Here is a 49,688-nt window from a genome sequence, read left to right as displayed (position 1 = left end):
GTCTGTCTGGCCTTTTCTCTGGCCTGCGCGAAAACAGGGAACAGGATGGCCGCCAGAATGGCGATGATTGCGATGACTACCAAGAGTTCGATGAGTGTAAAACCTTTTTTCATTTGTGTCTCCTAAAAGTGTATTTGGTTTACCAATATGATTTTACCACTTATGGGACAGACATGTCAAGCCCTAAGTTCCAAAGAAATTGAAATATTTTTTATTTGCCAGACCGAGGCGGCCGAGCCGCCCTGCAGGGCCCTGTATAGCAAACTATTATTATATATGTATATAATATTTTTATCCTATACAAGCTGCCAAAAAAAAGGCCCCGCGCAGGCCTTGCAGGCGCCGAGCGGGGCAAAAAAAAGAGCCCTCAAAGGGCTCCTGATGGTGGAGATAAGCGGACTCGAACCGCTGACCCTCACACTGCCAGTGTGATGCTCTCCCAGCTGAGCTATATCCCCGTGGACAATTATATGATATCACAAACCGGGAGGAAAATCAACCTGCCCGGCAAAAAAACCTGCAAAAATCCTTGTTGACACCGGCGCCCCCAGGGTATATAATGAATCTGATATACCACACCGAAGACAAGGACGAACCTATGAACATACTGGCAATAGGCCCCCATCCCGACGACATAGAGTGCTACTGCGGCGGCGCTCTGGCTCTCTATGCGGAGCGGGGACACAGGATAACGAATGCCTGCATCACCAACGGCAACATGGGCAGCATGGAGTATGCGCCCGACGAGCTGGCTGCCGTCAGAGAGGGCGAAGCGAGGGCCGCAGCCGCCGTCATAGGCGCCGAGGTGATCTGGGCGGGCCTCGGCGACGCCTCTCTCACGGACTCCATAGACAACAGAAATATATTTATAGACATTATACGCAGGAGCAGGCCCGACGTCATATTGTGCCCCTCGCCGGACGACTATCATCCGGACCACCGGGCCTGCAGCCTGCTGGCCCGGGACGCTGCCCTGCTGGCGTCGGCTCCCCTGATAGAGACGGGGCATCCGGCCACGGACCGGACTCCCTACATCTTCTATCACGACCATCCCAACGGAGTGAGCTTTGAGCCGGAGGAATACGTGGACGTCACCTCCGTCATGGACACGAAGCTGAAGATGATGGCCTGCCACCGGAGCCAGATCAGCTGGCTCAGGTCCCAATACGGCATGGATTTTGCCTACTCCTTTGAGACCATGGCCCGCTTCAGGGGACTGGCCTGCGGCTGCCTCTTTGCCGAAGGCTTCAGGCCGGACAGGACCTTTCCCGGCAGCGCTCCGGCCCGTCTCCTGCCCTGAGGGAGCCACGATAAGCTATACAAAAAAATATAATATACGAGGTAATACCCATGACCAAGCTGCTCATACTGTGTCTGGCTCTGGCCCTGTGCTGCGGAGCCGCCTGGGCCTTTGAGACCCGGGTCACCGACCACGGCGCCGTCCCGGACGGCAGGACCGACTGCACCGAAGCCTTTCAAAAGGCCATAGACGCGGCCTACGAAGCGGGAGGAGGCAGGGTGCTGGTGCCCGGCGGACAGTTTCTCCTGAAGGGACACATCACCATACGCTACAGCGTCACTCTCCTGGGAGAAGGCGAAGCCCCCGCCTGCGCCACCATCTTTGACCCGGAGGCGAAGAGCGTCACCGGCTCCTACGACCCGGACAAGGACATCATCTCCGGCAGCGTGCTCCTCACCACCTGGGGCGCCGGTGACCGGGACGCCGCGCCCTTTATGCGCATGGAGCGCAACTCCACCCTGAAGGGGATAGTGGTCTATTATCCCGACCAGATCACCGACTCGGTCCCCATCCCCTACCCCTGGACGGTGGCGGGCATCGGAGACAACATAGCCGTGCTGGACTGCCTCTTCGTCAATCCCTATCAGGCCATAGACTTCGGCTCCGACCCGGCAGGCAGGCACCTCATCCGCAACTTTTACGCCCAGGCCATCTACAAGGGCATTTTCGTGGACAAGTGCTATGACATAGGCAGGCTGGAAAACGTGCACCTGTGGCCCTTCTGGACCGCCCACGTGCAGCGGGAAGGACAGGACACAGCCCCCCTCACCGACTGGACCCTCAAGCACGGCACCGCCTTTATATTCTCCAGAGGCGACTGGGAATACGTGTCCAACTGCTTCTGCATCTCCTACTGGAAGGGCTTTCACTTCAAGACCTCCGCTCCCGACGGACCGGGCAATTTTCTCTGCAGCCAGTCCGGAGCGGACGGCTGCGACATGGCCCTGCACATAGAGGAGACCCAGGGGCACAGCGGCGTGTCCTTTACCAACTCCCAGATGTTCGGCAGGATACTGATAGACGAGAAGAACTACGGCCCCATCAAGTTTTCGAACTGCGGCTTTTTCGGCTGCCAGATAGTCAAGGAGCCCTTTGAGGAGGAGACCATACTGGTCAAATGCAAGGGAGCCGTGGTCTTTGACAGCTGCCACTTCTACGCCATCAACGGCGCGACTCAGACAGCAGCCTATTTCCGCCAGGAGGAAGGCCAGCTCACGGTCACAGACAGCATATTCTACTGCAACGTGTTTCTGGACCCCATACCCATCGTCATAGAAAAGACAGCCAATTCCTGCATCTTTGCCCAGAACACTCTGTGGACACAGAAAAAGCCGGTGAACAAAAAGAAGGGCAAGCGGGTCATCATCAAAGACAATATTTACGGCGACACCAAATAAACCCTCCGGCGGTGTTGAACGCCGGGCTGTTTGATGATATAATAATATTAACTACGAACTTGCGAGGTACACCTATGTTTAACGGACTGGGAATGAATATGGGCAATCTGTCCCGATTGTCCGACGCCCGCACCCGCTCCATATCCGCCGAGAATTTCGACGGAGCCAAGGGAGGCGGCGCCAGAGCCACTGAGGGCACCGGAGCCGGCTGCGCCAGAGAGCTGGGGCCCGGCTGGAAGATATCCCCATCCATTTTTATCAAGCCCGGGGAGACGAGAGAGCTGGCAGATATAGAGGGTCCCGGCGCCATCCAGCACATCTGGATGACCCCCGGCGGCGTCAGCCGCTGGCAGATACTGCGCATATACTGGGACGACCAGACGCAGCCTTCGGTGGAGTGCCCCATGTCGGACTTCTTTGCCGCCGGCTGGCCCGACGCCAAGCCCTTTGGATCCCTGGCCATGTGTCTGAATCCCCGCAGCGGCATGAACTGCTATTTTGAGATGCCCTTCCGCAAGCGCTGCCGCATCACCATGGAAAATCTGTCTCCGGACAACTTCGTGCTGTATTATCAGATAGACTACACCCTGACGGAGATACCTGAGGACTGCGCCTATTTTCACGCCCAGTTCCGCCGGACCAATCCCCTGCCCTACAAGAGCGTGTACACCATACTTGACGGAGTCAAAGGCCGGGGCCACTACGTGGGCACCTATATGGCCTGGCAGGTCAACAACACGGGCTGGTGGGGCGAAGGCGAGATCAAATTCTACTATGACGGCGACACCGACTATCCCACCATCTGCGGCACCGGCACAGAGGACTATTTCTGCGGCAGCTACAACTTTGACATAGGCGGCAGCTACACCGAGTTTGCCTCTCCCTATTCCGGCATGCCCCACGTGGTGCGCCCGGACGGCACCTATCAGAGCCAGCAGAGATTTTCACTGTACAGGTGGCACATCATGGATCCCATACGCTTTGAGCAGGATATCAGGGTCACCATCCAGGCTCTGGGCTGGCGCTCGGGCGGCAGATACCTGCCCAACCAGGACGACATAGCCTCTGTGGCCTACTGGTACCAGACACTGCCCACGGCCCCCTTCCCGGCCCTGCCCGACAAGGACTATCTGGAAATCATATGATGAAGGCCCTTCCGGTCCTTGCGGTCCTTTGGGCTCTGCTGTGCTGCCCGGCCTGCCGGGCCCAGACTGACACCCTTCTGGTCCTGCAGGCTCCCGCCGCCGTCCGGAGCGTCATCACCTTTGACATCACCACGGACGCGGGCAGCTCCAAGGCCGTCTCCAGGCTCATCTACGACTCGTCAGTCACTCCCTCCGGCAGCGAGCTGCTGGCAGAGACCGAAGGCCCCAGGGGCAGCGCCCTGTCACAGTCTGCCGTCAGGCGCGCTTCCATCCCCTTTGAGCTGACGCCCCGGGGGATGCGGCTCCTGCCCGCAAAGGACAAGCTGTTCATAGGCGACAACATGTCCGAGGCGGCCACGGTGCCCCAGCTGAGCCTTCCCGACGGCCCGGTGACGCCTCTCGCCTCGCTGGCCAGAGGCAGCGGAGACTTCAGGCAGCAGGCTGCAGCCTCCAGATGGACCGGACAGGTGATCAATCCCTTTTCCGGCACCGTCCTGAAGACCGTGTGCACCCTGGTCAGCGTCAGGGACGGAGTGGCCTCCATCTCGGCGGCCTCCCAAAAGCCGGACACCGGCAAGGGCGTGCTCACCATGGACAGCCTGGACCGGCAGAAAAAGGAGCTGGGCTCCAGATTCGCTCTGACCTTCAGAGATTATGAGGGCACGGCAGACGTGTCCTACACGGCCTTTTTCACCTTTGACATCCAAAAGGGACAGGTGCTGAAGGCTCAGGAAAACTACTATATCACCGGCATCCTGATGCCTCACGGACAGCCTATCACCGTGGCGGATGCCAAGGAAAAAGATCTGTATATCACTATCGCCATCAAGATAGATCATAACAAAGTACAAGGAGATTAAACATGCCCGCTATCGAATTAGCAGACTCACACCGCGCCAACAACCCGGTCATAGGCGTATTTGCCCCCGGCGACCCCCGTCTCGACGAGACCGTCAGAGACAGGTGCCGCAATATAGTCAAGATCATTGCCGACTCCATCGAAGGCAGAGTGCTGCTCCCTACCGGCGAGCCCTGCCAGGTGGTCTATTCCCGCACTCTGGTGGACGGCGAAAAGACCGCCGACATAGTGGCCGCCGCCTTCAAGGAGGCCGGAGTGAACATTCTGGTGGGAGTGCCCGACACCTGGTCCTTCCCCCAGCTGACCACCATTTCCCTGATGGCCCACTTCCCCAAGGATACTCCCATCAACCTGACCTGCGGCAACGCGGGCCCCAAGCCGGGCGTGGTGTATGCCCAGGCCACCGCCGGCGCCGTCAGCCAGTACAGGCTCATCCACATGAACGTGGGCACCTGGGAGGACCGGGGCATGTTCCCCAAGGTCAAGCCCGACACCATTGACAGACTGGTGGACTGGTGCCACGCCGCCGTCACCAAGCAGTATCTGAAGGGCAAGCGGGTAGCCGTCATAGGCCACGACTCCATGGGTATGGAGACCGCCATGGCCCACATCATCCCCGTGCGCAAGCAGTTCGGTCTGGAATTTGCCCGGGTGGATATGAAGCTCATCAGCGACCTGATGCGCAAGGAAGCCTACTGCAAGAAGGAGCAGAAGGAGCTGGCCTCCTGGCTCAAGGCCAAGAGCGGCGGCGTCCAGCTGAACAATGCGGACGACGAAGCCAAGTTCGAAGAGTCCTGCGCCATGTATCTGGTGCTCAGAGACTTCCTCAAGGACCTGAACGCCATAGGCGGCGGCTTTATGAACCAGCTGGAATGGGGCTCCGACAAGCGGGGCATCGGCATGGCCACTCCCGACATAGCCGAGTGCTTCTTCAACTCCACCTTTGACCATCAGGGCAAAAAGGCCCCCATCCCCTTCGCCACCGAAGCGGACATGCAGGGCATGCTCACCATGCTCATCTTCTCCTGCCTCACCGCAGGCAAGGCTCCTCTCTTCATGGACTTCCGCAAGGTGTGGGAGCCCGACGAGATCAAGGCTCTGGCAGCGGAAAAAGGCATCTCCATCGACGAGAACGCTCTGTGGGCCGGCAAGGGCTTCGTGGACGGCAACAACTCCGGCTCCGCAGCCTTTGACTGGGCCGGCATGCCCGGCGACAGCGTGGACGCCCTCATGAAGAACGTCACCTTCCCTCTGGCAGACCCCGCCTACTTTATCGGCGGCGGCAACTCCGCCTGCTTCCATTCCCCCGGCGGCATAAAGGGCATAGCCGGCAGGATGATGTATTCTGAGATCAGCGGCCTCTTCTCCATGAGCTGGGACGAAGCCGAGACGGCGGACATACCTGCAGATATGCGCAAGGAATTTGCGGACCTGACGGACCCCACCTGGCCTCACACCTTCCTGACGCCCAAATACGCCACCATGAACGAATACAAGCACTTCCCGCCCGCCAACCATATCCACATGATAGAGGGCCTCAAGCCCGCGGTGCTGGAATACTGGATGGACCTCTGCAACGTGCTCAGCCAGCAGGCCTGGAACGCCCGCCCCTCCTACATCGAAGGAGTGGACAGGCCTATGCCTCTCCTGTATCTGGCCAACGGCGGCGAGGACAACACCAAGCTGATGCTGGCCAAAAAGCTCTGACACAGCTGACTGCAAATACCGGGTCGGAGACATTGTCTCCGACCCTGTCCTTTTGGCGTCACGCCCCCGAAACGCAAAAAAAGGCAGTCCCGCAGGACTGCCTTTTTTTTCTTACTTCCGGGAGGCTTCCCTGTACCACCTGATGCAGCTGAACACGCTGTTTGCGGTAAACACGCTCCACATGAGGACCACAGGCAGATTCACCATCTCGCCGCCCCTGTTCACCTGATACACCCACATGATGACGGACACGGTATTGGAGCCGATCCACAAAAACCAGGTCTCCGAATATCTCCTGATGCCCAGTATCATGGCCACCACCGCCACCACGGTGCTGGTGGCGTCCACAAAGGGCAGGCTGCCCTTTATGGCCTTCAGGACCAGGCCAAACACCACTATGGCGGCCGCCGTACCCACATAGACGGCCACAGCGCCTGCGGGGGGCAGCTTCTTCTTGATGACCTCCAGAGTACCGCTGTTCATATAGCGCCGCCAGGTAAAAAAGCCTATGACGTTGGCGGGCACGTAGTAGAGCATATTCAGGGCCACTTCGCCGTAATAGGGCACCTGCCAGGACACCCATGAATACAGCAGGGCGTTCACCGCTCCGAACACAAAGCCCAGAGGCTTGCCCTTGCCCATGAGTATCACCGACACCACGCCGCAGACCGCCTGGAATATGCGCAGGCCCGGGCTGTGAAAGAGCAGCGAGGCGGCTGTCACCGCCGACACGCCCACTGCCAGCCACAGGACCTCCCACCATTTCCAGCCGGTGATCTCGCTTCGCAACAATTCTCTCATCACTTCTCCGTATTCAGCAGCCGGTTCACGGCTTCGCCCAGCGAAGCGGCCTGCCTGACTGTCATATGGCCGGAGGCCACTCTCTGCCGGGGCATCACGCAGGTCTCAAAGCCCAGCCTCTCCGCCTCTGCCAATCGCTTGTCCGCGTAGGACACCTGCCGGAGCTCGCCTCCCAGCCCCACTTCTCCCAGAGCCACGGCGGCCGGGTCCAGAGGGGTATCCAGATTGGAGCTCACCAATGCGGCGGCCACTGCCAGGTCGGCGGCAGTTTCGCTGATGCGCACGCCGCCGGCCACGTTGACCCATACGTCCTTGGCTGTAAAGGGGATATTCACCTTTTTTTCCAGCACTGCTATGATCATGCTGAGCCTGTTCAGGTCAAAGCCGTAGGCCATGCGGCGGGGGTTGGGCAGGTAGCTCTTGGAGACCAGCGCCTGCACCTCCACCAATATGGTCCGGGTGCCCTCCAGCACGGGGACCACCGCCGAGCCGCCCCGGTGCTCCCTGCCGCCGGTAAAGAGGGCGGAGGGATTGGTCACCTCCCTGAGGCCCTCGCCGGTCATTTCAAATATGCCTATCTCGTCGGTGGAGCCAAAGCGGTTCTTCACACACCGGAGTATGCGGTAGTTGCTGAGCCTTTCGCCCTCAAAATAGAGCACCGTGTCCACCATATGCTCCAGCACCTTGGGGCCCGCTATGGAGCCCTCCTTGGTCACGTGGCCCACCAGAAACACCGGGATGTTCTCTGTCTTGGCCACCCGGGTCAGCAGGCTGCAGGCGTTGCGCACCTGGCTCACGGAGCCGCCGGAGCCGCTGACGCTGTCGTCCGTGAGGGTCTGGATGGAGTCGGCTATGATAAAAGCGGGCTTCAGAGCCGACGCTCTGGCGAGAGCCGCATTGACGTCCGTCTCGCACAGGAGGTATATGTCCTCCCCTTTTATGCCCATACGGTCGGCCCGCATCTTGATCTGCCCCGGGGATTCCTCTCCGGATATATACAGCACCCTGCCCTGCCGGCACAGCCCCTGGGCCGCCTGCATGAGTATGGTGGACTTGCCTATGCCGGGGTCGCCGCCTATGAGGATCACGCTGCCGGGGACCACTCCGCCCCCCAGAGTCCTGTCCAGCTCCGCCAGCTCCGTGCTGCTGCGCAGGCCCTGAGAAGCCGACACCTCCGACAGCTTTTCGGGAGCGCCGCCCACGGCTGCCGGGGCGGTGGAAGAGGAGCTCTTTTTGACCTGAGACACGTCCTCCTCCATGGTGTTCCACTCTCCGCACTGAGGGCATTTGCCCATCCAGCGGGAGCTCTCGTAGCCGCAGTCCCGGCACACGAACACGGTTTTGGTAGCCATATTATTTGTCCTGTCTGCCCGACACGAAGCCTTCTTGGCATATCTCGTATGCGCCCAGAGCTTCGAGGGCTGTCTCTTCATTTTTCAATATAGGTATATACTGCTTGTCGGTCTCCACCGAGAAGAAGCCGTCCTTTACCCTGCAGCGCACCGTGGCGCCGGGGGGCAAAAGGCTTGCGACCAGCACCTCCGCCCGCCGCACCCGGTCCAGGCTCTCATGGCAAAGGGGATGATCGTAGGGAAATCTGGTGGCGAGGCACGAGTCCGACCCCCGGACGTATTCTCCCAGGCCCAGCTCCCTCAGGCACTCCCGGACCTCCTCCTTGCCTAAGCCGCAGTCCGCCAGGGGCGAGATGACTCCCGCTTCCTCCTTGGCCCGCAGCCCCGGCCGGTAGATCCCGGCGTCGTCCCGGTTGGTGCCGTCATACAGCGGCAGGCCCAGAGTCAGGGCCTTTGCCAGCAGGGCTTTTTTGCAGTGATAGCATCTGTCCCGGCGGTTTGCCCTGACCTCCGGCACCTGCAGGTTGTCCATGGGTATGGTCTCCGACCGGACGCCGCATCTGGCCAAAAAGCTCTCGGCGTAACGGCGGTCTCTGTCTGTGAGAGTGGGAGTGTGGAACGTCAGAGCCAGGGCCGCCCTGCCCCAGACCTCCCGGGCTGCCCACAGCACCAGAGTCGAATCCATGCCGCCGGAAAACAGCACGGCTCCCGGGGACAGAGTCCCCATGTATTCCGTCAGTATATGGTATGTGTTCATCAAAAATCCACGCCCCTCCTGGCGCTTACCCCCTTGTCAAAGGGGTGTTTCACAAGGGTCATCTCGGTGACGTAATCCGCCGCCTCCATGACCTCCGGCTTTGCGTTGCGGCCTGTGAGGATCAGCTCCTCTGCCTCGGGCTTCTCCTTTATCAGCTCTATGATCTCGGCGGGGCTGACAAAGCCCATATCCACAGCGCCGTTCACTTCGTCCAGTATCACCACGTCCCAGGCGCCGGACCGGATGACCTCCCGGGCCTTTGCCAGAGCCTCCCGGCAGGCGGGGCCCGCCGCCTCGGCAAAGTCTTTGGTGATATTCAGGGTCCGGCTCTCGTTGGTCTGTATGACGTCAAAGCCGTCGCACTTTTTGGCAAACTGCATCTCGCCAGTATGCTCCCAGCCCTTGATAAACTGCACCATGCACACCCTTTTGCCCCAGCCCAGGGCCCTGAGGGCCAGCCCCAGAGAGCAGGTGGTCTTGCCCTTGCCGCAGCCTGTATAGACGTGAACGAGTCCCTTCATCACACTATCCCCAGCAAAAAAGCGCACACGGGTATGTAGATCACGTTCAGGAGAGTGGTCACGCACACCGACTGGCTGGCAAAGGCCTTGTCGCCGCCGTTGTCCGAGGCCATGATGCCTGCGATGACCGCGCTGGAAAGCCCCAGCTGCAGCACAGCCACGTTGCCTATGAGCTGGCTGAGCCCCAGCATACGCACTCCCGCATATACCAGCAGGGGCGAAAAGACGAATTTGAATATGATGACCACGCTGAGGGGTCTCATTTCCAGCAGCAATTTGCGGTCTATCCTGAGATTCAGGCCGATAGACAGCATGGACAGGGGCACCACCGCCTTGCCCACCGTCTCCAGAGTGGAGTCCAGAAAGGTGGGCAGTCTGAGCCCGTGGAGCAAAAGGCACAGCAAAAACACGGGAATGGCCGGCCGGCGGAAAAACACCATCAGGTCCCCGGGCCTGAAGCCTCCCCCCTCCTTGTGCAGCGCCCGCATCAGCACGGGAGCGGTGCACAGCATCAGCACGGACATGCCGAACTGGTCTATGATGACGGCGGTGGGAATGGCTTTGGGGTCTGAGAAAAACGAGCTGATCACCGGATAGCCCACAAAGCCGGTGTTGGCAAAGCAGGCGGTCATGACCACGGAAATAGTCTTGGCGGGGGACAGCTTCATGAGGCGGCAGACCGGGAGGGAAAGGAATATCAGGATGAGCTCCACGACTATGGCCACCAGAGGGGTCATAAACATCTCCCTGTCCAGAGCGCAGTTCATGACGAAGTGGGCTATGAAGCAGGGCAGGCACACGTAGAGGATGACGTTGTTCACTATGGGGGTATCGCTCTCTTTGAAGATCCCCAACATCTTGGCGCCGTAGCCCAGCAGCACCATCAGCACTATAGAGTACACCGTATCAAACATATCGCACCTGTCGTCCGTATTCCACTACACTATGATACTACAAACCGTCAAAAACTTCAAGCGGGCCCCTCCCCCCGGCCCTTGCAAAACAACGGGGGATAATATATAATATTTATTATGGCACGGCCCGCGCGCTGCGGAGCGCAGTCCGCAGGGCTTGCCGGAGGTACACATGAAACGATGGTATAAGTATATCAGGCCCTATCTGCCCGCCTTTATCCTGGGTCCCCTGTGTATGATCGCCGAGGTCATAGGCGAGGTGGTCATGCCCAAGGTGATGTCCCTCATAGTGACCGGCGGCACTCTGGGCACTCTCACCACTGGGCAGACCCTGCGCTACACGGGGCTTATGGCCCTGACGGCGGTGCTCATGGGTCTGGGAGGCGTAGGCGGCGCCTGGTTCGGCAGCAAGGCCGCAGTGGGCTTTGCAGCCGATCTCCGCGAAGACATATACGGCAAGATACAGAGCTTTTCCTTTGCCAACATAGACAAGTTCTCCACCGGCAGCCTGATCACCAGGCTGACCAACGACGTCACCCAGCTGCAAAACTTCACCGGCATGATACTGCGCATGGGTCTCCGGGCGCCGGGTATGATGATAGGGGCCCTCATCATGGCCATAGCCATACGCCCCTCCCTGACCGCGGTGTTCTTCGTGTCCATCCCCGTGCTGTTCGTGTCGGTGTTCAGCCTCATCAGGATAGGCTTTCCCCGCTTTTCCGTCATGCAGGAAAAGCTGGACCGGCTCAACTCGGCCATCCAGGAAAATATCACCAACGTGCGGGTAGTCAAATCCTTCGTGCGGGAGGACTACGAGAAGCGCAAGTTCGCCGGCGCCAACCGCAGGCTGAAGGAAGCCTGCCTCTCCGCCGTGGGAGTCATGATAGTGATGCCTGCGGTGATGACCGTGGTCATGAATCTGACCATCATAGCCGTGCTGTGGATAGGCGGCAACATAGTGCTGCAGGAACAGGGCACAGTGGGAGGCATGCAGGTGGGCGACCTGGCAGCCTTTGTGACCTACGTGACCCAGATACTCTCCTCCCTGATGTTCGTCACCTTTCTCATGATGGCCTCCTCCAGGGCCTTCGCTTCCGCCCGGCGCATCACAGAAGTGCTGGACGAAGCCCCGGACCTCACCGACGCCGACGCCGCCTGCAAGGACAAGCTGGCAGACCGGGGAGAGATAGAGTTTCGCCACGTGAGCTTTCGCTATTACAAAAATCACCGGGAGGAGGTGCTCTCTGACGTCAGCCTCACCATTCCCGCCGGCGCCCGGGTGGGCATCATAGGCTCCACCGGCTGCGGCAAGACCACTCTGGTCTCCCTTATCCCCCGGCTGTATGACTGCGACAGCGGAGAGGTGTTGCTGGACGGCGTCAACGTCAGGGACTATTCGCTGGACAATCTCCGCAGGAGCGTGAGCATGGTGCTGCAGAAAAACACCCTGTTCACAGGCACCGTGAAGGACAATCTGCTGTGGGGCTCCGAGGACGCCTCCGACGAGGAAGTGGAGGAGGCGGCAAAAGCCGCCCAGGCCCACGGCTTCATCACAGGCTTCCGGGAGGGCTACCTGAGCCCCATCGAGCAGGGAGGCTCCAACGTGTCCGGCGGCCAAAAGCAGAGGCTGTGTATCGCCAGAGCCCTGCTGAGAAAGCCCAAAGTGCTGATACTCGACGACTCCACCTCGGCGGTGGACACCGCCACCGAGGCCGCCATACGCAAAGCCTTTGCGGACAAGCTGGCGGGCACCACCACCATCATCATCGCTCAGCGCATCAGCTCGGTGATGGACGCCGACCTGATAGTGGTCATGGACGAAGGCAGGATCACCGGCGCCGGCAGCCACGAAGAGCTCCTCAGGTCCAATCGGGAATATCAGGAAATATACTATTCCCAGACTGCTGCGGAGGTGTCCTGATATGGCCGTGCGCAATCTTGAAGAGCTGCAAAAGCGTTATTCCTGGAAGAGCAAGGGCCCCGGCAGACAGCCCGGCGGGCCCCGCCGTCACGGCCCCGGCCCCATTCTGGGCGGGGGCAAGCCCAAGAACACCCACAGGTCCCTTCTCAGGATACTCGGCTATCTGAAGGGCAGCTTTTTCAGGCTGTTTCTGGTGTTCGTTTTCATGCTGACCACCACCCTGACGGGTCTGGTGGGGGGCTATCTGCTGGCGCCCATAGTGGACAAGATCGCAGGCAAGCCCTCCGCCTCGGCCATGGGCAGGAGGATAGACTGGTGCATCAGCCGTCTGGCGGAGCTGGACTGCTTCGGGAGCCTGGCGCCGGAGGGCCGTTTTCACGACGTGCTCACCTACGTCATCGCCGCTCTGGCAGTGATGCTGGCCATCTATCTCATCGGAGTCCTGTGCACCTATCTCCAGAACAGGCTCATGCTGCAGGTCACTCAGGACACGGTGGAAAAGATCAGAGGCGACCTGTTCAACAAGCTGCAGACCCTGGGCGTCAGGTATTATGACACCAATTCCACCGGCGAGCTCATGAGCCGCTTTACCAACGACGTGGACAACATAGACGTGATGCTCAACGGCGCCCTCATCAACATAGTCTCCGGGTCCATCACTCTGGTGGGCACCTTTTTGTTCATGCTCACCACCAACTGGGTGCTCACTCTGGTGACCATACTGTTTTTGCCCATCTACGCCATCGGCGGCAGCGCCATAGGCCAAAAGTCCCACAGGTATTACAAGGACCAGCAGGACGCTCTGGGCTCGGTGAACGGCTATATAGAGGAGACCATCACGGGGCAAAAGGAGATCAAGGTCTTCGGCCACGAAGACATCTGCAAGGATGAGTTTGCCCTCCTGAACAGCGACCTGAAGGGCAAGCAGTTCTACGCCCAGTTCTGGGGAGGCGTCATGGGGCCCATCATGGGCAACGCCTCGCAGATATGCTACGGAGTCACCGTGGGAGCGGGAGGCCTCATGATGATAGCCGGGGCTCTGACCCCCGGGGCCCTCACCGTGTTTGCCCAGTATTCCCGCACCTTTTCCATGCCCATCAACATGATCACCCAGCAGATGCCCACCATATTCGCCGCCCTGGCCGGCGCCGAGAGGGTCTTTGCCGTCATGGACGAGCCTCCCGAAGACGCCGACAGCCGGGGCGAGGCTCTGCAGCAGGAGATCAGGGGCAGCGTGGAGCTGGACCGGGTGAGCTTCGGCTATACGGAAGACCGTTTGGTGCTGAAGAACATATCCCTCACGGCCCTGCCCGGGCAGAAAATAGCCTTCGTGGGCTCCACCGGCGCCGGGAAAACCACCGTCACCAACCTGCTCAACAGGTTTTACGACGTGCATCAGGGCTCCATCACCCTGGACGGCATCGACATACGCCGCATAGACAGGGCCTTCCTGCGCAAAAACATAGCCATGGTGCTCCAGGACACCCATCTCTTCACGGGGACGGTCATGGAAAACATACGCTACGGCAGGCAGGACGCCACGGACGAAGAGGTCATAGAGGCTGCCAGGTCGGCCAGCGCCCATTCCTTTATCACACGGCTTGCGGAGGGCTACAACACTGTGCTGGAGGGAGACGGAGTCAATCTGTCCCAGGGCCAGAGACAGCTGCTCAACATAGCCCGGGCGGCCCTGTCCAAGGCGCCGGTGCTGGTGCTGGACGAAGCCACCTCCAGCGTGGACACCCGCACGGAAAAGCATATAGAAAGGGGCATGGACAGCCTGATGAAGGACCGCACCACCTTTGTGATAGCCCACAGGCTCTCCACGGTGCGCAACGCCGACGCCATCATGGTGCTGGAGCACGGGGAGATCATAGAAAGGGGCACCCACGAGGAGCTCCTGGCCCTCAGGGGCCGCTACTATCAGCTCTACACGGGGGCGGAGGAGCTGGATTAGAGCTCTTTGTGGATAAGGGCCCGGCGGAAGGCTTTGATGGCCCGCCGGCCCTGAGGAGTGACCGGCTTGATCCACCTGCCGGAATAGAGCCTCTTCTGCATAAGCCAGAACCATATGGGCTCGCCGGAATAGACGAAGAAAAACACCCACAAGACCGGCAGCTTGAACACCATGCCCGCCAGATACACTCCCGGCAGCTCCAGGAGCCACATCAGGAGTATCTCTATGGTGGTGCCGTACACCGTTTCCCCGGCGCTGCGGAAGGTGTCGTTCTGGGTCCAGTTGCACATCTTGAGAAGGGATGCCACGGCGTATATATACAGCATGCCGCAGCCTATGCGGTAGGCCTCTCCCGACAGGCTCATGGCGTGGAGCAGGGGCTTGTGCACGGCTATAAGTATCAGGAGGGCAGTGAGGACCATGGCAGCGCACAGAGGCACCATGCGCACCGCTCTTCTGTAAGCGTTCACGTGGTCCCCCGCCCCTATGCATTTGCCCACCAGCACGGAGGCCGCGTTGGAGACCCCGGAGAAAAAGGCTATGACAAAGCCCTCCAGCACCCTGAACACGGCCACGGCGGCAATGGCGCTCTCGGACTGATGCCCCAGGACTATGTTGATACCCATGAGACCGGCCCCCACAAACACCTCGTTCACTATGATGAAGGAGGACTTTTGCAGATATTCCTTCAGCCACCCCACGCTCCAGCGGAAGTGCCCCGACACCTGAAACACGTAGTGATAATCCCTGCACGCCGCCAGCAAGAGCAACGCAGCCACGTTGAAGGCCGAGGCTATAGTGGTGGCCAGGGCGGCGCCCCTCACTCCCATGGGCTCAAAGCCCAGCCGGCCGAATATGAGCACCCAGTTCAGGAAGATGTTGACCGCCACGGCGCATATGGTGGCAGCCAGGGGCATCCGCACCCTTTCGGTGGAGCGCATCAGGGCGCTGACGCACATGACGAACACCTGAAACACGTAGGCGTAGCCCACTATGCGCAGATATTCCACCCCTATGGCCCTGATGGCAGTCTTGTCGGTGTAGATGCTCATGACCAGCTCCGGCTTCAGCAGAGCCAGGCCGGCAAAGATGAAGGCCACGGTCATCATAAACACCAGGGTGGTGCCGTAGGCCCGCCTGATGCCGTCGTGGTCCCTTGCTCCCCAATACTGCGAATAGAACAGCATGCCTCCCGCCATGAAGCCCCAGTAGCAGCTGAACATGACGGTGGTGTATTGGGCGCACAGGCCCACGGCCCCCACGGCTCTGGAGCCCTGGGAGGCCAGCATGATGGTGTCCACCATGCCGCTGGTCACTCCCAGCAGGTTCTGCAGAGCCACGGGCAGGGCTATACGGGCAGTCCTCCTGATAAATTCGCCCCAGTCAAAGGGGCGGGCGCCGCGCTTGGTCAATGGTCGTCTCCGTGTACAAGTAAAAAGGCAAAAAACCCGGAGGTTTTTTGCCTTGCGCCTCTTTTGCAGTGTCAGACCAGCTTGATGGTGGGACACACAGTGCTGGTGGCTATATAGATATTCTCGTGACTGAGAGTCACCGTCAGGTGCCACTTTTTGCCGATCTGCTCCAGGGCGTCTCTGATCTCGTCCGCCACTCCGTCATCGGGAACGGCTATCTGAGCCAGCATATAGGGCGTCCCATGGGCAATGTAGGCATAGAAGTCCTCTATATTGATGCGGCGCCCGTAGAGATACGAGGTGATCTCGCTGATGATGCCCGACTGCTCGGTGCATTTGATGGTGAGGATATACTTCTCCTTTTTTGCGCCATCGCCGCCCCTGAGCTCTTCGTAGGGCACCATGTTGATATGATAATCTCCGCTTTCCTCGGGCCTCCTGCCGCATATGGCCTCGGACAGTTCCCCGTCAGCCACGCTGCGGGGAAACGAGGCAAACACTATGATGGTAAAGTAGCCCTTTACCACTGTCTGGCTGACCTCGTTGATATTGCCGTCCAGAGCCGCCACCGCAGACGAGATGTCGGCGATGATGCCGGGCTTGTCCTTGGAAAGCAGAGTGATTATATATCTGTACAAATCAGTTGGTCCAGATCTTCTTTACCGAGCTGTAATACACTACCTCGGGATAATGCATGTCGTTGTCGGCGTCATAGTAGTCCGGATTCACGGCTATGGTGATGGTGTTGCCGGTGCGCTTGGTCTCTCTGATGATCTGGGTAAAGGTGTACTGCCAGCGGTCTCCCTTCCACACGCCGGGCACGTCCCTGTACTGGAAGCTCATGCTGTCAAAGTCATAGTAGTAAGCGCGGACGAATGCCAGAGCGGCCTCGCGGCAGCTCTTTTCATCGGCTCCGAAGGGCTTCGCAGAGCGCTTGCCGGCAGTGTATTCGGGATAGGCGGTGTATCTGCGGACCTCGCCGTTGTCATCCTTCACCGCATCCCCGTGGGACAGGGTAGGCAGAGCGGGTATGATCTTGGCCGCCGAAGAAGTGTCCGATGCAGCGTCGGCTGCGGGCGCAGCGGCGGGAGCGGCGGGAGCGGCAGCAGCAGTGCCGCCGGCCATACCGGGAGCAGTCGGCAGACTGGGCATGGAGGGCATAGTGGGCGCGGGCGAGCCGGGAATACCGGGAGTACTGGGAGTACTGGGCGAGCCGGGCATGGTGGGGCCCATAGTGGGACCGGCAGTAGGCATGGCGATAGAGTTGGGAGTCTCCTGGGCGTCATCCTTGCCGCAGCCGCAGAATGCCAGGGCCGCTGTCAGCAATACAGCTATCAAAAAGTATTTTTTCATCGTTTACCTCGTTAGAGCGAAATATACATCTATAATCTATTATATACCATTTTTCCGGATATACGCAAGTAAATCTGCTTTTTTTCCGTCCGCCGAGCCGCTACTCTATCGGCTCAAAATCGGCGACTCCGTGCTTGCACAGAGGGCAGATGTAGTCGTCGGGCAGCTCATCTCCTTCATACACGTAGCCGCACACCGTGCAGACAAAGCCCTTCTTGCCCTCGGTCTGAGGCTTGGGCTTCACGTTTTTCTGATAATAGGTGTAGGTCATGGTCTCCCGGTCGCTGATGACCCGGGCCTCCGTCACCTGACAGATAAACATGCCGTGAGTCCCCAGGTCCACATACTGCTCCACCTTGAGAGACATAAAGGCGTTGATATATTTGGACAGGAACACCAGACCGTTGCCGCTTCTGAAGGACTCGTCGCTCCAGTCGGCGAACTTGTCGGCAGACCGGCCGCTGCGGAAACCGAAGTGCTCGAACACTCTGAAGGGAGCGTCCACGCTGAGGCAGTTCACGTTCATGATGCCGGTCTGCTTTATGACGTGGTGGGAGTAGTTCTGCTTGTTGATGCACACCGCCACCCGGTTGGGGGTGTCCGTCACCTGGGTGACCGTATTGACTATGAGCCCGTTGTCCTTCTTGCCGTCATTGGAGGTGACCACGTAGAGCCCGTAGCCTATGCGGAACAGGGCGGTCATATCGTTCTTGTTGGCAGTCTCGTCATGCTGGGCCAGATAATCCTTGCACAGCTCCTCCGCCAGAGCCTCCAGAGCCGCTCCGCTCTCTGCGTTCATGGCCGACCGGATAGTCACCTGATTGTCGGCAAAGGTGAGCTTTTTGCAGCCCTCCAGCATCTTCTTCATGGTCTTGGCCGCCAGGGGAGCCCAGCTGCCGTTTTCGATAAAGGCCACGGTCCTGTTCTGGAAATTCCGCTCGGTCAGGTGATTGATGAACTCCTTCATGAAGGGGAAGATGTCGGCGTTGTAGGTGGTGGTGGCCAGCACTATCTTGCCGTAGCGGAAGGCGTCCTCCACCGCTTCCGCCATATCGTCCCGGGCCAGATCTGTGACCGACACCTTGGGGCAGCCCTTTTCCTTCAGCATATCCGCCAGCTTCAGCACAGCCTGCTTCGTATGGCCGTACACGGAGGTGTAGGCTATGAGTATGCCGTCGGTCTCCACGCCGTAGGAGGACCATATGTCATACAGATTGATGTAGTAGCCCAGATCCTCCTTCAGCACGGGGCCGTGGAGGGGGCATATGGTCTCGATGTCCAGCCCCGCAGCCTTTTTCAGCAGAGCCTGCACCTGGGAGCCGTATTTGCCCACTATGCCGATGTAATACCGGCGGGCCTCGCAGGCCCAGTCTTCATCGGCATCCAGAGCGCCGAACTTGCCGAAGCCGTCGGCGGAGAAGAGCACCTTGTCCCGGGCGTCATAGGTCACCAGCACTTCGGGCCAGTGGACCATGGGGGCCGCCACAAAGGTCAGAGTGTGCTCGCCCAGCGAGAGGGTGTCCCCCTCTCCCACCACTATGCGTCTGTCCTCAAAGCCTTCGCCGAAGAAATTCTCCATCATAGTAAAAGCCTTGACGCTGGACACCACCGTGCACTTGGGGTAGGTCTTCATAAAATCGTAGATGTTGGCGGAGTGGTCCGGCTCCATGTGCTGGACTATGAGATAGTCCGGCCCGGCGCCCTCAAGGATGCTCTGGACGTTGTCCAGCCACTGGTGGAAGAACCGCTTGTCCACCGTGTCCATGACGGCCGTTTTTTGGTCTTTGATGACGTAGGAGTTGTAGGCCATGCCGTTGGGCACGTCGTACTGTCCCTCAAACAGATCTATGTCGTGATCGTTTACGCCAGCGTAGAAAATAGTGTCGGTGATGTTCATACTGCTTCCTGCTTTCAATTGATTTCACATCTATTATATACTAAAATACGGATAAAAGCAACGGCTCACTGAGCAACTGCGTATTCTATGAGCGCCGAAGCCGGCGCCCCGGGGATCTCCACCTTCAGCCGGGCCAGGTCCCTGCCCTTCACGGTCAGGCGGCGGGCCGGCTTGTAGCTCTCGCCGTAAACCGTTACGGAGTATTTTTTGTCCGGGTCTATGCCCCGCAGAGGCAGCTCCATGGCCAGTATGGGCGAGTCGTCCCTGCGGAAGGCAAACACGGCTCCGTCCCCTTCTTCGGGCCGGTGGTATTGATACGCGCACCATTCGTCCGGGGCTTCGCCCTTGAACACCAGCCTGTAAAAATCTCCCAGGGTGTATTTTTGGAGCCTTTTCACTTCCTGCAGGGCCGTCCGCAGGGTCTTGTTGTCATAGTCCTCCCCCCGGTTGTCCTCACCGAAGAGGAAGCCTCCGTTGAAGGCCGAACGGATATAGTAGGGCTCCGTACCGAAGGTCTGCCCCGTGTTCTGGGGGACGTAGAGGTTCAGGTTGGCATTGATGTCCTGATTCTGGATGGCCATATCCTTCATGTTGCGGGAGCCTGCGGTAAAGTTGCCGCTGTCAGTGCGCCACACGGGAATGGCCCTGGCGCTGGTCTCCAGGTCTATCCTGCCTCCGCCGCCGCAGCAGTTGTCTATAAAGAGCCCCGGATTGGCCTTTGTGATCCTGTCCCACAGCTCGTAAAGGCCTTCCACCTGTCGGATCTCAAGTATGCCCACCCTGTCGGGAGTCTCCTTTTCCATTTCCCGGATGCCCCCCAGAGTGTAGCCGATATCCGTGCGCCAGATATCGATATTCCATTCCCTGATGCAGGTGTTCATATAGTCCGACATGAAGTCCAGGGCCTCGCCTATCCCCAGGTTGAAACACCCGGAGGAAGCCCCGGCAGGCAGCACCCAGTCGGGATGCTCCCGGACCAGCAGGCTGCCCTCCGCCAGCTGCTCCGGAGCAAACCAGCACATTACTTTGAGGCCGTTTTGGTGGGCGTAGTCGCTGATGCCCTTGACCCCCTCGGGGAACCGGTCCAGGGCTATGGCCCTTTCGAGAGGATAGCCGTAGTTGCCCAGACCTGCGGGGAAGCCTCCCTTGTGCCACCAGGCGTCCAGCCAGTAGACCTCAAAGGGCAGAGAGTGCCTGACGATATTGTCTATATAGCTTTTTTCGTTCTCAAAGGTGGTGGAGTTGGTCTCATTGAAGCAGGAGCACATATGGAACAGGGGCTCCCGGATCACTTCCCCCCGGTACCGGGGCACGATATACTCCAGCATGGTATGCCTGAAATAATTCCAGCCGTCCTCGGGAAGCCCCTTCCAGAGGGTGAGCAGCACCCGGGGGCTCCTGATGCTTTCCCCGGGCTCGAGATAAGTGTTCAGCTTCGTCATACCCGCGGAGGAACGGACCCTGCCCTCCCGGTTCTCCAGAAAGGCGTCCCACTGCCCGGTCCAGCCCAGAGCGGTGACTATGCCGTAACGGCCGAAGGACAGGCTGTAAAAGGGGAAGGCGCCGGAGGAGGAATAGGCGTCCTTGGTGCCGAATTCAATTCTGGCGCCCTCCTCCAGAAGGTCCGTGAGAGGCATGAACTCCCTGTGGGTAAAATGCACCATGCCCTCGGAGCCCTCCTGCCTGTATAATACGGGAGCAGACGAGGCGGCCGCGTCGGGCTGCTGAGGCACGTCGGGAGCGGCATATTCCGCCCCGGTCCTGTCCGCCCCGGCAGGATAAAACCGGGTGTCCAGAGCCCGCAGGGAACGGATCACGGGAGTGTTTTTGCCGCCCCTGTTGGTCAGGTAAAGAGTCCAGTCCACCCCGGAGGTCTTCCGGTATATATTCACCACCGCTTTTATCTCCAGCCCCGTGGCCGGGTCCGACCAGACGGCGGTGCGCACGGTCCTGTCCTCCAGCTCCCTGTCCCGGCAGTCATAGACCCAGCCGGCAAGAAACTCCCCGGAAGCCCGGCCGCCGTATTCCAGGGAAAAGGGGACCGGCTCGGCCGCCGGGATGCCGGCAATATCGCTGAGATATTCCTCCGTCCCGTCCTCATACTCCGCCTTCAGCTCCGCCCAGTCGCCGTGGTCGCTGGTGGGGCCGTCGCCCCCGTCGGTGATGACCAGGGAAAACTCCCGGACGCCCTTCATATCCACGTCCAGAGGATAGGCCTTGCCGTCGCCCTTTATCACCGGCGAACGGAAAAGCTCCTCCTCTCCGGCCTTTACGATAAATTCGCAGGAGCCCGGAGACCGGAAGGCGCTCATATCCAGGCCGTAGAGGCCCGTCAGCCTTTTCACCGGCTTGAGGGGAGATACCAGTATCTCGGAAGGCGAATTGGCGCCGATGCCCCTCGGGTAGGTTTTGCCCCCCAGCTGGCACGGGCCTCCCGCGCAGCGGCTGCCGAACTTGGTGCAGCCCGGCGAAAAATCCCTTACGACCCGTACGCGGGCCGCCTCCGCCGGCTTGCCGGCGGGAAACAGCATATCGGCCAGATAGCGGGAATACCCGCCCTCGCCTGCAAACACCACGCTTTGCAGCAAAAGGCACGCCGCGCAGCATACAATAAGCTTTGTGATCATAAAAGACCTCCTAACGGGGTTGCTTCGGAATATTGCAGATATGAAACACGCCGGACAGGGCTGCCTTACTCCTGCATCCGGAATTCCTTATCCTCTTCCATCATAGTCAGCATCACGTCTGCGATGCGGGGGTCAAACTGCGTCCCCCTGCCGTTCTCTATCTGTTCCCGCACTTTTTCCCGGGGCATGACGTTGCGATAGCTTCGATTGCTGGTCATAGCGTCATACGCATCGGCCACGCCTATGATCCGCGCCTCCTCCGGTATTTCGCCGTCCTTCAGCCCGTCCGGATAGCCGCGTCCGTCATACCTTTCGTGATGCCAGCGCGCTCCGACAGCCAGTCGGGGGATCTCCTCAACGGTCTTCAGTATCTCATGTCCCGTCACAGGATGCTCCCTGACAGCCTGAAACTCCTCATCGGTCAGCTTCCCTTTCTTATTGATGATGGACTCCGGAACGCCGATCTTTCCGATGTCATGCAGCAGCCCCATGGTGTAGATATCTTCCTGCTCCCCGAGGCTTTTGCCCATCCGTCTTGCGATCTCTCTCGAGTATTCCGCTACCCGCTGCGAATGGCCGCTGGTATAGTGATCCTTGGCGTCAACGGCTTTGGAGAGAGCCAGCATGAACTCCTTTGTCAGGTGCGCCGAATGGCGTTCCTCTTCAACGAGACGGGCGATATACGAGGATATATCTCCCTGCATTTTCAGCATACTGCGATAGAGCTTTTCTATCTCGTCGCCGGTACGGATCCGCAGCTCCGAGAACTCCTCCGGACGGAGCTCATCTCCATCCTCGTAGTATTTTTCCGTCAAATACGACATTTCATTGATGGGAACGGCGACCCTCATCATGACGTACAGATTTACCAGGAAGGCAACCGGCGCGGAGGTGCACAGCATCATCAGTCCCAGCTGCAGGTTAAACTGCCATCTGGAAACAAAATATCCGAGGCTGAAGGGTACCCCTTCACCCGCGGCCGAGAACAGACACGCGCTGAATATCGCGGCGGCGCCCAGCAGTACAGACCCCAACAGGGACAATAAGGTGATGCGCCTTGCCAGGACAGACCTGTTCTCCCCTTCGCGGGCGCTGAATATGTCCCGGTCGGCCCAGCCGGCAATACGCTTGTATTTGTCCGGCGCGTATTTGAAAAAACCGCCGACAGCCAGGACCGCCAGAACGGTCTGAGGCAGCGCGCAGAGAAAGAGCTTGGGGACAGGTATACCGTATAACATATTCGAGGTGTCGGCATCGACTGCCAGGACGGTAAAAGCAAAATGCCAGGAAAGCGCAAGCAGGACGGACAGCAGGACAATGCCGGAAAGCGTTTTCTTCACGTCCGCAAACCAGCCGTTGAAGGACATGGCAGAGAAAGCCAGCCCGATTATCAGATAAACGGAAGAGGCGTATATGGAAGGGTTTCCTTCCGCCAGCATAAATTCTCCGGCGAAAAGGATGACAAAGGATAATAATCCGCAGCCCAGCCCTCCGAGCCCGTAAGAGATCATGACAAAGGCATCGGTGTAGGGAAACGGCATGTCCCCGATTCTCACGGTGCTTCCGAAGGGCAGTGTCCGCCCGAGAATGACCAGCGCCGCGCAGACAACCGCAAACAGGACCGTAAAGGGAACGGATCTCAAATGTCTCCGGTAATTCATCATAGTTTCTCACCTTTTATGCGTATTGCCGGCTTTCCCGCGGACGGCCGTCTGCGCATCCGCAGGGCGGAACGTTATGCCGCGCAGCCTTTTACGGTCCGGGGAAGGCAAAATGCCGGCGAGGGGCTTATCCGCCGGAGCTTTTCCCCGCCCGGCGCCGGGCCTCCTTGGCGTAGAATTCGTCGTAGATGATGCCCACGGAAGCCACCACGGGGGCGGTGATGAATATGCCCGCCACCCCGAACAGGGTGCCCATAACGAATATGGAGAAGAGCAGCACCACCGGGTGTATGGAGAGCTGCTTCTGCATGACCAGAGGGGTCACCAGGTGCCCTTCGCACTGCTGCACCACCACGTAGACCACTATGACCTTCAGGATCATGACCGGGTTGGTTATTATGGCTATGAGCACGGGAGGCACCGCCGAAAGGATGGGCCCCAGAGTGGGGATGATGTTCATCAGGCCGGCAATGACGGCGAACAGGAAGGCGTTGGGCATCCTGATCAGGGAGAGCCCCAGCCAGGTGAGCAAAAATATGCAGCAGCTGCCCAGCATAAGGCCCACGACCCAGTAGGAAATGGCCTTCTTAATGCGGATGAGGCACCGGCGTATCTTTTTGCGGACGTCCGCAGGCCACGGGTGCAGCGCCCCTTTGATGAGAGGCCTGGGCTCTATGAGGATATATATGGTAAAGACTATCACCAAAAAGGCCCCGGTCAGAGCGCTCAGAGCGTTCTGACCCACCCAGGCGGCGCTGCCGGCCACGCCCTTGGCCACGGCGCCGGGCTTGATGTCCAGCTTGGCCAGATCCAGGTGTCTGGGATCCACCTTGATGGTCTTCAGATACTTTTCGGCCTTGGCGTCCAGCTGCTTCACCAAGCGGGGGCACTGGTCCGACAGGGCCTGGGCCTGGCTGCTGACCATTGGGGCCACCAGCCTGACTGCAAACACCGCCAGCCCCAGCGCCGCCACAACGCACAAAAAGGTCCCCACGCTGCGGGAGACCCTGCGCCGTTCCAGCCAGCTGACGGGCGCGTCCAGCGCCGCCGCCAGAATGGCAGACAGCGCAAGACTGATGATGACGGAGGACATGGCTCCCGCAAATTTTGCCAAAAGCAGCAGGATCAGGGTGAGGCACACCGCTCCGTAGATCGTGCGGGGGGTAACGGCTTTCATGCTCTACACAAGCTCGCCGTTTTCGTTCTGGTAAAAGACTCTCTTGGCCTTGCCTTCGCTTCTGGGCAGGCTGCCGGGCTTGTAAACGTCGCCCTTGGGAGAGAAGCCCAGCACTTCCTTGAGCTTTTTCTCCACGGTGTAGCCGGTGACTCCTTCCTCGGCCTCCACCTCTATGCGCACGTCCTTGATGCCGTGGTTCTCGTAGATGATGATGCGATAGTCGGACAGCACGCCGGGGATCTCCATCAGAGCCTGCTCCACCTGCTTGGGGAAGAAGTTGACGCCCTTGACTATGAGCATGTCGTCTATCCTGCCCTTGATGCGGTCTATTCTGGCATGGGTGCGGCCGCAGGCGCAGGTCTCTCTGGAAATGATGCGGCTGATGTCGCCGGTCTTAAAGCGGATGATGGGGATGCAGTTGCGGTTCAGGCTGGTAAAGACCACCTCGCCGCTCTGGCCGTCCGGAAGCACCTTGCCGGTCTCCGGATCGATGATCTCGATGATATACTGGTCTTCAAAAATATGGATGCCGTCGTGAGCGGCGCAGTCCATGCCTGTGGTGCCCACGCCTCCGGTCTCGGTCATGCCGTAGATGTCAAAGGCTTCGATATTGAGGCCCTTCTCTATCTTTTCGCGCATCTTGTCCGAAAAGGTCTCCGCGCCGAAGATGCCCACCTTCAGGGAAGGCATGGTGACGCCCATTTCGTTCATGACCTCCATGATGCGCATGGTGTAGCTGACCACGCCGGTCAGGCACTTGACGTGGAAGCTGTTGATGAGCCTTATCTGGCGCGCCGTGTTGCCGCTGCTGGCAGGCACCACGAAGAGGCCGGCCTTTCTGGCGCCGTGATACATGCCGAAGCCGCCGTTGAAGAGGCCGAAGGTAGGGGTGATCTGCACCTTGTCGCCCTGCAGGACCCCCGCCATATGATAGCAGCGGGCCATACATTCCGCCCACTGGTCCAGGTCGTGCTCGTCATACACCATGGCCACCGGAGTCCCGGTGGAACCCGAGGACATATGCATTTCCCTGATGTCCTCTTCGGGCTTGCACAGCATGCCCAGGGGGAACTGGTCCCGCAGGTCGTTCTTGTCTATGAAGCCCAGGAGAGGCAGGTCGTCCAGGCTCTTGATGTCGTTGGGGTTCACTCCCGCCGCGTCAAACTTGCTGCGGTAAAACTCGTTGTTGATATAGGCGTTGCGGATGGTCCTCTGAAGGCCCCGGAGCTGAACGGTCTTCAGCTGATCCTGGCTCATGGTCTCCGCCATGGCGTTGAAGTAGTAATTCATCTGGTTAACCTCTAATGATCATTAATATTATTATATCAGTTTTGAAACACGTTGTCCACACCCGCCGGAGCGCCTCCTTTATATCAGTCGTTATATTTACATTCTTACCCAATTGTTTATTTTTTCCGCAGAAGGGCGGTGCCTGAACGCTTTTCCGCTTCTTTTTTGCGCTCCGGAGAAGCGGCCCGAAAAACGTCCGAAAAACAAAAAAGCCGCATAAACTGCGGCAATATAAAACCGCAGCGCCGTGTCGTTGCGCTGCGGAGTTGATGATGCATTTCCGGCAGCGCTCAGCTCTGCCAGAAATGCGCCTTGATAGTATCCTGTATAATGAATTTTACCTGAGAAGTAATGGTTTTCATAGCTATATACACATTCGTTTATGCGACTTACATATACATTATAATCCTTTGACAGGCCCCTGTCAACTGGCCCCGGGATTTTTTTTGAAGATTCTGCTATAATAATTTATGCGGAAAGTCCCGGCCTTTTTTTCCGGAGGTATTTGACAAGCGCTCCGGAAACGTGTATAATAGTATTTGTCTGTCTGAAAATGAAGAAAAGATTAGGGGGCACACATATGTACGCCATTATCAAGACCAGCGGCAAGCAGTTCAAGGTCTCGGAGAACGACATCATCTCCGTCAACAGACTCTCGGACGTGAACGCCGGCGACAAAATAGAATTCAAGGATATACTTCTGGTGGTGGATGCCGACATCAAGGTAGGCACTCCCTTCGTGGAAGGCGCTGTGGTGGAAGGCGAAGTCATCAAGAACTACCGCGGCAAGAAGATCAACGGCTATATCTACAAGCCCAAGAAGGACTACCACAAGAAATACGGACACAGACAGGATCTGACCGCTGTAAAGATCAGCAAGATCACTGTAGCATAAACGGAGGCATACCATGGCACATAAAAAAGGTGTTGGCAGTACGCGCAACGGACGTGATTCCAATCCCAAAAGACTGGGTGTCAAGGAATACGGCGGCGAGATAGTCACGGCGGGCAGCATCATCGTGAGACAGAGAGGCACCCGCATCCATCCCGGCAACAACGTCGGGAGAGGCAAGGACGATACCCTGTTTGCTCTGATTGACGGCACGGTCAAATTTGAAAACGTAAAGGGCAGAAAAGCCGTCAGCGTTTACAACGACTGATCACGACCACACAAAGCCGGTCTTACGAAGACCGGCTTTTCATCTATTATGAAAAGGTTTTTAGCAGCCCTCATATTGCTCCTGGCCCTGGCCTGCGCGGCAGCGGCGGACGACGGCGACGATTATTCCCGTCTGATGAACGACGCCATCTCCTACACGGAGATAGGCGACACCAACGCGTCCATAGAAGTGCTCCGCAATATGAAAAAGTATTTCGGAGAGGACGTCTATATCCGCACTCTGTACGGCATCGACCTGATGATAGGCGGCTACGGAGACGAAGCCCAGAAGATATTTGACGCCGAGACCAATCCGGTGGCGGAGCTGTGCAAGGCCGTGCTGCTGGCCCGGAGGGCCAAATATCCCCAGGCCATAGAGGCCTTCTCGGCTTTTGAGGGGCGCATAGAGGGCTACGAGGTGATCATGGCCTTCCTCAGGACCATGCAGGACGCCGACTACTGCGACCCCGAGCTGCCTGCGGACAACCTGCCCGCCATAGAGCTTCACGCCTACTGGAACATGCTGCGGGACAACATAGCCGACTCTCTGAAGGGCCTGCGGGAGATAGAGCGGGTCAAGGGCAGAGACATATACAAGGACACCAAGGGCATCATACTGGCCTATGACTACAAGAAGCCCATATTCTTCAACGCTCTCTCCGTCAAGGGTCCCATAGGCCTGGACGCGCAGACCAAAAAGGCGGACTACACCCTGCAGGGCAAGGCCAGCATCAAGGCGGACATAGGCAGCAACGACGATATCAAGTCCGCCATGCTGTATATAGACGGCAGGATGAGGAGCGTCACCAACTCCTATCCCTACAGCTTCACCCTCAATACGGAGACCCTGCTCAACGGCATCCACGACGTGAAGATCACGGCCATGGACGCCTATGGCAACAAGCTCTCCGACAAGACCTTTACCATCGAGGTGTTCAACCAGAAGGAGCACGCCGCTCCGGACGAGCAGAAGATATGGGACCGGCTCACCGAGTTCGTCACTCCCCGTCAGGGCATGGAATCGGTGAACTATCTCATGGCGGTCTGCGCCGCCAGAGAAAAGGACCTGGAGCTCCACGAAAAATCGCTGATCCAATGCGTGGCGGCCAACCCCCAGTACAGAGACGCCTCGGACCTGCTGCGCAGGTATTACTTCATATCCGAGGGAGTCAGCGTCATCGAAAAGGGCAATCCCGACAAAAAGCAGATATGCCTCACCTTTGACGACGGCCCCACCCCCACCACTCTGGAAAACCTGAAGATACTGAAGGAATACGGAGTAAAGGCCACCTTTTTCCTGGTGGGCAGGCAGGCGGAGAAGTATCCCGAGATCATCAAGCAGATCATGGAGGACGGCCACCAGCTGGCGCTCCACAGCCAGAACCATCCCAATTACACCAAGCTGGACTACCCGGACATAGTCAAGGAGACCCTGCAGTGCTACTGCTCCATCCTGACCTGCGGCGGCAAGCCCACCCTGTATTTCCGCCCTCCCGGCGGCAACAGGGACGAAGAGCAGAGCAGGCTGTCCCGGGAATACGGCGTCCATATAGGCCTCTGGACCAAGAACTCCACCCACCTGCAGGAATCCACTCCCGAGATACTGGCGGACTACTGCATCAGCAGCATGAAGCCCGGGTTCATCTACCTGCTCCACAACGACGTGGTAGCGGTGACCAAAGCCCTGCCGGTGATACTGGACCACGCCGCCAGCAACGGCTATAAGTGCGTGACCATGGAGGAAATAATAAAATAATTAAAAATTTTTCCGTCCGCGGGCAAAAAATGCTTGAAAAACTTTTTGTGAACATAGTAAAATGAATATAGAGAACCGTATTTTCTCACAACTCTGTATGTGTTTCATATACGTTTCATGTGTTGAAGAAGGAGAAGTCAAATGACATCAAAAGCAAAAGCAGCCTTGTGTGTGCTGATAGCCATTCTCATCGCAGCAGCGGCCGTTCCCGGTCTTTGCGCAGGGAAGAAAGCCGCCCCGGCTTCCAAAAAGGTACCCGCCAGCATCCTGAACGGATCTGACGTCACTGCCGGCAGAGTATTCAAGAGCGTCAAGACAAAGGAGACCTCTTTGGCCGGCGTCAAGCTGGGCGACAACGCTCTGAGAATCCTGGAAAAGTATGGCAACCCCACCAAGGTCATCATCCATTCCGCAGCTCCTCAGCAGTCCACCGGAATGATGGGCACCGGAATGATGGGCACCGACACCATGGGCGGCACTTCTGCTATGGGCGCAGGCGCTTTGACTATGCCTACTCCCACCATGCCGACTTCGCCCAGCATGCCCTCGGGGGCTTTGACCATGCCGACACCGACTATGCCCACCAGCCCTACCATGCCCAGTACTCCTACCATGCCCAGTACTCCCAGCATGCCTTCGGGAGGCGGTATGTCCGTTACGCCTGATCCGGGAGCTATGTCAATGCCTACTCCCACCATGCCCGGCTCTCCCACCATGCCTTCCATGCCCGGTATGGGCGGCGCCACCGCAGCCGGCGGCGCGCAGACTGCAGGCACTGCCTTTGCAGGCACCTCCTCCAGGATAGACGAAGAGTCCCTGTGCTGGCAGTATGACCTGCCCGCAGGCACCAATCTGGAGTTCATAGTCACAGGCGGCAAGATCAGCCAGATCACCGTAGTCAGCCTGTATCCCTGGAAGTATGCCAAGCTGAACAACGGCATCATGATAGGCGACACCTACAAGCTGGTCACCTACCTCATGGGCATCGACCCCTCCAACATTCAGATATTGGGCAACTACATGAGAATGGACTACATGGACAAGTTCGGCGTGGCCTACACCTTCCTGAACAAGAAGCTGGTGGCTCTGACCATCGCCGTAGGCGATCCCATCTACAACTGATCTCTCATCACAAAATCAGTGCCCGGACCCGTTTCCGGGCACTTTTTACGCGTCGATAGCGTATAATAATAGTAGAAAACCATACGTATAAAGGAGACGGACCATTGGCTGAGGATTACGTCGGCGAGATCAAAAGCCGGCTGAACATAGTAGACGTTATCTCAAAATACGTATCGCTGAAAAAGCAGGGCAGCAAATATCTGGGCTTGTGCCCGTTTCACAGCGAAAAGACCCCCTCCTTCAACGTGGACCCCAAAAAGCAGTTTTTCAAATGCTTCGGGTGCGGTGAAGCGGGAGATATTTTTTCGTTCATCCAGAAAAAAGAAAATCTGTCCTTTCCGGAGGCTCTGGAGCTGCTGGCAAGGGAAGCGGGAGTCACCATCAGGAGAGACCCCCGGGCCCGGGAAAAGGCTTCGGAAAAGGAGCAGCTGCTGGAGGCCAACAGTGTGGCCGCCGACTATTTTGCCCTGTCGCTGAAGAACGCGGAGCCCGCTGTGATCAGCTATCTCTCCAGAAGAGGCATCGACAGCGACATGATAGCCCGCTTCGGCCTGGGCTGGGCTCCGGACAAATGGGACGGGCTCCTGAATTATCTGGAGAGCAAGCGCATCCCCCGGCAGACGGCCCTGAAGGCCGGCCTTCTGAGCCAGAATGAACAGGGGCGGGTCTATGACTGTTTTCGCGGAAGGCTCATGTTCCCCATACGCAATATACTGGGGCAGGTCATAGCCTTCGGCGGCAGGATCATCGACGCCGACAAGGACCCGCGCAAGTATCTCAACACCTCCGAGACGCCTCTTTTTACCAAAGGCAAGGAGTTTTATGCTCTGGATCTGGCTCACGGTGAGATATCTGCAGCTGATCGTGTTATAATAGTAGAAGGCTATATGGACGTGATTGCCTGCCACTCTGCCGGCATCACCAACGCCGTGGCCACCCTGGGCACGGCCATGACCACCGAGCACATCAAAAAGCTGGCCCGCTACACCAGGAACGTCATTCTGTGCTTTGACGCGGACAAAGCCGGAGTCAAGGCGGCCTTCGGCAACGGAGAGCTGCTCCTGGCCGCCGGTATGAACGTCAAATGCGCCGGCCTCCCGGAGGGCGAGGACCCGGACTCTCTCATCAGAAGCGGAGGCTTCGGACGCTTTGCGGACATCCTGGCCGCCGACACGGGTCTGCTGGAGTTTGAGATACGACACACCCTCAAAGGCTACGACCTCTCCGGCCGTCAGGGCAGGATGGAGGCCCTGAATGCGGTGATGCCCATCATAGCCAAAGAGCCCAACGGCATCAAGAGGGACGCCCTCATCGGAGACGTGGCCTATCTGCACCCCAGATACCAGACCGGCGCCAACGCCGAAGAGCAGATACGCAAAGAAGTGGATCGTCTCTCCGGCCCCGCTCCCGCAGCCGCGGGAGAGGAGGAGCCCTTCAGGCCCGACGCCCGCAGCAAGTATTTCAGGGCGCAGGAGCTGCTGCTGGCGGGAGCCGTCCAGGACGACTTCAGTCTCAGCGAGATCTTTTCGTGCATCTCCACGGAGTATTTTGCCGGAGGCTTTTTCCGCCGGCTGGCAGAGCTGCTCAAGGCTCACTGTGACGCCGGGGAGAGCATATCCTTCGACGATCTGACCCGGGAGATAGCCGAGAACGGGCTGCAGGAGCCCTTTTACACCATGCTGGCGGACACGGAGCTGCTCACGGGCTCCCCTGCGGAGCTGATGAGCATCATCAAAGAGGAAGCCCTTGCCCGCCGGACCGACAGAAAAAAAGAACTGACCGACAAGCTCTCGAGAGGCGAGCTGAAGGCCTCCGACCCGGAATACCAGGAGCTGCTCACGCTTATGAAAAGCAAGGGCTTCTCAGCAAAGTAAGGAGAATTCAATGCCAAGGGAAACAGCGTCCTTTGATAGCGACAGGGACCTGAAGGATCTGTACACAAAGATAGTTGACAGCGTAGGCGACAAGCAATTCATCACCTACGACCAGCTGCTCTACTATATGGAGACCCATCTCCCCGACCTCAACTGTCAGGAGCTCCTGCTGGATATGCTGGCAGAGAACGGCTTCAAGACCACGCCGGAAGAAAACGAAAATCTGATAGACTTTGAGGTAGAGGCCGACGAGCTGGAGGACATCAGCGAGACCAAGCTGGAGGAGCAGCTCACCGGAGCGGGAGTCCGCATAGACGACAGCGTCAAGAGCTGGCTGTCCCAGATAGGCAAAAAGAATCTGCTGACCTCCAGTCAGGAGGTGATACTGGCCTGCAAGGTCAAAAAGGGCGACAAGGACGCCAAGTCCAACCTCATAGAGTGCAATCTGAGGCTGGTGGTGGCCATAGCCAAGAAATACCTGGGGCGGGGCCTCAGCTTCCCGGACCTGATACAGGAGGGCAACATAGGCCTCATCAGGGCAGTGGAAAAGTTTGACCACACCAAGGGCTACAAGTTCAGCACCTACGCCACCTGGTGGATACGGCAGGCTATCACCAGAGCCATAGCGGACCAGGGCCGCACCATCCGCATACCGGTGCATATGGTGGAGAAGATCAATCACCTGGTCAAGACACAGCAAAACTTCGTGCAGCGCAACGGCAGGGAGCCCACCACCGACGAATTGGTCAAGGAGACCGGCATCCCTCTGGAAAAGATCCACGAGATCAGGACCATATCCCAGGATCCCCTGAGTCTGGAGACGCCCATAGGAGAGGAGGAGGACTCCCATCTCATCGAGTTCGTGGTGGACACCGATTCCCCCTCCCCCAACGACGCCACCAACAACACGGTGCTCAATGAGCTGCTGGACGAAGCGCTGGGCATGCTGGGACAGAGAGAAAGAGAAGTGATCATCATGCGGTTCGGGCTCCACGACGGCTGTCCCAGGACCCTGGAGGAAGTGGGAGCCCACTTCAACGTGACCAGAGAGCGTATCAGACAGATAGAAAACAAGGCCATACGCCAGCTGCGCCATCCCTCCAGGAGCGCCGCTCTGAGAAACTATCTGAGAGAATGGCTGGAAAAAAGAAAAGGGTAACGACTATATATGAGCAGACAAAAAGATGACATAGGCGAGCTGGTCCTCAGGATATCCAACTCCCTGGATCCGGACGTAAGGCAGATCACCTACGACCGCCTCAACGAGCTGCTGGGCAACACCAGGATCACGGATCCGGACGTGCTCGGCGACCTGATAGGCAGGCTGGAGAAAATGGGCATTTCCTGTGTGAAGTCCGCGTCCCGCCAGGACAGGCTGAGCGACGCGGAGCCCAATGACGCCGACCTGGAGGATGCAGCCACCGAATACACCAAGATCGAGTCGGAGCTGGAGGTCATACCTCCCGACGACACGGTCAAGATGTGGCTGAAGAAGATAGGCAATACTCCCGTGTTGTCCAGCGAGCACGAGATGGTGCTGGCCCACAAGATAGCCAAGGGAGACGAGGCGGCCAGAGACAAGCTGGTGCAGGCCAATCTGAAGCTGGTGGTGAGCATCGCCAAGAAATACGTGGGCAGAGGCATGATATTTTCCGACCTGATACAGGAGGGCAATATAGGTCTTTTGCGCGCGGTGGACAAGTACGACTACCGGAGAGGCTTCAAGTTCAGCACCTACGCCACCTGGTGGATACGGCAGGCCATCACCAGAGCCATAGCGGATCAGGGCCGCACCATCCGCATACCGGTGCACATGGTGGAGACCATCAACAAGATGTCCAAGACCCGCTCCCGTCTGCAGCAGAAAAACGGCAGAGAGCCGACTCTGGAGGAGATAGCCAAGGCTATGGACCTCACGGACGAACAGGTGAGCCAGATCATCAAGATCGCTCCCGAGCCCCTGAGTCTGGAGACGCCTATCGGCGAAGAGGAAGACTCCCACCTGTCGGACTTCATAGAGGACGACGTCACCATATCCCCTCAGGACGCCACCAACAACTCGGTGCTCAAGGAAAAGGTGGAAGAGGCCCTCAACATGCTCACGGAGAGGGAGAGAGAAGTGATCATCATGCGCTTTGGCCTCAACGGCGGCAACCCCTGCACTCTCGAGGAGGTGGGGCGCAAGCTGAACGTGACCAGAGAGCGCATCAGACAGATAGAATCAAAGGCCATCAAGAAGCTGCAGAGAGAATCCTACAACAAGAGCCTGAAGGAATATCTCCAATAAGAGGACACGAAACGACAAGATGAACGACAAGACCAATGACATGCACGCGAAATACTCCCCCTTGCTGGTAGTCAAGGTAGCCCGCCGGCTGAACGGAGAAGTCGCAGACTATGACCGGTACGCGCGTCTGGCCCAGGAGCATATGTATCTCCTGACCGACCGGGAAAAGCGCATCCTCTTCATGCGCTGCGGGACAGAGGAACAAAAGCCCCGCACCCTGGAAGAGGTGGGCAGGGAATTCGGGCTCACCAGAGAGCGCATCAGACAGATAGAAAACAAGGCTATCGGCATACTGGCCCACGGAGTGGAGCTTGCGAGGCGCACGAGAAAACAGCGATAGACACACCGGCCCCGGCCGGAATACACAGGACAGGACCAATGACAGACATCGAACGCATATCGGACGAAACCATTGCCAAATACAGAAAATACGTCAACCCGGCATACGCCAACATACTGCAGTTTTCGGGCTTTTCGGTGCCCGAGGAGCGGGCCGAGGGCTGCTATATATATGACATCAGCGGCAGACGTTTTCTGGACTTCGTGGGAGGCTACGGCGCCTTCAGCCTGGGCCACAGGAACCCCGACGTGGTGGCCGCCGTCAGAGCCCAGCTGGACAAGGAGGCCCTGAAGAGCCACTTTTTCCTGTCCACCGAGCTGGCAGACGCCTGCGAGGCCCTGGCAGAGGTGCTGCCCGGAGACATATGCTACACCTTTTTGTGCAACTCCGGCACGGAGGCAGTGGAGGGAGCTCTCAAGGCTGCCAGGATCGCCACCGGCCGCCCCAAATACGTGAGCTGCGTCAACGGCTTTCACGGCAAGACCTACGGCGGTCTGTCTGTCTCGGGCAGAGAGGTGTACAAGCAGCATTTCAAGCCCCTGCTGCAGGAGACCTGCTGCGTGCCCTTCAATGACGTCGAAGCCATGGAAAAGGCTGTGGACGAAGACACCGCCGCAGTGATTCTGGAGGCGCTCCAGGGCGAGGGCGGCGTCAACGTGGCCGACGACGAATATATGCGGGCCGTCCGCCGCATCACCCGGGACAAGGGCGCCCTGCTCATAGTGGACGAGGTGCGCACCGGCTTTGGCAGGACCGGCAAGTGGTTTGCCTGCCAGCACTCGGGCATCGTCCCCGACATCATCACCATGGCCAAGGCTCTGGGAGGCGGAGTCATGCCCGTAGGAGGCTTTTCGGCGAACGAAAAGGTGTGGAATGCCCTCTTCGGACAGAATCCCTTTATGCACTCCACCACCTTCGGCGGCAACCCTCTGGCCTGCGCCGCAGTGCTCTCGGCCATCGAGACCACCAAAAAGCTGGGGGTCATAGACAACTGCCGGGAAAGAGGAGCCCAGCTCTTTGAGGGCCTCAAGGCCCTGCAGGCCCGTTATCCCGACTGGATCAAGGACGCCAGGGGCATTGGACTGGTGTATGGCCTGGAATTCGAGGACGAGGACATCGGCTCTCTGCTCATAGCCGCCTGCGGCAAGCGGGACCTGCTCTGCGCCTACTCCCTCAACAATCCGAGAGTGGTCCGGCTGGAGCCGCCTCTCATCGTCACCCGGGAGGAGATAGACACGGCTCTCCGCATTCTGGACGAGGCCATAGCCGAGACCATAGAAATGGTGTCCGACCTGTAGTCCGCCCACACAAAAATACGCCCTTCTGCCTCACAGGCAGAAGGGCTTTTGCCGTCAATCCGACGATGCATACCACAGCACGGCAAAGAGGATGGCCGCCAGGACCGCCAGAAATATGAGGACCCCCCACAGGCTCGGGCGGTTTCTTTTTACGTAGGCTTCCCGGGCGGCTCCCTGCAGGGTCCGGGCCTTTGCCGCCCGGGCGCCGACTGCGCTCATATATATCCTGTTGCCGAAGACCCCGGCCACCAGCCCCAGGGCGACGGTCAGAGCCGCAGACAGAGTAAGGTCGGTCACGTTCCAGCCCACGCAAGCCCCCAGCAGGGTGAAGCACAGGGCCTGGACGTAGAGCCTGCGGTAGGCCATCCACAGGGCTCCGAAGAAAAAGGCCGCCGTGTTCCAGGACAGGGGATTTCGGGCCGCTGCCATACGGTCAAACTTTCCGATGTATTCTGCCGCATGATTTCCGAGCAGGGCCTCCCGGATGGCTGTGTCTTCCGCAGCGTCATTCTCCGCAGGCCCTGCCTGCTCTCTGCCGCACTTCGGGCAAAGCCCGCTTTCCTCGGGCAGCTCTTTTCCGCAAAACGGACATTCTGACATATTCCCCTCCTATCTGCGTCACTTCTTTATCAGCTTCAGCCAGTCCCTGAGGCAGCCGGCATAGGCTGTCTGATCAGTTTCCGGACCGAAGGCGTTGGGCATCTGTATCCAGCTTTCCAGCACGTATTCGTCCGGCTTCAGGCCGGCCTTCTCCGTGCAGTCCAGCATATGCAGGACCCCGTTGCGCCAGTGCATGGATATGTCCCCGGAGGGCTGATTTGCGGCCCAGTAGATGAGGCTGAAATCCATACCCCGGGAGCGCACGTATCCCGCCAGCTCCCCAAGCTCAGCCCAGCTGCCGGAGAGGACTCCCGCTTCCATGCTGCCCCAGTCCACGTCTATCCGCAGGGCGTCGGGCCCCTTGATCCGGAGCCTTTTGCACTCCCGGTTCAGGATATCCACGCTGTATTTGAGCTCTTCAAGGCTCAGGGCAGGATAGGGCTCGATATCCATATACCTGGCCTCGGGATATTCCTTCTTCATCAGCTTCATGAACTTTGCCGTTTCCCGGCAGGCGTAGTCTATATACACTCTGGGGTCATCGGACATGCGGAAGCCCGGCACCGGAGGCTGGCCCCCTGCGATATCGGCGGGTATCACCACCCGGGCGGCGTATACGGGCTCGTCAAAGCAAAAAGAGTCCACCTTCACCAGACCGTTCTTTTTGAACATGCGGTCCTGGGCCATATAAAAGGCGAAGGCCTCGTCGGCGTCAAGGGGAGGCTTGCCCTCCTTCCAGCCAAAGCTCTTGATGATCGGCACCTCGAACTGCAGCTTTTTGTTCCAGTCCTTCAGGCAGCGGAAAAACCGTTTTTGCGACTCCGCGTCCTGATCTCTTTCCATGAGCCAGGGCCAGTAGCCGATGGTGTCCACGCCCTTACGGCTTTCCTGCCAGCCCTCGGGATCGGCGATCATCTCCCGCAGATTGGCGCCGCCCTCCCGCCAGGGCTGGGGGAACATTATGACCTCTGCCAAGCAAGCGCCGGCGAGAACCGACAGCGCGCATACAAAAACGATAAGCCTTTTCATCATTCTCCTTCCCCGGTCTTCAGCAGCTCTTCGGGTCCCTGGCCCCCCATTTCCTTTACGGCCTTCACGGCCTCATCGGTATATCCAAAAGGGTCGGCCTTGGCGTCCGGGAAGCACCAGAAAGTATATACGGAGCCGTATACGTTTTTGACCAGGGTCTCTCCCTTTACGTAGTGCTTTCTGTGCTTCACCTTGCCTGTCGAAATGGACTCGATGTCCGAAAAGCAGTCGTGCTCGTCCACAAAGAGGGGCAGAGTGCGGCGGCCGTTTACGAGCACGTCCCTCACTCCTTCCAGCACCGCTTCCTTCAGCTTGCCGTTGTCCATATAATATTTTGACCTGTAAAACCACCCGCCGTTCCGCACCCAGTTGTACAGACCGTCAGCCCCTTCTCCGTATTTTTCACGGCGGGAAGCATCGGTCTCCAGCTGGTTGGCCATCAGGGAGGCTTCTGCCATTGCTCCCTTCACGCTCCCCTGCTCCTGCTGACAGAGCCGGGCTATCTTTACCAGCTGTTCATGAGAAAGGGCATATCGGGGAAAGACCGTCCCCGGGACGGGATACACCTGTCTGCCGGCAGCGTCAAAGACCGCGTAGCCGGGGTGGGCGTCCGCGCAGCTCTCTGCCACACGCAGGGATATAAAGGCGCCCAGCCGGGATCCGGCGTCCTCCCGCGTTTTCTGCACCACATAATTTCTGTCTGCGGAATACACGGCGGTCCCGCATAAAAGCAGGACAAGGGCACAGAACATGATCATTATCCTGAACACAAACAACCTCGCACAGTTTCTCTGCGGCAAAAGCCGCATTATCCGGTTATTATTATAGCACATATCACCACGCAAAAGGCCGGCTGCAGACACTGTGCCGCCGGCGTAATAATGCCGCGATGTCTATTTTCCTATCATGCTCAGCCAGTCTCTGAGGCAGCCGGTATAGGTAGTGTTGTCCGTCTCGGGGCCGAAACGGTTGGGCATGTGTATCCAGCTTTCATACACGAATTCGTCCGGCACTATGCCCGCTATTCTGGCCGCGGACAGATTGTGCATCACTCCCCAATACCATTGCAGCGGCAGCTCCACTCCCAGAGGGTCTATAAGGGCCTTGTCCGCCGCCCAGTAGATAAAGCTGAACTCCATGCCCTTTGAGCGCACGTGATCGCAGAGCTTCCTGATGTCCTGCCAGCTGCCCTCTTTGGTCCCGGCCTCTACGGTGGACCATTCTATCTCTATCCGCAGGGCGTCCGGCTCCTTTATCCTTAGCTTTTCACACTCCCTTTGGAGAGCGTCCGCCGTATATTTCAGCTCCTCCAGGCTGAGCCCCGGATAGGGCTCGATATCCACGTAACGGGCGTCCGGGTATTCCTTCTGCATAAGCTTCATAAAAAGGGCCGTCTGGCGGCAGGCGTAGTCGATATACGTCTTAGGGTCCTCCGACAGGCGGAAACCGGGAAACTCAGGCTTTCCCTCCGCTATCTGGGAGGGCAGGACCACCCGGGCGGCGTAAACCGGCTCGTCAAAGGAAAAGGTGTCCACCTTTTCCATACCGTTCTTTCTGAACTGCCGGTCCTGTGCCATATAGAATCTGTAAGCGGCGACGGCCTCCAGCGGAGCCTTGGTCTGAGTCCACTCGTAGCCCTTGACTACGGGCACCTCAAAATCCAGTTTTTTATCCCATTCCTTCAGCCGGCCAAAAAAGAGCTGCTGCTCCTCCGCCGGGTGATACAGTTCCAGGAGCCAGGGCCAGTAGCCGATGGTATCCACGCCTGCCCGGCTCTCCTTCCAGCCGTCGGGATCGTTTATCATCTCCCGCATATTGGCGCCGCCCTCCCGCCAGGGCTGGGGGAACATGACTACGCCGGCCCGGACCATGCCGGATGCCAGCAACACGAGCATAACAATAACGGCCAAATGTTTCATAGATCACCTGCATTCATATTTGACAGCCGGGGCCGGATCGGCCCGGGTCTCCCGATATTATTATATCACAGCGGCGCCGGTCAAAAGCAAAAGCCGGAGGCGGATGCCTGTCCGCCTCCGGCTGCTTTCAGGGCTTACAGTCCGGAATGATCCTTATTTGTATTCCGGCTCCACGGAGGTATCCGGATTCATGTCCCAGGCATAAAGGAGCTTACTTCCGGTCAACCGATCGTTATGCCAGACTATCGAAGCCGAGGCTTTATGATAATCCCCGCACTTCTCGCCGGCGTTGGCTCTGATATTTCTGACGCAGTCTCTTTTTGACAGCCTGATCCTCCAGTGGGCAACGCCGCCGCTTTTATACTCTATTCGGGCAGTATTGCCGTCGAGCATCCGCGCTGCGGCAATTTTGCTCCCCGGATGCATATCGCTTCCCTTTAAGTAATAATCGCAGACGTATCTGCCCTTTTCTTCTGCAACGAATCCGGCGCCCCTGTCTGTAATGATATAATAGCCGTTCTCATTACGCTCCGCGCTAACCAGGCGGCTTCTGCCCGACAACCAGACGACTCTGACACCGTCCAGAAGGACGTGCAGGATCCCGAAATCGTCATTTCTCCCGATCCTCCACCCGGGACGGGAATAATACTCGTTGATGGCGTCGTTGATATTGTATTCAACAAGAGTCAGTCCGTCCCCGACAACAGTCTTTTTATACGGCTTATGCTTCATTTCAAAGGCAGTACAGCTATTGAGATACTCATTGACGAAGCGTTCCGGCACGTCCTGCATGTTCATATACCGGACTACGCCGCCGTTATGGAAAAAGCTGCCGTAGCCGTAATGGAGCCGGTGTCTGTAAACCGTATAATAGGCGTATCTGAAAACATCGGTATCATATATCCTCATATCCGGTATATGCTTTTTAGGAACATATCTTTCAGCCAGGCCGACTATTCCCTCGCAGGTCTTCATCACGGCATAAACGCTCATTAAGCCTGCAGAGAGCATCTTGTGTCCCATATTTCTGGGGCTGCTCAGGCCGGCAGTCCACATAAAAATGATGACCGGCAGGCATACTCCGGCAGCCCTCAGCCAATAGTTTTTGAACGGACTTTTCTTTTTCTCAAGCGGTTTGTCCATATCTCACCTCCCCATAAAACGGGCAAAGCGGCCGAAGCCGCTTTGACGGATCATTTCTTAATAAGCTCCAGCCAGTCCCTGAGGCAGCCCGTATAAGCAGTGTTGTCCGTCTCGGGGCCGAAACGGCCCGGCATATGTATCCAGCTCTCCATCACGTATTCGTCGGGCTCAAGTCCTGCAGTTTTGGTCACTCCCAGCATGTGCAGCACCCCCGCATACCATTGGAGAGGCTTGTCTATGCCCCTGTCGTCCAGCCGGGGCTTGTCCGCCGCCCAGTAGATGAGGCTGAACTCCATGCCCTTTGAGCGGACGTATTCGGCCAGTTCCTTTACCTCTTTCCAACTGCCCTCCAGGAGGCCGGCTTCCATAGCGGCCCAATCCACGTCTATCCGCAGGGCGTCGGGGCCGGGAGTCTTCAGGGCGGCGCACTCCCGGATAAGACCGTCCACGGAGTATTTCAGAGCCTCAAGGCTCATGGCGGGATAGGGCTCAATGTCCATATATTTCGCATCGGGATACCGCTCCCTCATATGCTTCATATATTTGGCAGTCTCTCTGAGGCCGTAGTCCATACGGACCTTGTGGTCGTCCGACAGCCGATAGCCATCTATGGTCAGGGTCCCCTGGGCTATCTGGTGAGGAATGACCGCGAGGGCGGCATACACGGGCTCGTCAAAGGCGAAGCAGTCCACCTTTGCAAGGCCGTTCTTTTTGAATTCCTTTTCCAGCTCCAGATAAAAGCGAAAAGCCGTAGTGCCGTTCAGAGGCTCCAGGGTGCCGCACCAGTCGTGCCCTTTCACTACCGGCACCTCAAAGCAGAACTGCTTGCCCCACTCTCTCAGGCGGTCAAAAAAGAGCCGCTGCTCCTCTGCCGGGTGATATACGTGCATGAGCCAGGGCCAGTAGCCGATGGTATCCACTCCCGCACGGCTTTCCTTCCAGCCGTCGGGATCGTTTATCATCTCCCGCAGATTGGCTCCGCTCTCTCTCCAGGGCTGGGGAAACATCACCACTCCCGCCCGGGCTCCGCTGCCAAGGAAGACAAGCGCTGACGCCAGCCACAACATGAGCAGGTATTTCATAGTATCTCCTTTTTTCGTTAAAGGGTCTTGTAATAAGGGCATATGTCGGCGTAGGAGCCGTCCTTCATCCGAAAGCCTCCGGGGATCACTCCCAGCTGCACAAAGCCCAGCTTCTCATACAGGCGTCTGGCAGGCATATTGGTCGCCACCACCGCGTTGAACTGCAGCACCCGGAAGCCCAGAGCCTTCGCCTGCATCAGACAGTCCTTTACCAGGGCCTCGCCTATACGCCGCCCTCTCCTGCGGGAGTCCACGGCGTAGCTGGCGTTGCAGAGGTGTCCGCAGCGGCCCACGTTGTTGGGGTGCAGGATATAGAGGCCCCAGATCCCTTCCTCATCCTCGGCCACTCCCACCCGGCTCTGCTCATTAAAAAAACGCCTTGCCCCGTCGGGGTCAAGGAGTTCTTCCTGGGGAAAGGCTATGCCTTCCTCCACTATTTCGTTCCATATCTCGGCCATGCGGGGCAGATCCCCGGGCTCAAAGGGGCGTATATGCATCACCGTTCCCCCGCAGCCTTTTTGGCGCTTTTCAGGGTCTGCCACAGCAGCATGGTGATGGTCATGGGGCCTACGCCGCCCGGAACGGGAGTGATCCATGAAGCCCTTTTTGCGGCTTCCTCATACTCCACGTCTCCCACGTCGTGGTCTCTGCCCTCCACCTTGTTGTAGCCGGCGTCCACCACCACGGCTCCGTCCTTGATCCACTCGCCCTTGATGAATTCGGGCTTGCCTATGGCGGCCACCACTATGTCGGCCTGTCCGATGATCTCCGGCAGCTCCCGGGTCCGGGAATGGCATATGGTCACGGTGGCGTTGCGCTCCAGCAGGGCCAGGGCCACCGGCTTGCCCAGAATGATGCTGCGGCCTATGACCACGGCCTTTTTGCCCTCTATGGGTATATCATAGCGCTCCAGCATGGTCACTATGCCCAGAGGCGTGCAGCTGACAAAGTCGGCGGTCCCCAGACAGAGATTGCCCAGAGAATGGCTGCTGATGCCGTCCACGTCCTTTGCGACGCTGACCCGGGAAAGGATGGCCAGCTCGTCCAGATGCCGGGGCACCGGATGCTGCACCATGATGCCGTGGACCGAGGGGTCGGCGTTGAGGGAGTCTATCTTCTGCTCTATCTCCTCCTGACGGGCGTCCTCGGGAAACACGATGAGATCGCTGATCATGCCCAGCTTTTCGCAGGCCTTTTTCTTCATGCGGGTGTAGGTGACGGAGGCCGGGTCGGAGCCCACCAGTATCACCGACAGTCTGGGGGTCACCCCTTTTGCGGCGAGGCGCTCCACCTCTTGCCGTATCTCGCCTCTGATGGTCTGTGACAGAGCTTTTCCGTCAAGGAGTTGTGCCATGTGATATGTCCTTTCGCGTATCGTAATAGTCCTGCAGCAGAGCGTTGACAAATCTGACGCTGTCGTCCCCTGCGTATATTTTGAGCAGCTCCAGAGCTTCGTTGACTGCCACGGCAAAGTCCACCCCTTCCGCAGAGGTGCCTTCAAAGGCCGCCAGCAGTATAAAAGCCTTTACGCTGGGCTGTATCCTGTCGGGGGTGTATTTGTCGCTGAAGCCGGCGATGAAGCCGTCTATCTCTTCCCGCAGCTGCAGGGCGCCCCCTGCCAGAAAACGGGCGTAATCCATGATGCGGGCCTTGGAGGCCTCTCTGTCGGACACCTTGCCCAGCATGTCCGCTGCCGGTCCGAACACCGCGTCCTCCGCTGTGGCGGGGTCGTCCAGCATAGCGGACACCTCCTCCGCCGGACCGGACAGCCGGTCCTCCCCGGCGCAGTCCGCGAGGACCTCCTGCGCCAGAGTCAGCGAAAGCCTTTTGTGCACGGGGCACACCTTGTAAGGCTCCTCCCTGCGGTCCCTTCTGACCCGGAGCACCTCTCCGCAGGTCAGCCGTCCAAGACGCCTGTCAAGGGCCAGGGACAGCTCTTCGGGGCCGCTGCCGGCGGCCAGAGCCTTTCTGACAGCAGCCTTGTGGATGCCGCACAGCCGGCCGAATACCCCAAAGCATTCCCCGCCCAGCAGAGAGCCTATCTGCAGAGGGACTCTGTCGGCAGCCTCGGCCAGGAGGTGCAGCCGGCGGGCATAATGCTCGTCCACCGGGTCCGTGAGGAGCAGCCTGTATATGATGTTGGCTGCCAGCTCCCGGGCAGCCCGGCGCTCGGCGTATAGCTTGTGTTCCTGTGATTTTCCGGCCAACTCAGCGACTCATCCTTTTGGGAATAAAACCGGTGGTGATATCCCCTTTTACAAAATACTCGTTGTCTATGATCTTCAGCTGATACTCGATATTGGTCTTGATGCCTTCCAGATAGAATTCCGACAGGGCCCGCTTCATGCGTCTGATGGCGGAGGGCCTGTCCTTGTCGTGGACTATGAGCTTGCATATCATGGCGTCATAGTAGGGAGGTATCTCATATCCGTCGTAGATGTGGGTGTCGATCCTCACTCCCGGGCCTCCGGCGGGCACGAAGAGCCTGATCTTGCCTATGGAGGGGGCAAAGTTGTTGGAGGGGTCCTCGGCTATGATCCTGCACTCTATGGCGTGCCCCTCTATGCGGATGTCCTCCTGCCGGACCGACAGAGCCTCGCCTGCGGCTATCCTGATCTGCTCCTTGACTATATCCACGCCGGTCACGTATTCGGTGACGGGATGCTCTACCTGCACCCGGGTGTTCATCTCCATGAAGTAAAAGTCGCCCCGGGAGTCCAGCAAAAATTCCACCGTGCCGGCGTTCTCGTAGCCCACGTAGCGGGCCAGCCCCACGGCGGCCTCCCCCATCTTCTGTCTGAGGGCGTCGTCTATGGCGGGAGAGGGAGATTCCTCCAGCAGCTTTTGATTGCGGCGCTGTATGGAGCACTCTCTTTCGCCCAGATATACGTAGTTGCCGCGCTTGTCTCCCAGCAGCTGCACCTCCACGTGGCGGGGGTCCAGCACGTCCTTTTCGATGTACAGATCGCCGTTGCCAAAGGAAGCCTCGGCCTCGGCCGACGCCACTCTGTAGGCGTTGGACAGGTCGTCCGGGACGTTGACTATCCTGATGCCTCTGCCGCCGCCTCCGGCGGTGGCCTTCAGCCTGACGGGATAGCCCATCTTTTCGGCCAGCTCCGCCGCTTCCTGCTCGCTCTTCAGGATGCCTTCGCCGCCGGGTATCACTGGGCAGCCGGCTTCCCGGGCCGTCTGCTTGGCTCTCGCCTTGTCACCCAGGAGCTCGATGGTCTCGGCTCTTGGGCCGATGAACACCAGACCGCAGCTGTCGCAGGCCTCCACAAAGCCCGGATTTTCGCTGAAAAAGCCAAAGCCGGGATGTATGGCGTCGGCGCCGGTAAAGAGGGCGGCGTTCAGGATGTTGGGCATATTCAGATAGCTGTCCTTGCTCATGGCGGGACCCACGCAGATGGCCTCGTCGGCCAGCTTGACGTGGAGAGACTCTCTGTCCGCCTCCGAATACACGGCCACAGACTTGATGCCCATTTCCCTGCAGGCCCTGATGACCCGCACCGCTATCTCGCCCCGGTTGGCGATGAGTATCTTCTTAAACACACAGCACCTCGCTAAAAGCCGGTATGGGTGGGACAGGATATCCTGCCCGCCTGAGGGTCATAGACGTAGGGCTCGCCGCTGACTGCGCACTTGGTGCAGGAGTCCGGCAGGTTCAGCCCCTTGATGTCTGCGGGAGGCGTCTCTCCCGACTGCAGATACATATTGATGGCGTTGCGCGCCTGGGCCAGATTGTTCTGGCAGGTGACAGCCTGGGCGGCGTCCATGGCCTGCCCGTATGTGGTCTGCTTTTCACTCTTGGACCAGTCCGTCATGGTATCCGGCTTCTGTTTGCCCAGGCCGCCCATCATCAGCGCCACCAGCACTGCAATGATAGCCAGGGAAAAGATCAGGGCCACGTAAGAAAAGCCTCGCTCGTTGTTCATGATTATCCACCTGTTTTCAGGATCATAATGACCTGACCGTATTCCACGGGAGCATCGTCCTCGCAGCGGATCTCCGCTATGGCTCCGTCGCAGGGAGCCAGCACGTCGTTGACTATGGAAAAGGACTTGATGTGCCCGATGAGTCTGCCAGCCTCTACCCGGGCGCCCGGGGCAAAGGGCTCCGCAAAGGTAAACATGCCCACCATATCCGACCTGACCTCGACGGTCTTGTCGGCGGGGCGGGCCTGCTTTGCCGGCGCCTCTTTCGCCGCCCGGCGGCCGGCGGGGGCTTTTTTCAGACGGATGAGGGTATCCCCCTCCTTCACTGTCAGCTGGGAGCAGCCGGATCCGCGCAGCAGCTCGGCCAGCTCTTCGGCTCTGTCAATATTCATAACGCACCTACAGTTTCAGCTTGAAGATCAGATAGTTGAGCAGCGACACGCCCGCCGCGGTCATGGCAAGCACGGCCATCACCACAGCAAACATCACAAAGCCCACCAGCTTGGCCTGGGTGTCCATCAACAGCTGATTGTTGTTGATGAGGAAGCTGGCAAATTTGTCCGCCTCCATCATGGCCTTCTGGAAGTAGTTGAACAAAGGCTTGTAGCACAGGTAGCCTATGCCCAGAGAAAACAGCACCACCAGAGGCAGCAAGGCTCTGTACTTGTATTTTTGATGGGCGTTGTATATGTGGCAGGTCCTGCAGGTCCTGGTCCTGCGCTCTTCCGCCGAGTGGGGGTTGAGCATATCCTTCAGCCTGTCCGAATACTTGTTTTTGCTGCCGGCCATGCTGAGCATCAGCAGCGACTCGTCACAGCAGCCGGTGCCCATCTTCCAGCAATTCTTTTTGGCGGCAAAGGCGGGGCACACGTTTTTGACCTCCGCGGCGCAAAAGCTGGTGTCCCAGCAGTGGACGTTGATCCCCAGGTCCAGGCTCTTTTTGCTCCGGGTCTGCTTTTTGGTCTTGCGGCTCTTTTCGCTGGCGTCCTTTATCTCCAGAACGAGCTCTCTCAGGAGCAGCACTGCGCCCACCGCCAGCATCAGATAGCCCAGCTTGATATACATGGCGTTGAACTCGTTCAGGAAGTAATGGGGATTGGGGTCGCCCGGCAGATAATAAAACACTCTGGAATAGTCGCTCTGCGGGGTGTAATAATACAGCAGATACGGCAGTCCGTAGGAAAAGGCTATGCCCAGCACGAAGATGAACTGCCCGTAGGTATAGTCCAGAAAGAAGGCCACGGCGGAGCTGATCACCGACAGCACACCGGACCAGAAGCATATCAGGGTGACGTATTTGAGGACGTTGGAAAAATACACCTGATCTGCGGGCTGCATGGAGCCTATCTGACGGACGTTCTGACCGAAGTAGACTACTATCAGATACAAAAAGCTCATAAAGAAGACGGCTCCGGCTACCCGGAAGACCCAATAGCCGGCGGCGCTGACGTATTCCTGTATATGACTCTTCTCCTTGACGGGAGGCTTGCGTGTTTCCTGCGCGCTCATGGTATCATTCCTTCACCCGTTCCATATATTCGCCGGTGCGGGTGTCCACCTTGATCCTGTCCCCTATGTTGATGAAGAAGGGCACGTTGACCACGGCGCCGGTTTCGATAGTGGCGGGCTTGGAGCCGCCGGAAGCGGTGTTGCCCTTTTCGCCGGGCTCTGTATCCACCACGGTGGAGGTGATATTGACCGGCAGCTCTACGGACAGCAGGTTGCCGTCATGATAGAGGGCCATGACCTCGATGCCTTCCTGCAGATACTTGATGCCGTCGCCCAGGACCTCGGCAGGCACGCTCTTGAGCTCATAATCCTCGTCCATGAAATAGAGCTCGTCCCCCTCCTGATAGCTGTAGGTCAGAGGACCCCGTTCTATGAAGGCCTGATCCATTCTCTCGCCGGCTCTCCAGGTCTTTTCCACCACCTTGCCGTTTTTCACGTTCTTCAGCTTGCTGCGGACAAAAGCGGGGCCCTTGCCCGGCTTGACGTGCTGAAATTCCACGATAGTCCAGATATCTCCGTCCACTACGATGGAGATCCCGTTTTTGAAATCACTTGTATCCAAACCAGATCACCTCTTGTTGTTTCTGCTATAATATATTATACCTATTTTCGGCCGGGTTGTCCACTCATACCCTCGGGATGAACAGGGAGCATATCTCCGAGTAGTAGAGGCTCATGGCCAGCTGCAGCTTTTGGCTGTGGACGGGAAGCGAGGTCTCCAGAGGGATGACGAACAGCTCGGTCTGCTCCTTTTCCGCCAGGGCGGCTACGTCCGACGCATAGCTGCGCACCGGCAGGAAGGTGAGCCCTGCCTCTACGTGCTTCAGCCTCGCGCACATGCTCCTGAGCTCCTTTTGAGCCCGGCCAAAGGCCTCCGGAGGGGCCGCGGCGGCAATGTCCATGCTCCGGGGCACCTGTTCGGCAAACACCACCGTCACCTCCACCCTGGGCTCGTCGGCCACCCTCGCCAGCTGCTCGCAGTCGGCAAGTATCTGTCTGAGGCCCGGGTCATACACCGTCATCACCCTTTTTATCTTGTCCGGGTCCGAGGCCCCCTTGACGCTGAACAATTCCACCGTATGCTCCCGGGAGCGCAGCAGATCCATGAGCGCCGGGCCCCGGCTCTGTCTGTCGGCGCCCAGAGCGGCGTCCGGCAGCAGAAAACGGGTCCTTTCGTCGGGGAACCTGTGGAAAATATCGCCTGCGTTGCGCACCCTCAGGGTGTAGCGTCTGCACACGGTCTCCCCAAAGCCCTCCACCATGTCCTCCGCCTTGTCCAGATCCTTCTCCGCCTTTTGCTCCTCGGCGGGCATGGGGTGGTATATGCTGAGAGACAGGGGCAGCCTGATGAGGGCGGCGGCGTGATACCTGTATTCCTTGCCCTTTCGCAGCCTGACGGCGTAGGCCAGGGCCGTCTGCCAGCCGTCGGTGAGAGGCACGACTATATTGTTTTTGCCTCCCAGCTTCCGGATGACGGTCTCTCTCAGGCTCAGGGAATGCCTGGCCTCCTCCACGTCGGCGGCCACAGGCATCTTGGAACGCACTCCCTCGGTGGCCCGGGCCAGACTGATGACCTCCTCCGAGGCGGACACGAATATGATGCCCGCATTTTTCTGGGTGATATATCTGAAGGCGGAGGCAAAGGTGCCTATGCCGGCGGGAGTGATGCGGGTGATGGAGCCGCAGTCAATGATGATGCCTGCGGGATGGTCCTTCAGCAGCACCGCCACGGCGGCCTGCAGGGCAGGCCAGATATTCTTGTCTATCACCCCGTTGAGAGTGATGGTGTCGCCTTTTGTCTCTATGATCATGATCGTGGGTCTGTGAGGGCCAGCCTCATGGCGTTCAGGGCTGCCATGGCGCTCCTGAGGCGCACGTTGTCTCTGGAGCCGGCAAAGCGCAGCTCCTCCGTCCGGACCCCGGCGCCTGTGGCCACGCCCATATACACCAGCCCTACGGGCTTTTCGGCAGTGCCGCCCCCGGGGCCGGCTATGCCCGTCAGGGATACGGCTATGTCGGCCGACAGGAGCTTCCTGGCTCCCAGGGCCATCTCCAGGGCAGTCTCGGGGCTCACGGCGCCCACGGAGTCCAGGGTGTCCTGCCGCACTCCCAGCACCTTGTTTTTGCAGTAGTTGGAGTAGCTCACCACGCCTCCCGAATACACGGCGGAGCTGCCGGCCACGTCCGTCAGCAGCTTGCCCACCAGACCGCCGGTACAGCTCTCGGCGGTGGCCAGGGTCTTGTTGTTCGCGGCGGCCAGCCGCACCACCGTCTCCTCCATGGAGGAGCCGTCCTCGGAATACAGGGCCGGGCCGAATATATCTCTCACCCGGGCTATACCGTCAGCCACCGCTTCCGGAGAACAGGCGGTGACCCGCACCAGCACGTCCCCCTTTCCCACATAGGTGGCCATGGAAGGCTCGGAGCCGGAGAGCAGGCTCCCCAACCGGGAGGCCACAGCCGACTCGCCCACCCCGTATATGCGGAGGATGGCGCTGACGAGAGACTTTTCCGGGGGAAACTCCCTCAGCAGGTAGGGCTTCACCGACTGCTGCCACATGGGGATGAATTCCGAAGGGGGGCCGGG

General features: G+C 58.6%; 48 protein-coding genes and 1 tRNA gene. 16 read left to right on the top strand and 33 right to left on the bottom strand.

The genetic code is table 11. From position 1 onward, the window contains the following. Together IK083_05510 and IK083_05505 are read right to left on the bottom strand one after the other, a co-directional pair. Positions 1-113: prepilin-type N-terminal cleavage/methylation domain-containing protein (locus IK083_05510; GenBank protein ID MBR4749010.1), on the bottom strand; the 113-nt coding region annotated here is incomplete at its 3' end. Between the two features lie 269 nt (positions 114-382). Continuing rightward, a tRNA-Ala gene (locus IK083_05505) sits at positions 383-458 on the bottom strand. Positions 459-559: 101 nt separating this feature from the next. Between IK083_05505 and IK083_05500 the strand changes: the two genes are divergently transcribed. From IK083_05500 to IK083_05480, 5 genes are all read left to right on the top strand, one after another. Then, positions 560-1,300, top strand: coding sequence for a PIG-L family deacetylase (locus IK083_05500; GenBank protein MBR4749009.1), 741 nt, complete (start codon positions 560-562; stop codon positions 1,298-1,300). Between the two features lie 50 nt (positions 1,301-1,350). Then, complete coding sequence (locus IK083_05495; protein ID MBR4749008.1) at positions 1,351-2,697, top strand: hypothetical protein; 1,347 nt, start codon at positions 1,351-1,353, stop codon at positions 2,695-2,697. 92 nt (positions 2,698-2,789) lie between these two features. Continuing rightward, positions 2,790-3,842, top strand: coding sequence for a DUF2961 domain-containing protein (locus IK083_05490; GenBank protein ID MBR4749007.1), 1,053 nt, complete (start codon positions 2,790-2,792; stop codon positions 3,840-3,842). Then, positions 3,839-4,702, top strand: coding sequence for a hypothetical protein (locus IK083_05485; GenBank protein ID MBR4749006.1), 864 nt, complete (start codon positions 3,839-3,841; stop codon positions 4,700-4,702). Before IK083_05490 ends, IK083_05485 begins: the two co-directional genes overlap by 4 nt. 2 nt (positions 4,703-4,704) lie before the next feature. Further along, complete coding sequence (locus tag IK083_05480) at positions 4,705-6,408, top strand: hypothetical protein (GenBank protein MBR4749005.1); 1,704 nt, start codon at positions 4,705-4,707, stop codon at positions 6,406-6,408. Positions 6,409-6,519: 111 nt separating this feature from the next. Here IK083_05480 and IK083_05475 read toward each other — a convergent pair whose 3' ends face one another. From IK083_05475 to IK083_05455, 5 genes are read right to left on the bottom strand one after another with little or no spacing between them, the layout of a single operon-like run. After that, a complete protein-coding gene (locus tag IK083_05475; GenBank protein MBR4749004.1) occupies positions 6,520-7,209 on the bottom strand; it encodes a nicotinamide mononucleotide transporter in 690 nt (229 codons plus the stop codon). Then, positions 7,209-8,561, bottom strand: a complete 1,353-nt coding sequence (radA, locus tag IK083_05470) for a DNA repair protein RadA (GenBank protein ID MBR4749003.1) — start codon at positions 8,559-8,561, stop codon at positions 7,209-7,211. Before radA ends, IK083_05475 begins: the two co-directional genes overlap by 1 nt. Position 8,562: 1 nt before the next feature. Beyond that, positions 8,563-9,318, bottom strand: coding sequence for a TIGR00268 family protein (locus tag IK083_05465; protein MBR4749002.1), 756 nt, complete (start codon positions 9,316-9,318; stop codon positions 8,563-8,565). Continuing rightward, positions 9,318-9,839 carry a cob(I)yrinic acid a,c-diamide adenosyltransferase gene (gene cobO / locus IK083_05460; GenBank protein ID MBR4749001.1) on the bottom strand — a complete coding sequence of 174 codons (522 nt, stop codon included), beginning with the start codon at positions 9,837-9,839 and terminating at the stop codon, positions 9,318-9,320. The genes IK083_05465 and cobO overlap by 1 nt, the downstream gene beginning before the upstream one ends. Then, on the bottom strand, positions 9,839-10,753 hold the full coding sequence (locus IK083_05455; GenBank protein MBR4749000.1) for an AEC family transporter: 915 nt from the start codon (positions 10,751-10,753) through the stop codon (positions 9,839-9,841). Before IK083_05455 ends, cobO begins: the two co-directional genes overlap by 1 nt. Positions 10,754-10,925: 172 nt before the next feature. On the opposite strand from IK083_05455, the gene IK083_05450 reads away from it, so the two are divergent. Next, positions 10,926-12,674 (top strand): ABC transporter ATP-binding protein, encoded by a 1,749-nt coding sequence (locus IK083_05450; protein ID MBR4748999.1) that lies wholly within the window; start codon positions 10,926-10,928, stop codon positions 12,672-12,674. 1 nt (position 12,675) lies between these two features. Beyond that, positions 12,676-14,631 (top strand): ABC transporter ATP-binding protein, encoded by a 1,956-nt coding sequence (locus IK083_05445; GenBank protein ID MBR4748998.1) that lies wholly within the window; start codon positions 12,676-12,678, stop codon positions 14,629-14,631. On the opposite strand, the gene IK083_05440 is transcribed toward IK083_05445, so the two are convergent. From IK083_05440 to IK083_05405, 8 genes are all read right to left on the bottom strand, one after another. Then, entirely contained in the window at positions 14,628-16,043 is a 1,416-nt protein-coding gene (locus IK083_05440) for a polysaccharide biosynthesis C-terminal domain-containing protein (GenBank protein ID MBR4748997.1), read from the bottom strand. The two genes, IK083_05445 and IK083_05440, sit on opposite strands and share 4 nt — an antisense overlap. Positions 16,044-16,114: 71 nt before the next feature. Continuing rightward, the gene (locus tag IK083_05435; GenBank protein MBR4748996.1) at positions 16,115-16,681 is read right to left on the bottom strand and encodes an ACT domain-containing protein; all 567 of its coding nucleotides are present in this window, start codon (positions 16,679-16,681) and stop codon (positions 16,115-16,117) included. Between the two features lies 1 nt (position 16,682). Beyond that, the gene (locus IK083_05430) at positions 16,683-17,396 is read right to left on the bottom strand and encodes a hypothetical protein (GenBank protein ID MBR4748995.1); all 714 of its coding nucleotides are present in this window, start codon (positions 17,394-17,396) and stop codon (positions 16,683-16,685) included. A 100-nt stretch (positions 17,397-17,496) separates the two neighbouring features. Beyond that, positions 17,497-19,293 carry a flavin reductase gene (locus tag IK083_05425; protein MBR4748994.1) on the bottom strand — a complete coding sequence of 599 codons (1,797 nt, stop codon included), beginning with the start codon at positions 19,291-19,293 and terminating at the stop codon, positions 17,497-17,499. 65 nt (positions 19,294-19,358) lie between these two features. Next, positions 19,359-21,920 carry an NPCBM/NEW2 domain-containing protein gene (locus IK083_05420; GenBank protein MBR4748993.1) on the bottom strand — a complete coding sequence of 854 codons (2,562 nt, stop codon included), beginning with the start codon at positions 21,918-21,920 and terminating at the stop codon, positions 19,359-19,361. Positions 21,921-21,985: 65 nt separating this feature from the next. Then, entirely contained in the window at positions 21,986-23,584 is a 1,599-nt protein-coding gene (locus IK083_05415; protein ID MBR4748992.1) for an HD-GYP domain-containing protein, read from the bottom strand. Positions 23,585-23,708: 124 nt separating this feature from the next. Further along, positions 23,709-24,758, bottom strand: coding sequence for an AI-2E family transporter (locus tag IK083_05410; GenBank protein MBR4748991.1), 1,050 nt, complete (start codon positions 24,756-24,758; stop codon positions 23,709-23,711). Positions 24,759-24,761: 3 nt separating this feature from the next. Next, positions 24,762-26,048, bottom strand: a complete 1,287-nt coding sequence (locus tag IK083_05405; GenBank protein ID MBR4748990.1) for a phenylacetate--CoA ligase — start codon at positions 26,046-26,048, stop codon at positions 24,762-24,764. 580 nt (positions 26,049-26,628) lie between these two features. On the opposite strand from IK083_05405, the gene rplU reads away from it, so the two are divergent. Genes rplU through IK083_05390 form a run of 3 tightly spaced genes read left to right on the top strand, consistent with a single transcriptional unit; the run spans position 26,629 to position 28,963 of the window. After that, positions 26,629-26,943: a 50S ribosomal protein L21 gene (gene rplU / locus IK083_05400; protein MBR4748989.1), complete on the top strand. Its 315-nt coding sequence runs from the start codon at positions 26,629-26,631 to the stop codon at positions 26,941-26,943. A 13-nt stretch (positions 26,944-26,956) separates the two neighbouring features. Further along, positions 26,957-27,208, top strand: coding sequence for a 50S ribosomal protein L27 (gene rpmA / locus IK083_05395; protein ID MBR4748988.1), 252 nt, complete (start codon positions 26,957-26,959; stop codon positions 27,206-27,208). Positions 27,209-27,256: 48 nt separating this feature from the next. Beyond that, complete coding sequence (locus IK083_05390) at positions 27,257-28,963, top strand: polysaccharide deacetylase family protein (protein ID MBR4748987.1); 1,707 nt, start codon at positions 27,257-27,259, stop codon at positions 28,961-28,963. 137 nt (positions 28,964-29,100) lie between these two features. Here IK083_05390 and IK083_05385 read toward each other — a convergent pair whose 3' ends face one another. Further along, positions 29,101-29,367, bottom strand: coding sequence for a hypothetical protein (locus tag IK083_05385; protein ID MBR4748986.1), 267 nt, complete (start codon positions 29,365-29,367; stop codon positions 29,101-29,103). A gap of 15 nt (positions 29,368-29,382) precedes the next feature. Then, the gene (locus IK083_05380; GenBank protein ID MBR4748985.1) at positions 29,383-29,661 is read right to left on the bottom strand and encodes a hypothetical protein; all 279 of its coding nucleotides are present in this window, start codon (positions 29,659-29,661) and stop codon (positions 29,383-29,385) included. On the opposite strand from IK083_05380, the gene IK083_05375 reads away from it, so the two are divergent. The 6 genes from IK083_05375 to IK083_05350 all read left to right on the top strand — a co-directional run bounded on the left by IK083_05375 (position 29,645) and on the right by IK083_05350 (position 35,884). Beyond that, positions 29,645-30,085 carry a hypothetical protein gene (locus IK083_05375; protein MBR4748984.1) on the top strand — a complete coding sequence of 147 codons (441 nt, stop codon included), beginning with the start codon at positions 29,645-29,647 and terminating at the stop codon, positions 30,083-30,085. The genes IK083_05380 and IK083_05375 overlap by 17 nt on opposite strands. Positions 30,086-30,189: 104 nt before the next feature. Then, entirely contained in the window at positions 30,190-31,959 is a 1,770-nt protein-coding gene (locus IK083_05370; GenBank protein MBR4748983.1) for a DNA primase, read from the top strand. 127 nt (positions 31,960-32,086) lie between these two features. After that, a complete protein-coding gene (rpoD, locus tag IK083_05365) occupies positions 32,087-33,118 on the top strand; it encodes an RNA polymerase sigma factor RpoD (GenBank protein MBR4748982.1) in 1,032 nt (343 codons plus the stop codon). Between the two features lie 9 nt (positions 33,119-33,127). After that, positions 33,128-34,246: an RNA polymerase sigma factor RpoD gene (gene rpoD / locus IK083_05360; GenBank protein MBR4748981.1), complete on the top strand. Its 1,119-nt coding sequence runs from the start codon at positions 33,128-33,130 to the stop codon at positions 34,244-34,246. A gap of 19 nt (positions 34,247-34,265) precedes the next feature. Next, positions 34,266-34,586 carry a hypothetical protein gene (locus IK083_05355; protein MBR4748980.1) on the top strand — a complete coding sequence of 107 codons (321 nt, stop codon included), beginning with the start codon at positions 34,266-34,268 and terminating at the stop codon, positions 34,584-34,586. Positions 34,587-34,624: 38 nt separating this feature from the next. Then, on the top strand, positions 34,625-35,884 hold the full coding sequence (locus IK083_05350) for an aspartate aminotransferase family protein (protein ID MBR4748979.1): 1,260 nt from the start codon (positions 34,625-34,627) through the stop codon (positions 35,882-35,884). Between the two features lie 54 nt (positions 35,885-35,938). Here IK083_05350 and IK083_05345 read toward each other — a convergent pair whose 3' ends face one another. The 16 genes from IK083_05345 to IK083_05270 all read right to left on the bottom strand — a co-directional run. Continuing rightward, positions 35,939-36,484: a DUF2628 domain-containing protein gene (locus IK083_05345; GenBank protein MBR4748978.1), complete on the bottom strand. Its 546-nt coding sequence runs from the start codon at positions 36,482-36,484 to the stop codon at positions 35,939-35,941. An 18-nt stretch (positions 36,485-36,502) separates the two neighbouring features. After that, a complete protein-coding gene (locus IK083_05340; GenBank protein MBR4748977.1) occupies positions 36,503-37,459 on the bottom strand; it encodes a hypothetical protein in 957 nt (318 codons plus the stop codon). Between the two features lie 53 nt (positions 37,460-37,512). Further along, entirely contained in the window at positions 37,513-38,265 is a 753-nt protein-coding gene (locus IK083_05335; protein MBR4748976.1) for a hypothetical protein, read from the bottom strand. Positions 38,266-38,406: 141 nt separating this feature from the next. Then, entirely contained in the window at positions 38,407-39,432 is a 1,026-nt protein-coding gene (locus tag IK083_05330; GenBank protein ID MBR4748975.1) for a hypothetical protein, read from the bottom strand. Positions 39,433-39,585: 153 nt separating this feature from the next. Continuing rightward, positions 39,586-40,455, bottom strand: coding sequence for a hypothetical protein (locus IK083_05325; GenBank protein ID MBR4748974.1), 870 nt, complete (start codon positions 40,453-40,455; stop codon positions 39,586-39,588). A 170-nt stretch (positions 40,456-40,625) separates the two neighbouring features. Continuing rightward, complete coding sequence (locus IK083_05320) at positions 40,626-41,657, bottom strand: hypothetical protein (GenBank protein MBR4748973.1); 1,032 nt, start codon at positions 41,655-41,657, stop codon at positions 40,626-40,628. 17 nt (positions 41,658-41,674) lie between these two features. Then, the gene (locus IK083_05315; protein ID MBR4748972.1) at positions 41,675-42,154 is read right to left on the bottom strand and encodes a GNAT family N-acetyltransferase; all 480 of its coding nucleotides are present in this window, start codon (positions 42,152-42,154) and stop codon (positions 41,675-41,677) included. After that, positions 42,154-43,011 (bottom strand): bifunctional 5,10-methylenetetrahydrofolate dehydrogenase/5,10-methenyltetrahydrofolate cyclohydrolase, encoded by an 858-nt coding sequence (locus IK083_05310; protein ID MBR4748971.1) that lies wholly within the window; start codon positions 43,009-43,011, stop codon positions 42,154-42,156. Before IK083_05310 ends, IK083_05315 begins: the two co-directional genes overlap by 1 nt. Continuing rightward, on the bottom strand, positions 42,995-43,864 hold the full coding sequence (locus IK083_05305) for a hypothetical protein (GenBank protein MBR4748970.1): 870 nt from the start codon (positions 43,862-43,864) through the stop codon (positions 42,995-42,997). Before IK083_05305 ends, IK083_05310 begins: the two co-directional genes overlap by 17 nt. 1 nt (position 43,865) lies before the next feature. Next, entirely contained in the window at positions 43,866-45,209 is a 1,344-nt protein-coding gene (gene accC, locus IK083_05300; protein ID MBR4748969.1) for an acetyl-CoA carboxylase biotin carboxylase subunit, read from the bottom strand. A gap of 11 nt (positions 45,210-45,220) precedes the next feature. Next, positions 45,221-45,592, bottom strand: coding sequence for a type II secretion system protein (locus IK083_05295; GenBank protein ID MBR4748968.1), 372 nt, complete (start codon positions 45,590-45,592; stop codon positions 45,221-45,223). A 2-nt stretch (positions 45,593-45,594) separates the two neighbouring features. Beyond that, on the bottom strand, positions 45,595-45,984 hold the full coding sequence (locus IK083_05290; protein ID MBR4748967.1) for a hypothetical protein: 390 nt from the start codon (positions 45,982-45,984) through the stop codon (positions 45,595-45,597). A 7-nt stretch (positions 45,985-45,991) separates the two neighbouring features. Further along, positions 45,992-47,101 carry a hypothetical protein gene (locus IK083_05285; protein MBR4748966.1) on the bottom strand — a complete coding sequence of 370 codons (1,110 nt, stop codon included), beginning with the start codon at positions 47,099-47,101 and terminating at the stop codon, positions 45,992-45,994. A 4-nt stretch (positions 47,102-47,105) separates the two neighbouring features. Continuing rightward, positions 47,106-47,663 (bottom strand): elongation factor P, encoded by a 558-nt coding sequence (gene efp, locus IK083_05280; GenBank protein ID MBR4748965.1) that lies wholly within the window; start codon positions 47,661-47,663, stop codon positions 47,106-47,108. Positions 47,664-47,727: 64 nt separating this feature from the next. Next, positions 47,728-48,912, bottom strand: a complete 1,185-nt coding sequence (locus IK083_05275) for an STAS domain-containing protein (GenBank protein MBR4748964.1) — start codon at positions 48,910-48,912, stop codon at positions 47,728-47,730. Then, the coding region (locus IK083_05270) for a nicotinamide-nucleotide amidohydrolase family protein (protein MBR4748963.1) at positions 48,909-49,688 on the bottom strand (780 nt) is incomplete at its 5' end. The genes IK083_05270 and IK083_05275, both read right to left, overlap by 4 nt.

Source organism: Abditibacteriota bacterium (genome assembly GCA_017552965.1).
GTDB lineage: Bacteria > Armatimonadota > UBA5829 > UBA5829 > UBA5829 > RGIG7931.
Note: the sequence above shows the minus strand (reverse complement) of the source record. Positions and strands in the feature narration are given on the sequence as shown.

Bases quoted from the DNA above. Each gene is read 5' to 3' on its own strand.
- IK083_05430 (MBR4748995.1), bottom strand. From the start codon at position 17,396: ATGAAAAAATACTTTTTGATAGCTGTATTGCTGACAGCGGCCCTGGCA.
- IK083_05490 (MBR4749007.1), top strand. From the start codon at position 2,790: ATGAATATGGGCAATCTGTCCCGATTGTCCGACGCCCGCACCCGCTCC.
- IK083_05285 (MBR4748966.1), bottom strand. From the start codon at position 47,101: ATGAGCGCGCAGGAAACACGCAAGCCTCCCGTCAAGGAGAAGAGTCAT.
- IK083_05375 (MBR4748984.1), top strand. From the start codon at position 29,645: ATGCCTACTCCCACCATGCCCGGCTCTCCCACCATGCCTTCCATGCCC.
- IK083_05290 (MBR4748967.1), bottom strand. From the start codon at position 45,984: ATGAATATTGACAGAGCCGAAGAGCTGGCCGAGCTGCTGCGCGGATCC.
- IK083_05350 (MBR4748979.1), top strand. From the start codon at position 34,625: ATGACAGACATCGAACGCATATCGGACGAAACCATTGCCAAATACAGA.
- IK083_05310 (MBR4748971.1), bottom strand. From the start codon at position 43,011: ATGGCACAACTCCTTGACGGAAAAGCTCTGTCACAGACCATCAGAGGC.
- rplU (MBR4748989.1), top strand. From the start codon at position 26,629: ATGTACGCCATTATCAAGACCAGCGGCAAGCAGTTCAAGGTCTCGGAG.
- IK083_05390 (MBR4748987.1), top strand. From the start codon at position 27,257: ATGAAAAGGTTTTTAGCAGCCCTCATATTGCTCCTGGCCCTGGCCTGC.
- rpmA (MBR4748988.1), top strand. From the start codon at position 26,957: ATGGCACATAAAAAAGGTGTTGGCAGTACGCGCAACGGACGTGATTCC.
- IK083_05445 (MBR4748998.1), top strand. From the start codon at position 12,676: ATGGCCGTGCGCAATCTTGAAGAGCTGCAAAAGCGTTATTCCTGGAAG.
- IK083_05345 (MBR4748978.1), bottom strand. From the start codon at position 36,484: ATGTCAGAATGTCCGTTTTGCGGAAAAGAGCTGCCCGAGGAAAGCGGG.
- IK083_05455 (MBR4749000.1), bottom strand. From the start codon at position 10,753: ATGTTTGATACGGTGTACTCTATAGTGCTGATGGTGCTGCTGGGCTAC.
- IK083_05500 (MBR4749009.1), top strand. From the start codon at position 560: ATGAATCTGATATACCACACCGAAGACAAGGACGAACCTATGAACATA.
- IK083_05330 (MBR4748975.1), bottom strand. From the start codon at position 39,432: ATGAAACATTTGGCCGTTATTGTTATGCTCGTGTTGCTGGCATCCGGC.
- IK083_05465 (MBR4749002.1), bottom strand. From the start codon at position 9,318: ATGAACACATACCATATACTGACGGAATACATGGGGACTCTGTCCCCG.
- IK083_05320 (MBR4748973.1), bottom strand. From the start codon at position 41,657: ATGAAATACCTGCTCATGTTGTGGCTGGCGTCAGCGCTTGTCTTCCTT.
- IK083_05380 (MBR4748985.1), bottom strand. From the start codon at position 29,661: ATGGTGGGAGTAGGCATTGACATAGCTCCCGGATCAGGCGTAACGGAC.
- IK083_05425 (MBR4748994.1), bottom strand. From the start codon at position 19,293: ATGAACATCACCGACACTATTTTCTACGCTGGCGTAAACGATCACGAC.
- radA (MBR4749003.1), bottom strand. From the start codon at position 8,561: ATGGCTACCAAAACCGTGTTCGTGTGCCGGGACTGCGGCTACGAGAGC.
- IK083_05415 (MBR4748992.1), bottom strand. From the start codon at position 23,584: ATGATGAATTACCGGAGACATTTGAGATCCGTTCCCTTTACGGTCCTG.
- IK083_05335 (MBR4748976.1), bottom strand. From the start codon at position 38,265: ATGTTCTGTGCCCTTGTCCTGCTTTTATGCGGGACCGCCGTGTATTCC.
- IK083_05295 (MBR4748968.1), bottom strand. From the start codon at position 45,592: ATGAACAACGAGCGAGGCTTTTCTTACGTGGCCCTGATCTTTTCCCTG.
- IK083_05450 (MBR4748999.1), top strand. From the start codon at position 10,926: ATGAAACGATGGTATAAGTATATCAGGCCCTATCTGCCCGCCTTTATC.
- rpoD (MBR4748981.1), top strand. From the start codon at position 33,128: ATGAGCAGACAAAAAGATGACATAGGCGAGCTGGTCCTCAGGATATCC.
- cobO (MBR4749001.1), bottom strand. From the start codon at position 9,839: ATGAAGGGACTCGTTCACGTCTATACAGGCTGCGGCAAGGGCAAGACC.
- IK083_05405 (MBR4748990.1), bottom strand. From the start codon at position 26,048: ATGAATTACTACTTCAACGCCATGGCGGAGACCATGAGCCAGGATCAG.
- IK083_05485 (MBR4749006.1), top strand. From the start codon at position 3,839: ATGATGAAGGCCCTTCCGGTCCTTGCGGTCCTTTGGGCTCTGCTGTGC.
- IK083_05495 (MBR4749008.1), top strand. From the start codon at position 1,351: ATGACCAAGCTGCTCATACTGTGTCTGGCTCTGGCCCTGTGCTGCGGA.
- IK083_05325 (MBR4748974.1), bottom strand. From the start codon at position 40,455: ATGGGACACAAGATGCTCTCTGCAGGCTTAATGAGCGTTTATGCCGTG.
- rpoD (MBR4748982.1), top strand. From the start codon at position 32,087: ATGGAGACCCATCTCCCCGACCTCAACTGTCAGGAGCTCCTGCTGGAT.
- IK083_05420 (MBR4748993.1), bottom strand. From the start codon at position 21,920: ATGATCACAAAGCTTATTGTATGCTGCGCGGCGTGCCTTTTGCTGCAA.
- IK083_05410 (MBR4748991.1), bottom strand. From the start codon at position 24,758: ATGAAAGCCGTTACCCCCCGCACGATCTACGGAGCGGTGTGCCTCACC.
- IK083_05315 (MBR4748972.1), bottom strand. From the start codon at position 42,154: ATGCATATACGCCCCTTTGAGCCCGGGGATCTGCCCCGCATGGCCGAG.
- IK083_05385 (MBR4748986.1), bottom strand. From the start codon at position 29,367: ATGATGACCTTGGTGGGGTTGCCATACTTTTCCAGGATTCTCAGAGCG.
- IK083_05355 (MBR4748980.1), top strand. From the start codon at position 34,266: ATGAACGACAAGACCAATGACATGCACGCGAAATACTCCCCCTTGCTG.
- IK083_05275 (MBR4748964.1), bottom strand. From the start codon at position 48,912: ATGATCATAGAGACAAAAGGCGACACCATCACTCTCAACGGGGTGATA.
- IK083_05480 (MBR4749005.1), top strand. From the start codon at position 4,705: ATGCCCGCTATCGAATTAGCAGACTCACACCGCGCCAACAACCCGGTC.
- IK083_05475 (MBR4749004.1), bottom strand. From the start codon at position 7,209: ATGAGAGAATTGTTGCGAAGCGAGATCACCGGCTGGAAATGGTGGGAG.